Annotated in this window: 51 protein-coding genes and 1 pseudogene (1 of these 52 only partly in view); 31 read left to right on the forward strand and 21 right to left on the reverse strand. The window is 64.0% G+C overall.

Annotation, left to right across the window (positions count from 1 at the left end):
• A partial coding sequence (locus BN1233_RS13905; protein ID WP_048709176.1) for an alpha/beta fold hydrolase occupies positions 1–847 on the forward strand: 847 nt, incomplete at its 5' end.
• Positions 848–1,041: 194 nt separating this feature from the next.
• Here the strand turns inward: BN1233_RS13905 and BN1233_RS13910 are convergent.
• From BN1233_RS13910 to mdoH, 3 genes are read right to left on the reverse strand one after another with little or no spacing between them, the layout of a single operon-like run.
• Positions 1,042–2,034 carry a hypothetical protein gene (locus BN1233_RS13910; protein ID WP_046864169.1) on the reverse strand — a complete coding sequence of 331 codons (993 nt, stop codon included), beginning with the start codon at positions 2,032–2,034 and terminating at the stop codon, positions 1,042–1,044.
• 6 nt (positions 2,035–2,040) lie between these two features.
• Positions 2,041–2,787, reverse strand: a complete 747-nt coding sequence (locus tag BN1233_RS13915) for an FkbM family methyltransferase (RefSeq protein ID WP_046864170.1) — start codon at positions 2,785–2,787, stop codon at positions 2,041–2,043.
• 1 nt (position 2,788) lies between these two features.
• Positions 2,789–4,579, reverse strand: coding sequence for a glucans biosynthesis glucosyltransferase MdoH (gene mdoH, locus BN1233_RS13920; RefSeq protein WP_046864171.1), 1,791 nt, complete (start codon positions 4,577–4,579; stop codon positions 2,789–2,791).
• A 61-nt stretch (positions 4,580–4,640) separates the two neighbouring features.
• On the opposite strand from mdoH, the gene BN1233_RS13925 reads away from it, so the two are divergent.
• From BN1233_RS13925 to BN1233_RS13940, 4 genes are read left to right on the forward strand one after another with little or no spacing between them, the layout of a single operon-like run.
• On the forward strand, positions 4,641–5,606 hold the full coding sequence (locus tag BN1233_RS13925) for a zinc-dependent alcohol dehydrogenase (RefSeq protein ID WP_244470904.1): 966 nt from the start codon (positions 4,641–4,643) through the stop codon (positions 5,604–5,606).
• A gap of 17 nt (positions 5,607–5,623) precedes the next feature.
• Positions 5,624–6,028 (forward strand): 6-pyruvoyl trahydropterin synthase family protein, encoded by a 405-nt coding sequence (locus tag BN1233_RS13930; protein ID WP_046864173.1) that lies wholly within the window; start codon positions 5,624–5,626, stop codon positions 6,026–6,028.
• A 6-nt stretch (positions 6,029–6,034) separates the two neighbouring features.
• Complete coding sequence (locus tag BN1233_RS13935; RefSeq protein ID WP_046864174.1) at positions 6,035–7,078, forward strand: glycosyltransferase family 4 protein; 1,044 nt, start codon at positions 6,035–6,037, stop codon at positions 7,076–7,078.
• Positions 7,078–7,920 (forward strand): class I SAM-dependent methyltransferase, encoded by an 843-nt coding sequence (locus BN1233_RS13940; RefSeq protein ID WP_046864175.1) that lies wholly within the window; start codon positions 7,078–7,080, stop codon positions 7,918–7,920. Before BN1233_RS13935 ends, BN1233_RS13940 begins: the two co-directional genes overlap by 1 nt.
• Positions 7,921–8,287: 367 nt before the next feature.
• Here BN1233_RS13940 and BN1233_RS13945 read toward each other — a convergent pair whose 3' ends face one another.
• Positions 8,288–8,869, reverse strand: coding sequence for a cytochrome b (locus tag BN1233_RS13945; RefSeq protein WP_244470905.1), 582 nt, complete (start codon positions 8,867–8,869; stop codon positions 8,288–8,290).
• A 104-nt stretch (positions 8,870–8,973) separates the two neighbouring features.
• Positions 8,974–9,681 carry a RibD family protein gene (locus BN1233_RS13950; protein ID WP_052763794.1) on the reverse strand — a complete coding sequence of 236 codons (708 nt, stop codon included), beginning with the start codon at positions 9,679–9,681 and terminating at the stop codon, positions 8,974–8,976.
• Between the two features lie 155 nt (positions 9,682–9,836).
• On the opposite strand from BN1233_RS13950, the gene ribA reads away from it, so the two are divergent.
• Genes ribA through BN1233_RS13965 form a run of 3 tightly spaced genes read left to right on the forward strand, consistent with a single transcriptional unit; the run spans position 9,837 to position 14,582 of the window.
• On the forward strand, positions 9,837–10,958 hold the full coding sequence (ribA, locus tag BN1233_RS13955) for a GTP cyclohydrolase II RibA (RefSeq protein ID WP_046864176.1): 1,122 nt from the start codon (positions 9,837–9,839) through the stop codon (positions 10,956–10,958).
• 13 nt (positions 10,959–10,971) lie between these two features.
• Positions 10,972–13,329, forward strand: a complete 2,358-nt coding sequence (locus tag BN1233_RS13960; RefSeq protein WP_063776706.1) for a glycosyltransferase family protein — start codon at positions 10,972–10,974, stop codon at positions 13,327–13,329.
• Positions 13,326–14,582: an NAD(P)/FAD-dependent oxidoreductase gene (locus BN1233_RS13965; protein ID WP_046864177.1), complete on the forward strand. Its 1,257-nt coding sequence runs from the start codon at positions 13,326–13,328 to the stop codon at positions 14,580–14,582. Before BN1233_RS13960 ends, BN1233_RS13965 begins: the two co-directional genes overlap by 4 nt.
• 240 nt (positions 14,583–14,822) lie before the next feature.
• Here the strand turns inward: BN1233_RS13965 and BN1233_RS13970 are convergent, their stop codons facing one another.
• Positions 14,823–15,386, reverse strand: a complete 564-nt coding sequence (locus BN1233_RS13970; protein WP_046864178.1) for a peroxiredoxin — start codon at positions 15,384–15,386, stop codon at positions 14,823–14,825.
• Positions 15,387–15,905: 519 nt separating this feature from the next.
• Here BN1233_RS13970 and BN1233_RS13975 point away from each other — a divergent pair.
• The 6 genes from BN1233_RS13975 to BN1233_RS14000 all read left to right on the forward strand — a co-directional run bounded on the left by BN1233_RS13975 (position 15,906) and on the right by BN1233_RS14000 (position 21,202).
• A complete protein-coding gene (locus BN1233_RS13975; RefSeq protein ID WP_147707235.1) occupies positions 15,906–16,430 on the forward strand; it encodes a hypothetical protein in 525 nt (174 codons plus the stop codon).
• Positions 16,431–16,516: 86 nt separating this feature from the next.
• A complete protein-coding gene (locus tag BN1233_RS13980) occupies positions 16,517–17,512 on the forward strand; it encodes an MBL fold metallo-hydrolase (RefSeq protein WP_046864180.1) in 996 nt (331 codons plus the stop codon).
• A gap of 61 nt (positions 17,513–17,573) precedes the next feature.
• Positions 17,574–18,743, forward strand: coding sequence for a WD40/YVTN/BNR-like repeat-containing protein (locus BN1233_RS13985; RefSeq protein ID WP_046864181.1), 1,170 nt, complete (start codon positions 17,574–17,576; stop codon positions 18,741–18,743).
• Positions 18,744–18,754: 11 nt separating this feature from the next.
• A complete protein-coding gene (locus BN1233_RS13990; protein WP_147707237.1) occupies positions 18,755–19,738 on the forward strand; it encodes a Vgb family protein in 984 nt (327 codons plus the stop codon).
• A gap of 271 nt (positions 19,739–20,009) precedes the next feature.
• Entirely contained in the window at positions 20,010–20,603 is a 594-nt protein-coding gene (locus tag BN1233_RS13995; protein WP_046864183.1) for a HupE/UreJ family protein, read from the forward strand.
• Positions 20,604–20,644: 41 nt separating this feature from the next.
• Positions 20,645–21,202, forward strand: coding sequence for a HupE/UreJ family protein (locus tag BN1233_RS14000; protein ID WP_187144293.1), 558 nt, complete (start codon positions 20,645–20,647; stop codon positions 21,200–21,202).
• 401 nt (positions 21,203–21,603) lie between these two features.
• Here BN1233_RS14000 and BN1233_RS14005 read toward each other — a convergent pair whose 3' ends face one another.
• A complete protein-coding gene (locus BN1233_RS14005) occupies positions 21,604–22,773 on the reverse strand; it encodes a M20 aminoacylase family protein (RefSeq protein WP_046864185.1) in 1,170 nt (389 codons plus the stop codon).
• A gap of 258 nt (positions 22,774–23,031) precedes the next feature.
• On the opposite strand from BN1233_RS14005, the gene BN1233_RS14010 reads away from it, so the two are divergent.
• From BN1233_RS14010 to BN1233_RS14030, 5 genes are all read left to right on the forward strand, one after another.
• The gene (locus BN1233_RS14010; RefSeq protein ID WP_046864186.1) at positions 23,032–24,624 is read left to right on the forward strand and encodes an ABC transporter substrate-binding protein; all 1,593 of its coding nucleotides are present in this window, start codon (positions 23,032–23,034) and stop codon (positions 24,622–24,624) included.
• 83 nt (positions 24,625–24,707) lie between these two features.
• Positions 24,708–25,688, forward strand: coding sequence for an ABC transporter permease (locus BN1233_RS14015; RefSeq protein ID WP_046864187.1), 981 nt, complete (start codon positions 24,708–24,710; stop codon positions 25,686–25,688).
• Positions 25,689–25,696: 8 nt separating this feature from the next.
• The gene (locus BN1233_RS14020; protein ID WP_082145479.1) at positions 25,697–26,650 is read left to right on the forward strand and encodes an ABC transporter permease; all 954 of its coding nucleotides are present in this window, start codon (positions 25,697–25,699) and stop codon (positions 26,648–26,650) included.
• 130 nt (positions 26,651–26,780) lie between these two features.
• On the forward strand, positions 26,781–27,773 hold the full coding sequence (locus BN1233_RS14025; RefSeq protein ID WP_046864189.1) for an ABC transporter ATP-binding protein: 993 nt from the start codon (positions 26,781–26,783) through the stop codon (positions 27,771–27,773).
• An 85-nt stretch (positions 27,774–27,858) separates the two neighbouring features.
• On the forward strand, positions 27,859–28,857 hold the full coding sequence (locus BN1233_RS14030) for an ABC transporter ATP-binding protein (RefSeq protein WP_046864190.1): 999 nt from the start codon (positions 27,859–27,861) through the stop codon (positions 28,855–28,857).
• A gap of 126 nt (positions 28,858–28,983) precedes the next feature.
• On the opposite strand, the gene BN1233_RS14035 is transcribed toward BN1233_RS14030, so the two are convergent.
• From BN1233_RS14035 to BN1233_RS14055, 5 genes are all read right to left on the reverse strand, one after another.
• A complete protein-coding gene (locus BN1233_RS14035) occupies positions 28,984–30,189 on the reverse strand; it encodes a hypothetical protein (RefSeq protein WP_046864191.1) in 1,206 nt (401 codons plus the stop codon).
• A 184-nt stretch (positions 30,190–30,373) separates the two neighbouring features.
• Positions 30,374–31,261: a 3-hydroxyisobutyrate dehydrogenase gene (mmsB, locus tag BN1233_RS14040; protein WP_046864192.1), complete on the reverse strand. Its 888-nt coding sequence runs from the start codon at positions 31,259–31,261 to the stop codon at positions 30,374–30,376.
• Between the two features lie 39 nt (positions 31,262–31,300).
• Positions 31,301–31,672, reverse strand: a complete 372-nt coding sequence (locus BN1233_RS14045) for a DUF5367 family protein (protein WP_046864193.1) — start codon at positions 31,670–31,672, stop codon at positions 31,301–31,303.
• Positions 31,673–31,684: 12 nt separating this feature from the next.
• Positions 31,685–32,836 (reverse strand): isobutyryl-CoA dehydrogenase, encoded by a 1,152-nt coding sequence (locus tag BN1233_RS14050; protein ID WP_046864561.1) that lies wholly within the window; start codon positions 32,834–32,836, stop codon positions 31,685–31,687.
• Positions 32,837–32,897: 61 nt separating this feature from the next.
• A complete protein-coding gene (locus BN1233_RS14055) occupies positions 32,898–34,394 on the reverse strand; it encodes a CoA-acylating methylmalonate-semialdehyde dehydrogenase (protein ID WP_046864194.1) in 1,497 nt (498 codons plus the stop codon).
• Positions 34,395–34,537: 143 nt separating this feature from the next.
• Between BN1233_RS14055 and BN1233_RS14060 the strand changes: the two genes are divergently transcribed.
• Positions 34,538–35,434 carry a LysR family transcriptional regulator gene (locus tag BN1233_RS14060; protein ID WP_046864195.1) on the forward strand — a complete coding sequence of 299 codons (897 nt, stop codon included), beginning with the start codon at positions 34,538–34,540 and terminating at the stop codon, positions 35,432–35,434.
• A gap of 109 nt (positions 35,435–35,543) precedes the next feature.
• Positions 35,544–36,593, forward strand: a complete 1,050-nt coding sequence (locus tag BN1233_RS14065) for an ABC transporter ATP-binding protein (RefSeq protein WP_046864196.1) — start codon at positions 35,544–35,546, stop codon at positions 36,591–36,593.
• 114 nt (positions 36,594–36,707) lie between these two features.
• On the opposite strand, the gene BN1233_RS51080 is transcribed toward BN1233_RS14065, so the two are convergent.
• The 3 genes from BN1233_RS51080 to BN1233_RS14080 form a co-directional block, all read right to left on the reverse strand.
• A complete protein-coding gene (locus tag BN1233_RS51080; protein ID WP_074078299.1) occupies positions 36,708–37,016 on the reverse strand; it encodes a transposase in 309 nt (102 codons plus the stop codon).
• Between the two features lie 174 nt (positions 37,017–37,190).
• Entirely contained in the window at positions 37,191–38,534 is a 1,344-nt protein-coding gene (locus tag BN1233_RS14075) for an FAD-binding oxidoreductase (RefSeq protein WP_244470906.1), read from the reverse strand.
• A gap of 156 nt (positions 38,535–38,690) precedes the next feature.
• Positions 38,691–40,283, reverse strand: coding sequence for an FAD-binding oxidoreductase (locus tag BN1233_RS14080; RefSeq protein ID WP_046864199.1), 1,593 nt, complete (start codon positions 40,281–40,283; stop codon positions 38,691–38,693).
• A 323-nt stretch (positions 40,284–40,606) separates the two neighbouring features.
• Here BN1233_RS14080 and BN1233_RS14085 point away from each other — a divergent pair, with 323 nt between their 5' ends.
• From BN1233_RS14085 to BN1233_RS14110, 6 genes are all read left to right on the forward strand, one after another.
• Positions 40,607–41,383 carry an IclR family transcriptional regulator gene (locus BN1233_RS14085; RefSeq protein ID WP_046864200.1) on the forward strand — a complete coding sequence of 259 codons (777 nt, stop codon included), beginning with the start codon at positions 40,607–40,609 and terminating at the stop codon, positions 41,381–41,383.
• A gap of 403 nt (positions 41,384–41,786) precedes the next feature.
• Entirely contained in the window at positions 41,787–42,959 is a 1,173-nt protein-coding gene (locus BN1233_RS14090; protein ID WP_046864201.1) for an ABC transporter substrate-binding protein, read from the forward strand.
• Positions 42,960–43,847: a branched-chain amino acid ABC transporter permease gene (locus BN1233_RS14095; protein WP_046864202.1), complete on the forward strand. Its 888-nt coding sequence runs from the start codon at positions 42,960–42,962 to the stop codon at positions 43,845–43,847. It begins immediately after the preceding gene.
• A gap of 3 nt (positions 43,848–43,850) precedes the next feature.
• Positions 43,851–44,735, forward strand: a complete 885-nt coding sequence (locus tag BN1233_RS14100) for a branched-chain amino acid ABC transporter permease (RefSeq protein WP_046864203.1) — start codon at positions 43,851–43,853, stop codon at positions 44,733–44,735.
• Positions 44,728–45,537 carry an ABC transporter ATP-binding protein gene (locus BN1233_RS14105; protein WP_046864204.1) on the forward strand — a complete coding sequence of 270 codons (810 nt, stop codon included), beginning with the start codon at positions 44,728–44,730 and terminating at the stop codon, positions 45,535–45,537. Before BN1233_RS14100 ends, BN1233_RS14105 begins: the two co-directional genes overlap by 8 nt.
• Positions 45,509–46,204 carry an ABC transporter ATP-binding protein gene (locus tag BN1233_RS14110; protein ID WP_046864205.1) on the forward strand — a complete coding sequence of 232 codons (696 nt, stop codon included), beginning with the start codon at positions 45,509–45,511 and terminating at the stop codon, positions 46,202–46,204. The genes BN1233_RS14105 and BN1233_RS14110 overlap by 29 nt, the downstream gene beginning before the upstream one ends.
• Positions 46,205–46,313: 109 nt before the next feature.
• Here the strand turns inward: BN1233_RS14110 and BN1233_RS14115 are convergent, their stop codons facing one another.
• From BN1233_RS14115 to BN1233_RS14135, 5 genes are all read right to left on the reverse strand, one after another.
• Positions 46,314–47,900: an alpha/beta fold hydrolase gene (locus BN1233_RS14115; RefSeq protein ID WP_046864206.1), complete on the reverse strand. Its 1,587-nt coding sequence runs from the start codon at positions 47,898–47,900 to the stop codon at positions 46,314–46,316.
• Positions 47,901–47,992: 92 nt separating this feature from the next.
• Entirely contained in the window at positions 47,993–48,886 is an 894-nt protein-coding gene (locus BN1233_RS14120) for an isocitrate lyase/PEP mutase family protein (RefSeq protein WP_046864207.1), read from the reverse strand.
• A gap of 11 nt (positions 48,887–48,897) precedes the next feature.
• Positions 48,898–49,410, reverse strand: coding sequence for a 3-isopropylmalate dehydratase small subunit (locus BN1233_RS14125; RefSeq protein WP_046864208.1), 513 nt, complete (start codon positions 49,408–49,410; stop codon positions 48,898–48,900).
• 11 nt (positions 49,411–49,421) lie between these two features.
• Positions 49,422–50,678 (reverse strand): 3-isopropylmalate dehydratase large subunit, encoded by a 1,257-nt coding sequence (locus BN1233_RS14130; protein ID WP_046864209.1) that lies wholly within the window; start codon positions 50,676–50,678, stop codon positions 49,422–49,424.
• A gap of 60 nt (positions 50,679–50,738) precedes the next feature.
• A complete protein-coding gene (locus BN1233_RS14135) occupies positions 50,739–51,635 on the reverse strand; it encodes an MBL fold metallo-hydrolase (RefSeq protein WP_048709179.1) in 897 nt (298 codons plus the stop codon).
• 211 nt (positions 51,636–51,846) lie between these two features.
• Between BN1233_RS14135 and BN1233_RS14140 the strand changes: the two genes are divergently transcribed.
• From BN1233_RS14140 to BN1233_RS49690, 4 genes and pseudogenes are all read left to right on the forward strand, one after another.
• Positions 51,847–53,445: a class I adenylate-forming enzyme family protein gene (locus tag BN1233_RS14140; RefSeq protein ID WP_046864211.1), complete on the forward strand. Its 1,599-nt coding sequence runs from the start codon at positions 51,847–51,849 to the stop codon at positions 53,443–53,445.
• Positions 53,446–53,521: 76 nt separating this feature from the next.
• Positions 53,522–54,298 carry an SDR family NAD(P)-dependent oxidoreductase gene (locus BN1233_RS14145; protein WP_046864212.1) on the forward strand — a complete coding sequence of 259 codons (777 nt, stop codon included), beginning with the start codon at positions 53,522–53,524 and terminating at the stop codon, positions 54,296–54,298.
• Positions 54,299–54,343: 45 nt separating this feature from the next.
• Complete coding sequence (locus BN1233_RS14150) at positions 54,344–55,564, forward strand: acyl-CoA dehydrogenase family protein (RefSeq protein ID WP_046864213.1); 1,221 nt, start codon at positions 54,344–54,346, stop codon at positions 55,562–55,564.
• Positions 55,564–56,478, forward strand: a pseudogene (locus tag BN1233_RS49690) (phosphotransferase family protein). Before BN1233_RS14150 ends, BN1233_RS49690 begins: the two are co-directional and overlap by 1 nt.
• 534 nt (positions 56,479–57,012) lie before the next feature.
• Here the strand turns inward: BN1233_RS49690 and BN1233_RS14160 are convergent.
• Positions 57,013–57,671, reverse strand: the final stretch of a protein-coding gene (locus tag BN1233_RS14160) for an ABC transporter permease (RefSeq protein ID WP_048709181.1). It continues 1,051 nt past the right edge of the window; the window shows 659 of its 1,710 coding nt (coding positions 1,052–1,710); the start codon falls outside the window, past its right edge; the stop codon is at positions 57,013–57,015.

The raw sequence follows: 57,671 nt of genomic DNA on the forward strand, positions 1-57,671 counted from the left end.
GAGTGCAGTTCGGCAAGCCACAGGCGAGCGGGCGGTCAACGCGCTTGGCTACTGCGTGGGTGGAACCCTGCTCGCCGCCACGCTGGCCTATCTGGCAGCAAAACGAGATAGCCGCGTCAGGAGCGCCACCTTCCTCACCACCCAGGTGGACTTCAGCCAGGCCGGTGAATTGACGGTCTTCATGGACGAAGAACAGGTAGCTGCTATCGAGAGAGACATGGCCCGGCATGGATATCTCGAAGGCCACAAGATGGCGGCAGCCTTCAATCTGCTGCGCTCCAATGACCTGATCTGGCCCTACGTGGTCGACGTCTACTTGAAGGGCAAGACTCCGCTGCCTTTCGACCTTCTGTACTGGAACTCGGACTCAACACGCATCCCCGCCGCCAATCACAGCTTCTATCTCCGGCGCTGCTACATTGACAATGATCTCTCGCAGGGGCGGCTCCGGATCGGCGGCGTCACCCTCGACCTCTCGAAGGTGAAGACACCGGTCTACCACTTGGCGGCTCGGGAGGATCACATTGCGCCGGCACGGTCGGTATTCTTAGGTGCCCGGTTTCTCGGTGGTCCCGTTCGCTTTGTCGTTGCTGGCTCGGGTCATATCGCCGGGATCGTGAACCCGCCGGTGCGGAACCGGTATCAGTACTGGACCAACGGGGCGCCCGTGGGAGAACTCGAGACTTGGCTCGAAGCCGCAGAGGAGCACCCCGGGTCTTGGTGGCCGGATTGGCAGGCCTGGAGCGAGGCGCAGGACTCAAGGCGGGTCCCGGCCCGGGAGGTCGGAGGGGGAAAGCTCACGCCCATCGAGGATGCGCCGGGCAGTTATGTTCTCGTGAAGAATTGAGTATAGGAGCCCAGGTCGGCGCCGCCAATGCTGGCAACTGCGCGGTTCAAACTGCGTTTGACCCATCTCGATTGACTCGAGCCACTAAGCACTCGATCCGCATGCCCCAAAATATCGTCCGAGCGCTGCGAATGTGCGATGCCGTGTGGCCGAACGGTCGTGAAGCAAGCCTATTGTACCCTTTGGGACGAACGTCACTTTTGGGGAGTTGATCGCGGGTTCTGGCCGCCATCGCTCGTCTTCGCTCCGCGAAATCTCCGGAACACCATGTCGGGCGCACTGGTGTTGTGTCGTGACGGAACCGTGCGGCCCGTCCAGATGTCCGTCGCGCGCGTGTTCGGGAAGCGCATGATCGGCTCTTCGATCCAGGCGCGAGACTGCTCCGGCCGGAGCGCGATGCGCGCAACATCCGCATTCAATTCGGTAACGTACATCGAGCGCAAGGCCGCGAAAGGTCCGCTCTCGATGGCCCGATCGAGTTCGACCGCGAGGACCATTCGTTCGCGCGTGAGCTCTGCGATGCGCATTGTCGCGGAGCCGCCATCCGCGAAATCGAGCCGGAACGTCTTCGTCGGCGGGTCGAAGGAGATGCCAGTAAGTTCGACGACGGGCCGGCCGTCCTGCTTGATCGGTCCGAGAAGGAATGAGGATCCGTAGGCGCTGCCACCCAGATGCACCGGTGGAAGCGGGCGCGCCCGCCAATAGCCGTCGGCGGGATAGACGACGACGACCTCTTCCGCGCGTTCCTCGTGGCGCACCCAGAGCTGAACGAGGTGCAGTCCTCTCTCGACTCGGTCGCCGATCCGGAAAGGGACGTCACGGTCACGCCAGAAGTTCTCGAAGCGGTAGCCCGTCAGCCAGAGATCGACGTCCTCGTAGAACGTCACCTTGCGGGCGGGTGGAACGGCCGACGTCGCTTCGGAGATGTCTTCACAGGCCGTCCAGTCGGGCTCGAAGCTGTCCTTTCTGATGCCGCCGATATAGACTGGGTGTACGACCTCGATCTCGAAGCGCCGCACCTGCAGATTCGCGAATTCGACCGTGACATTGTCCTTCTCGGCGCAAAGCACGGGCTCGCTCGCGTTCCGGACATCCACGGCCAGCCCGTCGAGACTCGCGCCACGGGACGAGTCCGGGGCGAGCGTCAAGACCGGCAGCAGTGCAAGAGCCGACAGGGCAAAGCGCATGAAACCTCACTTCAGGACGGCATAGACATCGCCGGAATTGGCGGCGTGGGGCAGTTCGCGAAGGTATTGCCGCATCGCCGCGGCATCGACGAATGTCTCCAGAACAAGTTCCTGGGTTTCGCCGAGGGCAAGGTTGTAGCGGTAATCTCCGAGGGCGGACAGACGATCGAGGCAACGCTCCGAGACGTCCCGTGCGATGGTCGTGAACTCGAAAGAGAGGGCAACGACCGGGACATTCAACCCTCTCAGAACCCTGTCCTCGAAGCCTTCGACGTCGATCTTGATGAAGTCCGGCCTTCCATGGCACGCGATCAGGTCGTCGAGCGTCAGGCAGGGCACGACGATCACGCGATCCCAGACCTGGCCCTCCCAGCCATCGGCTCCGGCGGCGGCCTGCACGAAGCTTTCGGAGAGCGTCGAGACGGTCGGGTTCGCCGTATTGAGATGCAGGCGGACCTCGCCGCCCGCATCGCCGACGGCAGCTCCGAGCAATGCGACATGTGGATCCCGGCCATGGATCAGCCGCAGCGCGCGGGCCGGGCCCGGCTGCGGCTCGAGCGCGACGACGCGCGCGCCGAGCCTCCGGAAGGAGGAAATCCGATCGCCCACATGCGCTCCGATATCGAACGCGAGTCCGCCCGGTCCGACGAAGCGCCGGTAGAGCGCATCCATGGCGCGGTTTCGCTCCGGATCGCCGTGATAGATGCGCAGCGATCGTCCAATTGCACGGGCGGTGCCAGGGGCGAGGGCCATGTCACGCAGCTTTCGCGAGCGCCGCGATCTCGGCAGGTACCTCGTGTTCTTCCGGAATCGCACAGAGCCCGTTGCGCCCGAGCCAACGTCCAAGTGATGGCGAAGCGGAAACGACGGCAAAAGGGATCGCGACGAGGTAGCCGAGCGTCAGCGGCAGGCTCCAGAGAAGAGCTTCCGGTGCAAGGGCAGCGAGGAGGCCGCAGATTCCTAAGCCGAACAGAGTCGGCGCCCAAAGACCACGCAATGCCGTGGACCAAGCGATCCCATAGGCGTCGCGTGCCTGCCCATTCCAGATCACGGAGCGGCCGAGCGCGAGGCGGATCATGAAGATCGTCAACCTGAACGTGGTGATGGCGCCGAGCAGGAACGAGAAGATGATCTCGATGACGGTTCCTGCGAGAAAGCGTGCGCTACCGCCGTAACGCGTGACGCCGCCCGGTGCCAGCAGGATATCGGCGAGCCCGGCGAGCTTCGGGGAGAGATACATCAGAAGAAAGGTGAGGTAGACCGCAATCGCTGGCCCAGCGGGGAACAGGACGGGATCCTCGCCATCGAAGGCCTTCAAGGGCGCGAGCGCGATCAGGAGCGTCATCGCCGGGACGCCGAGAAACATCAGAATCGCCCAGGCGAGCTGGAAACGGCTCATGAATAGGAGCCCGGGCCAGGCGAGCAATCGCCAATACTGCATGTTGCCCTGACACCAGCGCAGGTCGCGTGTCGAGAATTCGAAGACGGTCGGGGGATTCTCTTCCCAGCTCCCGTTTTCCTCCGGGAGAACGCGGACTTCGTAACCGGCGCGGCGCATCAAGGTCGCCTCGACCTGATCGTGCGAGAGGATGTGCCCGCCGAGCGGCGACTTTCCCGGCAAGACCGGCAGGTGACAATACTGTGCGAAGGGCTGGATCCGCACGAGGGCATTGTGCCCCCAGAACGGGCCGCAATCGCCGATCCACCAGGCAGATCCCATCGTGTAGGCGCGCATGCCGTGGCGCATGCCGAACTGGAAGATCCGCGCGAAGGCGCTCTCCGATGGCGCGCCGACCACGAGGCTCTGCAGGATTCCGAGGCGAGGATGGGCCTGCATGATGCGCACGAGGCGCAGGATCGTGCTTCCGCTCATCAGCGAATCGGCATCGAGGGGAAGCATGAGGTCGTAATCTCGCCCCCACGTTTCGCAGAAGTCGCGCACATTTCCGGCCTTGAAGCCGGTGTTGTGCCCGCGGCGGCGATAAACGATGGAATCCGGATCGGAGGCCTTGGTTCGCCAGGCGGCGACGGACCGCTCTTCCGCGGCCGCGACCTCCGGATCGCTCGTGTCGCTCAGGACGAAATATCCGAACCGGTCGCCGAAGCCGGTCGCGTCGAGGCTGTTCTTCACGATCTCGAGGCGCGTGATCGCCCGGCCCGGATCCTCGTTGCGCAGGGTCATCAGGATAGCCGTGCGGACATGGATCTCCTCAGGCCCCGTGGCTGCAAGGGGCGCGACGGTCTCGAGACCGTCGCGGCGAAAATGCAGGAGCCACAGGCCGAGCACGGCGTTCCAAAAGCCGAGGACCGTCCAGGGCGTGGCGATCAGGAAACAGGCGAAGATCAGCCCGTCCACGAGGCTCCACCCCTGCGTGCCGAGCACCTGCGCCATGGCGGCTGCGAGCGCCAGATAGGTCGCGACGTTCACGATGAGGACGAAGAACCGCCGCCGTCGGAGGTCTGTGGTGGACTGGACGCCGGTCGGCGTCGTAGAGGACCCCAAGGCCAGATCGAACGCGGCATTCAGGCGGGCGGGCTCGGTCATGGAATCCTCTGGATTGCAACAATCGATGAAGCTGAGGAACCCTGAAGCTCCGATGAACGGAATGGCGACGGCGCTTTGGTATGCATCCCGCGGACATGCGGAATTGCGGAAGGCGGAACTCCGGACACCGAAAGAGGGAGAGGCCCTGGTCCGTGCCCTCTGGAGCGGCATCAGCCGCGGCACCGAGCGTCTCGTCTTTCACGGGCGCGTGTCTCCCTCGGAAGCCGGGCGGATGCGGGCGCCGCTCCAGGACGGTGATTTCCCGTATCCCGTGAAATACGGCTATTGCGCGGTCGGCGTGGTGGAGGACGGTCCCGAGGAGTGGATCGGCCGTACAGTTTTCGTGCTCCACCCTCACCAGGATTGGTTCGTCGTTCCGGTTTCGATGCTCAATGCCGTTCCGGAGAATGTTCCGCCGCGACGGGCCGTGCTCGGGGCCAACATGGAGACGGCCCTGAACGCCCTCTGGGATTCCGGCGCAGGCCCGGGCGACCGCGTCGTCGTGGTCGGCGCCGGCGTCGTCGGATGCCTGGTGACGGCGCTTGCCGCCGGTCTGCCCGGAGCGGAGGTGACGCTCGTGGACATCGATTTGAGCCGCGAGACCATCGCCGGCAGTCTCGGCGCGGTCTTCGCGAAACCGATCGATGCGCCCGGCGAGGCGGATGTCGTCATCCATGCCAGCGGAACGGCCCCCGGCCTCGCCTGCAGCCTTGCCTGCGCGGGCGAGGAGACCACGATCGTCGAGATGAGCTGGTATGGCGATGCCATGGTGCCGGCGCCGCTCGGGCTCGACTTTCACACACGCCGTCTCAAGCTCGTATCGTCGCAGGTCGGCAAGATTGCGACCTCGCGCCGGGAGCGCTGGAGCCATGCAAGGCGGATGGCGAAGGCCCTGTGCCTCCTCGACGACTCGCGCTTCGACGCGCTCATCACGAAGGAGATTTCCTTCAAAGATGCTCCTGAGGAGTTCCCGCGCATCTTCGCGCCGGAAGCACCTGGACTTGCGACCGTGATCCGCTACCCGTAAAGCCGGAGATCTCCTGCATGTATGCCGTCGAAGTCCGCGATCGCATCATGATCGCCCACAGCTTCAAGGGCGAGTTGTTCGGACCCGCGCAGGCCTTGCACGGAGCAACCTTCATCGTCGACGTCGCGTTCTTTCGCGACACGCTGACTCCGGACGGCGTGGTCGTCGATATCGGGCGCGCCCATGATGCACTGCGCGCGGCGCTTGCACCGCTCGCATTCCGTAATCTCGACGAACTGCCCGAGTTCAGCGGCCAGAACACGACGACGGAATTCCTGACCCGCCACATCTTCGACGCCCTGGCGAATGCAGTGCGGGCAGGAAATCTCGGGCCGGGCTCGGACGGTGTCACGAAAATCAGGGTGACGCTGCACGAATCCGATGTCGCGCGCGCATGGTTCGAGGGACCCGTGAGCGCGTGAGTCATAATGCGTGAGGTCGTTTTCACGGTTCCCGGCGATCTCGCGACACCGACCGGCGGCTATGCCTATACCCGCCGGCTCCTCGCGCATTTGCCGGAAGAGGGGATTGCCGTCCGGTACCTCGCTCTTCCGGCGGGCTACCCCGATCCGTCACCGGCGGAACTCGCGGAGACTCTCGACAGAATCAGGGAGACGCCGCCCGACGCAGTCCTGCTCGTCGATGGGCTCGCCTTCGGAGCGATGCCGGCCGATCTCGTCGCGCGCTTTTCGCGGCCGATCGTGGCCCTCGTTCATCATCCTCTCGGTTTCGAGAACGGCCTTTCAGCAATGCGCCGCGAGGCGCTTCTCGCCAGCGAGCGCGCAGCATTGGCGCTGGCACGGGCCGTGATCGTCACGAGCCCGCTCACCGGACGATTGCTCGTCGATGAATTCGCGGTCGCGGCGAACCGTATCACAATCGCGGAACCCGGGACGGAGCCGGCGCGGCGCGCGCGCGGAACCGGCTCGCCCGTGCAATTGCTCGCGCTCGGCGCCGTGTCGCCACGCAAGGCGTATGATCATCTCATTCTGGCGCTGGCGACGATGCCGGATCTCGACTGGCAGGCGACGATCGCCGGGCCGCTCGACCGCGCACCCGAGACAGTCGCGGGGCTGCGTGATCTCATCGCGAAAACCGGACTGGAGGATCGGGTTATCCTGGCCGGTGCCGTGAGCGGTGTCGCGCTCGATGGTCTGTTCGATGCGGCCGATGTGTTCGTCTCGTCATCCCTGTTCGAGGGCTATGGGATGGGCCTTGCCGAGGCACTGGCCCGTGGGTTGCCTCTGGTTGCTTCGATAGGAGGCGCTGCGCTGGAGACAGTGCCCGATGCCGCGGCGCTCAAGGTGTCGCCCGGCGACACCGAAGCGCTCGCTCTGGCGCTTCGGCGGATCATCGTGGATCGTGGGCTTCGCGTGCACCTTGGTGACGCGGCCTGGGCGGCCGGTCAGCGGCTTCCCCGTTGGAGCGACACGGCCCGCACGATTGCGCGCGTTCTTCACGAGGTCTCCTGATGGGTGAATTCTCTGCCGATTGGCTGGCCTTGCGGGAGGCAGCGGACCATCGCTCCCGGTCACCTGAACTGGCCGGTGAAGTGGCACGCTCTTTCGCAAATCAAGAACGGATCTCGATCGTCGATCTCGGCTGCGGCACCGGCTCGAACCTTCGGGCGCTCGCGCCGCTCCTTCCCCGCGAACAGACCTGGCGTCTGGTCGATCATGACGAAGCTCTTCTCAGCGCTGCGCGCGATGCGATCAGCCGCTGGGCTGACGACGCTGAGGAGCGAAGTGGAGATCTATTCGTAACGCGCGCCGGCCGCCGGCTCAGAATCTCGTTCGTGTGCGCGAATCTCGCCCGCGATCTCGGGACGGCTCTCGGCACCGCCTGCGATCTCGTGACGGCCGCGGCCCTCCTCGATCTTGTCTCGGTCGAATGGATTGGGCTCTTGGCCGAAGAGGTCGCGAGGCGGAAGGCTGCGTTCTACGCGGTGCTCAATTACACGCGAGAGGAACGGTGGTCGCCATTGCACCCCGCGGATGCGGACCTGTTCCGGACGTTCCATGAGCACCACGCGCGCGACAAAGGCTTCGGGTCTCCGGCAGGATCCGATCTCGCTGCAGCGGTGAGGCGGGCTTTCACGGATCGGCATTATCGCGTTCGCACCGCCGATTCTCCGTGGCATCTCGGCGCCGAGGATGCAGTGCTGGTGCAGGCGCTCGCCACGGGAATTGCCGACGCCGTTCGGGAAACGGGATCAGTCGACGCGGCCGTCATCTCGGATTGGCTGCGGCATCGGCTCTCTGGGGCGACCTGTACCGTCAACCACTGCGACTTCTTCGCCGCTCCATCCGCCTGATCTGCGATTGAAGCAGGCAGGATCTATGCGCCACTTTCGCCTTTGCGAGCTGCGGGCGAGGTAATTCATCCTGATGCAGCAGCCTGGATTACTTCACTTCGTTTGTAGTGAGGGTGAGGGCGTGAAGACGCGAGGAGCACTACCGGAAACGAAAACGACTCCGGACACACTTCCCTCATTGCGAGCCGGGGGCGGTGCGCACAACCCTTTCCGCCGGCTCACCGTCCTTGCGAGCCGCAGGCGAAGCAATCTACCCATCGACGAGTGCGCTCTTGGATTCCTCCGCTCCCCTCGCAATGACGCAGAGAAGGCCCGGGCGACTTCAGGAGACCAGGGAGGCCGTCCAACTCTCTGTCACCCACAAGGCTCACACCGGTTTCGCCGCCTGTGAGGCCGATTTGGACGAACCCAGCATCCGCCGCAATGTGTCGTCGCGTCTGACGAAATGATGATGCAGGGCGGCTCCGGCGTGGACCAGCGCAAGACCGGCAAGCACAAGCGCAAGGGCGCGATGGATCCTGAAGATCGGCTTCGACGCTTCCATAGGGTCTTCGCCCCCGTTGGCCGGAAGAGTGACGTCGATCGTCCAGAAATACTTCACGGGCGCGCAACACGTGGATGTCGCCGTCCAGCCGATGATCGGAACAATAATGATCAGCGCATAGAGCGCATAATGCGAGGCACGGGCGGCGGTGCGTTGCCAGGCCGGAAGTCCTTCGACGAGGGGAGGCGCACCACGCCACAGGCGGATTGCTAATCTCACCAGTGCAAGGGCGAGGATGGTGAGGCCGAATGATTTGTGCACCTCGTAGAACGTATCGGTCACTGGCCCCGGCTTCAGGATCTGAGCGATCAGGATCCCGATAACCACTTGCGCCAAGATCAGAGCCGCGATCGTCCAGTGAAGGACTTTCTGCCCGGTGCTGTAGGAGATTGGCCGCATTCCCATCAAAGGCTCCTGTTCGCATGGTTCGGCCGTCCCGAAGCGCAACGGCCGCCGATCGCTCATCGTCCTCGTCCCGTTCCTGGCCCGCTATGCTGGGTGCTCTCCCTTCAGGCCGCCGCGCCCTCGTGCGCCAGGCGGCGCATGTCGCAGTCGAACAGCACGTCTCCATCGGGCAGCACATAGGTCCGCGCGTCCGGGCGCAGGGCTTCCGAAATGGCTCCGATCGGCTTCAGGTCGAGGGCCGGTTTGCCCGATCCGAGGAGGAGCGGCGCCACGAGGACGTGCAGGCGGTCGATGGCCCGTGCATCGATGAAGCTCGACACCGTGCGGGCGCCCCCCTCGACCAGAATCCGCGCGAAGCCTCGGGCCCCGAGAGCCCGGATGACAGCATGCGGGAGGGAACTCACGTCGTCGATGCGGATCTCCTCTGCGCCGGGTGGGAGGGCACCGTTCTGGCATCTCACGATGAGGCGCGGCGTGCCGTCGTCGTGCATGCATTTCGCATCCCGGGGCATGCGGGCGCGAGGGTCGATCACGACGCGGGCGGGGTTCCGCCCCGCGACACGGCGGACGGTGAGGAGCGGGTCGTCCGCGATGACCGTACCGATCCCGACCACCACGGCGTCGACGCGGGCCCGGATCTGGTGCAGGTGATCGAGGGCGGCTGCCCGGTTGATATGTTTCGAGTCACCGGTCAGTGTAGCGATGCGACCATCCAGTGACTGCCCGAGCTGGGCAACGACGAAGGGCTCCTCCGGGCTGCCCCGGAGAAAGCAATTGAAGATGTTGGAGGGGTGATCCGCTGGATGAGCCATTGCGTAAGCACAGCACGGCCATAAGTAGCCTTAGAAGCACGCTACAGTGCGACGCCGTTCATCTCCCGGCAAGCTGCCTGACCTTACAGAGCACAGTGAAGCTCTGCGGGCAGGCGGCTCTTCGGCCCGGACGGCGCTGGAAGGGGTAACGAAGAATGAAGCGTCTCGTCCTCGGCGTGTCCGGTGCAGTCGATTCGATGGCGGTCGAGCGAGCCATCGCGGAACTCCGAAGCGCACGTCCGGTCCTGGTAGAGGGAAGCGACGGGGCTCGCGCCATCGTGATCGGGGTCGAGGATCTCGACGAACGCCTCGTCGCCGGCCTGGACAAGATCGCCGACGGGCAGGCTCGGCTGGTTCTGCCCGCAGCGCGCCTCAGGCGCCTCGGGCTTGACCGCCAAGGCCCCGGCGCCATCGCGCTCCCGGAGATCGACCTCGCGCGCATCGAGGCGCTGGCCCTTCGGCTCGACGGCCGCCTCGATGCTCCGGTCAGCCTGGCGGGTCCCATGGACGAGGATGCGCTCGAGTTGGCGCGCCTGTCGCTCGTGCTCCCGGCCGTTGTGGTCGTGCCGGTCGCAGCCGATCTCGAAGGCGGCTCGTCCCTTCTCGTGGTCCGCTCGACCGCGATCCGGAGCTATGACGCCGCACGACGCCGCGACCTCCGGCTGGTAAGCCGCGCCCCGGTGCCGCTCGACGGCGCCCCGACGAGCGAGTTCGCCGTGTTTCGCGGCGGCGAGGGCATGCGCGACCAGGTTGCCGTCATCGTCGGACGGCCGGACCTGTCGCAACCCGTCGCCGTACGCATCCATTCCGCCTGCCTGACCGGAGATCTCTTCGGCAGCCTCAAATGCGATTGCGGCGACCAGCTGCGCGGGACCGTTCGCGCCATGGCCCAGGAGGAGGGCGGCATCCTGCTCTACCTCGACCAGGAGGGACGCGGGAACGGCCTCGCGAACAAGATTCGGGCCTACAAGCTGCAATCGCAGGGCTACGATACCTATGATGCCGACGAGGTGCTCGGGTTCGGCCTCGACCAGCGCCGGTTCGAGTTTGCCGGCGAGATGCTCAAGCAGCTCGGCGTGACGGCCGTCCGGGTCATGACGAATAATCCGGAGAAGATCGCCGCTCTCCAGCGGGCAGGCCTCGAGGTCGTGTCCGACCGGCGTGTCTTGGGCCGCCCGACAGCCGAGAACGTCCGCTATCTTGCGTCGAAGCGGGATCGTGCTGGCCACTATATCGAACTCGACCACCTGGCGGTGCTCGCGCCGAACCAGGACTGACGGCGGGCGCCCGTTGCGCGAGGAGCACCTGTCCGATTCCGGAGCGCAGCGGGTTTCGTGGGCTTTCGCCGGTGCCGTGTTCCTACTGGCATGGGCCATTCTCGCTTCGCCCTGGCTGAGCGGCGCCGTCACGATCCCCTGGGATGCGAAGGCGCATTTCTACCCACAGCTCCAGTTCCTGGCGCAATCCCTGCATCACGGCGAGTCGCCCTTCTGGAATCCGTTCGCGTTCTCGGGCTCGCCGCAGATTGCCGATCCGCAGTCCCTGATCTTCTCGCTGCCCTTTCTTGCCTTGGCGGCGCTCATCCCGGATCCGGGCTTCGCGGCCTTCGATGCGGTGGTGCTCGCGATGCTGGGACTGGGCGGGCTCGCGATCATTCTCCTGTTCCGCGAGCTGGGCTGGCATCCGGCCGGTGGCGCGGTGGCGGCCCTCGCCTTTGCGTTCGGAGCCTCCGCGGCCTGGCGAATCCAGCATGTCGGCCAAGTGCTGAGCCTCTCCCATTGGGCCATCGCGCTCTGGCTGCTGGTCCGGGCTCTCCGGCTGGGTTCGGCCTCGGTGGGCTTTCTCGCCGGCCTGGCTGCGGGTCTGATGGTGCTCGGCCGGGATCAGGTCGCCTATCTCGGAGGCTGGCTCCTGACGGGCGCGGTGATCGCGCACATCCTGCGGGCCGAGCAGCCTTCCCAGGCGCTCCGCCGATCGGTCCGGCCGCTGGCTGCTGGTGTCCTGGGCGGCCTTCTCATCGTCGCGGTTCCCGTTCTGCTGACCATCCTCTTGGCGGAGGACTCCAACCGCCCGGCTCTGGCGCTCTCCGAGGCCGCGCGCGGGGCGCTCCACCCGGCGCTCCTGCTCACGGGGCTCGTGCCGAACCTCTTCGGGGCCGACGGTCCCTTCGTGGATTACTGGGGACCGCCGTCGCCCCGCTGGGGAGAGAGCTCCTACGTGCTCGCCCGCAACATGGGGGTCCTTTATCTCGGCGCCCTGCCGGCCGCTCTGCTGATGGCAGGCATCCGGAGGCCGATCTGGGAACGGGAGGTTCGCGCAGTCACGATCGGGCTTTGCCTGATGCTGCTCTATGCGCTCGGCGGGCTGACGCCCTTCTTTCCGGCGGTCTTCAAATACATCCCTGGCGTGGATCTGTTCCGGCGTCCCGCGGATGCCGCCTTCTTCATCGGGGCTCTGTCCGCGATCCTGTCGGGCTATCTCGTGCACCGGGCCTTTGCCGGGACTTTTCTCGTCCCGGGCGCGCCGTGGGGGCTCGGGCAGATCGTCACCGCACTCGCGATCTTCGCCTGCGCGGTGGCTCTCGCGGTCGCGAAGAATACGCTTCACCTCGCGGCCAATCCGCTTGCGCTCTCGGCCCTGTTTCTCGGGATCTCGCTCGCCTTCCTGGCCGTTCTTCCGGGCCTCGCACGAATGCGGCCTCGGATCGCGCTCGTCCTTTTGGCGAGCGTCCTGATCGCCGATCTCGCCGTGAACAACGGCCCGAACGAGTCGACTGCTCTGCCGCCATCAGCTTATGAGATCCTTCGGCCCGACAGCACGAACCCCTTGCTCGCTGCGATCGAGGGCCGTCTAGGCCCGGACTCGCTCAATCGCGTCGAACTCGCAGGCCTCGGGTTCGCCTGGCCGAATGCGAGCCTCGTTCATCAGCTGCACCATGTGCTGGGCTACAACCCCGTCCGCCTGCGCCCCTATTCCGAGGCAACGGGAGCGGAGGATCATATCGCTCTGCCGGAGCAGCGGCGCTTCTCGCCGCTAATGCCGTCCTATCGCTCGCCTCTGGCGGATATGCTCGGGCTTCGGCTGATCGCAACCGGGGTGCCGGTGGAGCGCATTGACCCCAGCCTGAGCCCAGGGGATCTGAAGCTCGTCGCAACGACGCCGGACGGTTTTCTCTACGAGAACCCAAGGGCCAGACCTCGGGCCGAATTCGCGTCGCGCGCGATCGCGGCCGATCAGGATCAGATGATCAGGGATGGCTTCTGGCCGGCCGAACCCCTGCCGGGCCAGGTGGTGCTGGATTCGAACTCCATTCCGACGACGGGCGGCGATGCCAACGGCGAGGTGCGAATCAGGCTTTATGCCAATACGCAGGTCGACATCGAGGTCGAGGCTGACGGCGAGGGCTATCTCGTGTTGCGGGATCCGTTCCATCCCTGGTGGATTGCGACGATCGACGGTGTGCCGGCTCCGGTGCTGCGGGCCGATGCGATCTTCCGCGCCGTCCGGGTGCCGGCCGGGCATCACCGCGTGCGCTTCGCCTTTGCACCCTGGCGCGGCGCCTGGCGTGAATTGAGCCAGCACTGGCCCATTCTGCAGCACCTGAATTCGCTTCTCGGGATCGGGGCGGAGAGCGGGAAACCGGCATGACGATCACCCGTCCGGATGCGGATATCGCCGTGATCGGCGGCGGCATCGTCGGCTTGTCCTGCGCGCTGCAACTCACGCTGTGCGGGCGGTCTGTCGTCCTCCTGGACCCCGGAGACACGCGCCGCGGCGCATCCTTCGGCAATGCCGGGGTGATCAACCGCGCCTCGCTCTTTCCCGTCGCAGGCCCAGGGCTCTGGCGAAATCTCGCGCGCTATGCCTGCAACCGCGACTCGGCGGTCTCTCTGCGCTATCGCGCCCTGCCGGGTGTGCTGCCCTGGATCCGCGGAGCCTTGTCGCGGGCGCACGAAGCCGCCTGGCGCGAGGCCTCCGCGGCCCTCGACCCTCTGACAGCCGGCGCTCTCGCGGAGCACCGCGCTCTCGCCGAACTCACCGGAGCAGCCGGACTCCTCAGCCAGCGAGGCTATCTGAAGCTCTATCGAACGGAGGCCGCCTTCGAGGCGGCAAGCCTCGAAGGCGAGATCCTGGCTCATCATCGGGTGGAGGTCGTCGCACTCGACGAACATGAAATTGCCGACTTGGAGCCCGTCCTGACGCGACGCTTCGCGCGAGGGTTGCTGTTCCCGGAATCGGGCGCTGTCACGCGCCCGGGCGAGCTCGTGGAGCGCTACCGTGGTGCTCTGGCAGGACGCGGCGCGCTGCTGCTCGAGAGCATCTGCGACAGGATCGAGCCCGGCCCGGATGACGTTGCAATCCATTGGCCGGGAGGCGTGTTGCATGCGTCGCAGGTCGTCTTGGCGGCCGGCGCCTGGTCAGGCCCGCTTGCGCGAAAACTCGGCTACCGCTTTCCGCTCGCAGCCGAGCGCGGCTATCATCGCCACTTCCGGGTGGGGGCATCACCATCGCGCCCATTTCACGATACCGGCGGCGCCTATGTGGTCTCTCCGGCCGGTGATGGTGTCGTGCGGCTCCTGTCAGGCATCGAGATTGCGGCGCCGGGCGACCCGCCGAACCACCGGCAGATCAATGCAGTCACGGACGAGGCGCGGCAGACGCTGAAACTCGGCGCGCCCGTCGAGTCCGAACCGTGGCTCGGATCGCGTCCCTCGACGCCGGACGGGCTGCCGATCATCGGGCGCGCGCCACGCCACCCAAACGTGATCTTCGCCTTCGGACACGGGCATATCGGCCTCTCGACCGGGCCGCTCACCGGCCGGATCGTCGCCGACCTCGCCGATCAGCGACGCCCGCCCATCCCGATCGAGCCGTTCGCTCCGGAGCGCTTCCGGCTGTGAGGAAATAGCACTGCGTCAGCGCGGTCTCGCGTGCGTCAGTGACTTCTTCACTTATCCAAAATGCTTCAGCACGTCGGACCTCCTGAGTAGTCATGGCATTTCGATGAGTTTGAGAGATCCTCACCGTCATTGCGAACGCAGTGAAGCAATCTAGGTCGTCGTCCCAGAATGGATTGCTTCGCCTGCGGCTCGCAATGACGATGGGAGTGCAGTGGTTTCCCACTTGGCGCCCTCACTGACTTACCGGTTCGCTAACCACGCGAGTACGTCGGTGGCGTTTCGGTCTGGTGGGAACACCGGATAGAAGACGTGATCGACGACGCCGTCCTCGATGACGAGCGTCAGGCGCTTCAGCAGCGTCATTCCTGCGGTTTCGAAAGTCGGGAGTCGCATGGCTTTCGTCAATGCGAAGCCGGAGTCTGACAGGAGCGCAAACGGCAGATGCAGGCGCTCCGCTGCTTCGCGTTGATAGGCGCTGTCCTGCGTCGAGAGGCCGAACAGGTGTTTTACCCCGTGCGCCTGCAGCTCCGCAAAGTGATCCCGAAACGCACAGGATTGCGGCGAGCAACCACGGGCGCCGGGGATCATGTCCCAGCCGTCCGGGTTCGGAACATGCGGCTGACCGGTTCGCGGATAGGCATACACGATGGTGCGGCCGCGCAGTGTCGCGAGATCGACCATCGATCCGTCCGTTGCCGGAAGCGGAATTGCGGGAACCTTTGACCACGTCAGGTGGCGAGCGCCGCCATCGTCTTGCGGCTCCGGGATCGCGGACCAGTCTGGGGTTTCGACGAAGCTTGGCATGCACTTCTCCTCACAGCCGAATTCAACCGTCGCGCAAGATGACCTCACGCAGTCGAGCCCATCGGGCGTGTGGGCTGAGAGCCGGGGCGATCCGGATGCCAGTGTCCATGCTACTCCTGTTCCGCCCGATCGTCATGTTACCGGTGGGCAGCCACGGCAGCAGGTCCATACCGGACCATGGCCTCGCATCCGCTCCAGTTCCATTTGGAGAGGGTCTGTCTCGGCATTTCGAAACGAGGCTTCCGCCGAGCATCGGATGGCGGCTCATGGCACTGAACTGAAGATGGCCGTACGTCGGAGATCTGGCGGCACCCGGAAATGCTCCGATGAGACCAAACAATGATGAGAACGGCAGTGAAGTTCGTCCCCTGCTATTCCTCGGTTTGTGACCGGGGGCGCCCAGCACGCGATATGTTGACGGATTAGCCTGTCGAAAGTTATATTAAAGCATAAATATCGGGGAGGAGAGCCATCCAGAGGATTGGCCTCGTCCGGGCGCGGACCTTATTGGCGGTCGGTGTGTTCGCCACGCTCGCCGGATTGTTGATTTTTGCGTTTCTTCCGATCGTTGCGTTCAGGCGTGAGATAAAGCCGGAGCCGGTGTCTCAATCCTCTTCTGCATCAGGCAAAGCGGTCTTACCTGCTCTGACGCCAGACGAGGAGCGATATGCAGTCGCTCTGTGGGAGATCCACCGCGACGTGACCACTTCCGCGGTCGCGATGAGTTTTGCGGGTATTGCATTCAAGACAGAGGCTAGCGATGCTCGCACCTTCGAGCAGCGGATCGGGCGGCTTGCGACACTGTTTCAGGAATCCGAAGAGCGCGCTCGACATGTGGCCGTGCCAACCACGATGGCGGAGGTTCATGCAAGATATGCGAGTGCTCTGAGCCGGTATTCAGAGGCAGCGCAGGAAATGCTGAAATTCACGCAGGATGGTGAACCACGGCATCTGAGCAACGCACATGAGATCAGCATCAGTGCATCCGAGGATATGCTGCGCGTCGGAGACGTGCTTTGGCCAGGGCAATACAAGCCACATTAGGTCTGTTTCGAGACCCAAGCTCACTCAATGAACAGAAGGCGCGTGCCGAGTAGCCTGAAATCCTCGTCAAATGGAGGGAAGAGGCCATGGGACAGATCGGAAAAATTCGCTACCTCGTACCGACCGCTGCCCTTTCGCTTGGACTATGGGCTCTCACCAGCCTCCCTGCTCATGCTCAGGATGTGTGCTCGGTGTGGCTGATTGAAAGCAGTCGCTTCATGAATGTGCCCTTCGGATCGTTCATGCCGGATCGCGCCTTCGTCTCCGGGAGCAACAATCCGACCAGCAATATTTCGACAGTCGATCTTCCGGTGAATATCGGTGTAATCAAATGTGGCAATGAGCTGATCCTGTACGATACTGGCTGGAAGCAGCAGGAGTATCTCAGGATGTCCGGTTCGGAGCACTGGGCTCCGCTTCCTGATCAACTTCGCGCGCTCGGTTTCAATGCAGCCGACGTTACCAAGGTCGTGATCGGCCATGCGCACTGGGATCATGCGGGCCAGCTCTCGGATTTGCCGAATGCCACCCTGTACGTCCAGCGTGAGGAGCTGAAAGCCATCGAGTGGGCGCTCAACTACCCCGAGCCCCATATTCGGGCGATCAACTCGGATCCCGGCGGCTGCTACCGGACGCCGGCTTGCGGTTACATGCCGCTGACCATGGAAGAGGTCTACGGCAAAGTGCTGAAAGGCAAGGCGGTCCTCGTCGATGGAGAGATGGAGGTCCTGCCGGGCGTGCGCATTCACCCGGCCTACCGCGCCCACACTGCCGGATCGCAGCTTCTGGAGGTTCCTACCAGCATCGGCAAGCTTGTCTTCGGGTCCGATGCATACTCGTCCTATGAGGGAATCCGCGACTGGATGACTGCCAATGTGCAGCAGACTGACACCGTCCAGCAGTTTCTTGCGTATGAGAAGTGTTACAAGATCACGGGAGGCTACAACAACTGTGTCTCCGCTCATGAGCCGCTGAGCTACACGGAAAAATATCCGTTGACCAAGAACTCCTGGGTCGCACTCAATGGTGGGCGGATGGCGGAAGTCGCACTGGCTCCTGGCGAAAAATCTCGCAAGCCGTAAGGTGAAACGAGGAGCCGTAACCGGCCCACATGATTAAATAGTCCGGGGAAGCGCACACCACGTGAACCCGTTTCGCATCAGGCTAGCGATTCTTCTGCTGCTTCTGCTGGCACTCGGGGGCGCCCCTCGGGCTCATGATGCCAATTCCTACGGAGGCGTGTTTCGGTCTCGCGACCTCGGAGCGACGTGGCTCAACGCGGACGTCGGGTTGTTTCTGAACGCCCCTCTTGCAGTTGCAGTCGATCCACAGGATTCACTGCATCTGCTCATGGGAACGGATCTTGGCCTCCTGTCGTCGCACAATGGCGGCCGCAGCTGGACAATCGAGGCCGGCGACCTGATTGTAGGAGCGGTATTCGCGGTGGCGTTCCTGCCAGCCGGCCAGGCGCTATGTGCAGCACAAGGCGGAGTGTTCCGCTCCGAAGCTGGTTCGTGGACGCCAGCACGTGTTCCCGCAGCGGCCATACCGGCCAGAGCCTTTGCCGCGGGCGCCGAGGCTGACAGGATCTATCTGCTCGGCGCCGACAAGCTTCTGAGGAGCGATGACGGCGGGCGCAGCTTCGTACCCGTGCAGGAACCCACCGAGAAGCAGATCGCGGCGCTCGCCGTCATCAGGGCGGGCCGAGAGGCTTTGATGGCCGTGGCCGACGGCGCGGTCATGACGAGCGACGACGGTGGCTCGAGGTGGCACCCAACGACCCTCGGCTCTCGCGAGCAGCCCGTCGATCTCGTCACCGTGGATACCGATGCGCCGGAGCGTGTTTGGGCTGCGCAGGCAGATCGCGTCTACAAAAGCGACGACCGGGGGGCAACGTGGGTTCCCGTGGGACGCTCGTTGCCCGAGCCCGGTACGAAAGTGCGGGGCATAGCAGCAGATCGGGCCGCAACGACGCTGGTTCTGACAACACATCGCGGCACTTACCGCAGCGAAGATGGCGGACAGACCTGGATCCTTCAGGAGCGTAACCTCCCCATACACCTCGAGGCAGGGCCGCTGGCCCGTGACCCGGGCAACGGGAGCGTCATCTATGTGCCCTACTCACTCGTTCCTTATGAGGAGGTCTGGCGGGCAGCCATTGAGGGCCGTCCTCTGCTTGCCCGCCTCGAACTCACCAGCCTCATGGGCGTCACCTCCGCTGCACTGCTCCTCCTGCTCGGTGGGGGCCTCGTCGTACGTTGTTTGGCGCGGCTGCGAATTGCCCCCTCCGCATCCGGCCAGCCGCACCGATGATCGGCTTCACGATGAGACCGACTCACCGGTACCGGTCCGTTCTGGCGCTTGTTCTATGCGTCGCTCTGCTGGCCGGCTCGGGCATGCTCCTCGTCCCCGCGGGAACGCCGGAGGCCAATTTCGTCGAGTACCGCATGCCGGGGCCACAGGATGCGCCGATTGCCATTGCCGCGGCAGTAGACGGGACGATCTGGTTCACGATGGATCACACCGATGCCATTGGCCGGATTCGCGCCGCCCAACTGGAACTGCTTCCGATATCCGGACCGAACATTGAGCCGACGGGATTGGGGGTTGGGCAAGACGGCAGCGCTTGGTTCACCGACATGGCGGGTCGGGCAGTTGCGCGGGTCACCCCATCGGGCGGGGTCTCGCGGTTTACGATTGATACACCGATCGTGCGCCTGGGGCGCCTTGCCATGGCACCAGATGGATCGGCATGGTTCGCCGAGCCAACCCGTTCGAGCATCACCCGCCTGAAGGACGGCGAATTCACTCGTTATCAGGTAGAGACGTCCTCGGGGGTTCCCTACGGCGTTGCCGTGTCACCTGATGGAACGGTATGGGCGACCCTCCAGGATGGAAATCAACTCCTTCGGATCAGTCCCGAGGGAGCGGTGAAGAACCTGGAGATGCCTCGGCCAAGTACCCTGCCGACGGATATCGCCGCCGGGGCCGACGAGTCCGTGTGGTTCATCCAGTTTCGGGCCAATCGGATCGGCCGCTGGCGAAACGGCAAGTTCGACGACTTCGAGGTCGCCAAGGAGAGGGTCGGACTCAGCGGGCTGGCCGTCGCTCCGGACGGAGCGGTCTGGTTCGGCATGCTCCGCCGATCCAGCCTCGGGCGCCTACGCGGTGGTGAGCTGAAAGTGTTCAAGCTTCCGCGCGAGACCGCCCGTCCTTACACCATCGCCATCGATCCCGCGGGCAACGTCTGGTACGCTGACATCACCGGCTATGTGGGAATGCTGCAGGCCCGTCACACGCGTCAGTGAAGCACCGGCAGGTTGGGGCCGCTCGAGAGTGCCGTGAGCTGAAGCCGGGCGGGACAAGGCATCGGCGCTCGGAGTTCAAATCATTCCCACGGATCCGAGCGATATTCGGCAACTGGTCATTCAGCAGACAGCCCCAGATGAAGACTCAGTCAAATGGCTCAGCGAAAATCGGTTGAAGCAAGAGCTGCGAAGAGACCTCGGGCGCATTCATCATACTTGCGCTGTTCCTCGATCACTTTCAAAGTTAGCGGCAAAGGGCGAGGGATCGATCATGCGACGCTCAGACGTGTTCCGAGTCGTGGCGTTCCTTCAGGTTCTTGCACTTCCGCTGCCAACCTTCGCGCATACCGGGGAAGGCACGGTCGGTGGTTTGATTGGCGGCCTCACGCATCCCATCACCGGGTTCGATCATGTCGTAGCGATGGTTGCGGTTGGACTCTGGGGTGCGTTCCTGGGTGAGCCGGCCATCTGGTTATTACCAGTCGTGTTCCCCCTCGTGATGGTCGCAGGCGGCGTCCTCGGGATCCTGGGCGTGCCGCTGCCGGGTGTCGAAGTGGGGATTGCCTGCTCGGCGATTGTGCTCGGATTGATGGTTGCGCTCGCTGTCCGACCGCCACTGTGGGTCGCCGCTGCCCTCGTCGGAATCTTTGCAGTATTCCACGGATATGCTCATGGCGCGGAGCTTCCCGAAGCGGCAGACCCAGTGGCCTTCTCGATTGGCTTCGTGATCGCGACAGGCCTTCTTCATCTTTCTGGCATTGCAATTGGACTACTCACCAAATGGCATTGGGGAAAGAACTTCGTACGGGCTGCAGGCGGCGCGATTGCCCTTGCGGGCGTCGGCTTTCTCAGCGGCGTTGTTTGAGAAGGGCCGTCCTCCTCATCGGGCTGCTTTCGGCAGGGACGGTGAGTTCCCATCCGCTCCAGGCTCCGGCGGACATCAGCTCGATTGAGATCTTCTACGCCGGGCTCCTGCACCCATTTCTAACTCCCACGCACGTGCTGGCGATGGCGGGAACCGGTCTTTTGATCGGACAGCTCCCGCGTGAAAGGGCAGCGGTTCCGCTCTTGGTCTTTGTGGCCACGTATTGCGGCGCGTTGCTCACCACGCTTTGGGGTGCGGGATGGGCGGCATCCACGAATGCCCTGATGATTCTGGCTGCTGTGACAGGCTTTCTGGTAGCCCTTGGGTCTCCTGCGATGCGTCGGCTGGTGATCCCGATTGCCGCGATTTCGGGAGTTCTTCTCGGGCTGAACTCAGCTACTGAGGACGTCTCGTTGCTCTCCAATCTACTGCTCACACTAGGGACATTCCTGGGAGGGGCTCTTGCAGTCACGGCCTTTGCCGTGCTGACCTTGGAGCTTCCGTACAAATGGCAGCGCATTGGCGTGCGGGTTGTCGGTTCCTGGACCGCTGCATCCTCGATACTGGTGCTCGCGCTCACTCTCTCCCGCCTGAAATGAAGGCGACCACCGTGGGCGTGCTTGATTGAATTCTGACCCGGGCGCTCGCACGCGGATCCCTAGCCAGGCGGGCCCTGAGGTCCCCAGGCAGCAACGGCGTAGGTGACGGTACGAAGCTGCATTCACCGAACTTCCGTCTAGGGTCAGTGAGCCGTTCGACCTGTATGCATTGACTGGCGGCTCTTGGCACGGAGCTGAAAATGGCCGAACTTCTGCATTGAGATCGAATGCGGTCATTCAAGCGCGCTCCATCAAGGCGTGGGACAATCCCCATCAAAGCATAATTCTTCGATCTGCACGAACCTCACATGATCTCGCGATGACAATTTGGACAACAAGCGTTCTTCTACAGTGACGCACCCTTCTCGAGCCGACTGCAACGCTACGAAGAACACCGGTGTTCATCGCGCCGGCATCCCCGCCTCGATCAGGCGCGCCCAGAGCGAAGCACCATAAGGCGCAGCTTCGTCGTTGAAATCATAGGCGGGATGATGGACACCGGCTGTATTGCCGTTGCCGACGAAGATGTAGGCGCCGGGACGGGCCTCGAGCATGTAGGAGAAATCCTCGGCGCCCATCAGCGGGTCGATGCCCGTATCGACGTTGCGCTCGCCGGCGACATCCTTTGCGACCGCCGCCATGAAGTGCGTGCGCTCCGGATCGTTGAAGGTGACCGGGTAACCGCGCCGGTATTCGACCGTCACCTTGGCCCCGAAGGCCGCGCAGACGTTCTGGACGACAGTCTTCACGCGCTCCTCGCAGAGGTCGCGCCACTCGGGTGTCAGGGTCCGGACGGTGCCGAGCAGGGTCGCTGACTGAGGGATCACGTTGTAGGTGTCCCCGGCCTTGATGGAGCCGACAGTCACGACTGCGGAATGCAGCGGATCGACATTGCGGGCGGCGATCGACTGCAGTGCCGTCACGACGTGGCTGGCGACGACGATCGGATCGATGGATTCATGCGGGCGCGCCGCATGAGCACCCCGCCCTTCGATCACGACGTGGAACTGGTCGGATGCGGCCATGACGGGGCCCGGCCGGATCGCGAAGCTGCCGACCGGAATGCCCGGCATGTTGTGCATGCCATAAACCTCCTGGATCCCGAACCGCTCCATGAGGCCCTCTCGACACATCGCATCTCCGCCGCCGCCGCCTTCCTCGGCGGGCTGGAAGATCATGATCGCGGTCCCATCGAAATTGCGGGTTTCGGCCAAGTATTTCGCCGCTCCGAGGAGCATCGCCGTGTGGCCGTCGTGACCGCAGGCATGCATCTTGCCCGGAACCTTCGACTTGTAGGGGACTTCGGTCGCCTCCTGGATCGGAAGGGCGTCCATGTCCGCACGAAGCCCGATCACCTTGCCGGAGGACGACGAGCGGCCCTTGATCACACCCACGACGCCGGTCCGGCCGATGCCGGTCACCACCTCGTCGCATCCGAACGCCTTAAGCTTGTCCGCGACGATGCTTGCCGTGCGATGGACGTCGAAGAGGAGTTCGGGGTTTTCATGGAAGTCGCGTCGCCACGTGGCGATCTCGTCGGCGAAGTCTGCAACGCGGTTGATGACCGGCATGGGAGAGTCCTGCTGAACGGTTCAAAAACATGGGCCGGACACAACAAGCCGGTCTTTCCGGCGCGGGTCAATGGGCGTTTCACCGGCCGCACGTCTTGCATTCGAGCCGCCATGGCAGGGGCCCCCGGCTTGCGCATGGGACTGGACCGGCGACCATGTCCGCGTCTAACCTGTGTCCAAGGGTGGAGAGGCCGGCAAGGCACCCGCCCCGACAAGAAAGGGCCCGCAAGGCGGGCTTCCAGTGGAGGACGACGACCCATGAGGATCCGTACTACGCTCGCGGCTGCCGCCCTGGCGCTCCTCGCCGGGGCTTCCATGCCCGCGATGGCGAACACGCTGCGCTACGCCAACCAGGGCGACCTGAAGTCGCTCGACCCCTACACCCTCAACGAGACTACGACGAACGCTCACCTTGGGCATGTCTATGAGGGGCTCACGAAGCGCGGCAAGGACCTCGCGATCGAGCCGGGGCTCGCGGAGCGGTGGGAGACGAGCGAGGACGGGCTGACCTGGCGCTTCTACCTGCGCAAGAACGTGAAGTTCCACAACGGCAATCCCTTCACGGCCGACGACGTTGTCTTCTCAGCCCAGCGCGTGCGGGCCCAGGGCTCCAACTTCCAGACCCGCGTTCCCACGAATGCGGAGTTCGTGAAGGTCGACGACTACACGGTCGACGTGAAGCTCAAGACGCCCAATCCGATCCTGAACTACCAGTGGGATACCTGGTACATCATGGACAAGGAATGGGCCGAGGCGAACAATACGGCGGCCCCGACGCCCGCTTCTGCCCCGACTCCTAGCTATGCCGCCCTGAACGCCAACGGCACGGGACCGTTCCGGATCGAAAGCCATCAGCCGGGCGTGCGCACCGTGTTCAAGGTGAACGAAGGCTGGTGGGGCAAGCCGGAGCACAATCTCACGGAAATCATCTTCACGCCGATCGGGTCCGACGCGACGCGCGTTGCGGCGCTACTGTCGGGCGAGGTCGACGTGATCGAGCCCGTTCCGCTTCAGGACATCCAGCGTGTGAAGAGCAGCGCGAATGCGGATGTCCTGACGGGACCAGAACTGCGGACCATCTTCCTGGGCTTCGACCAGATCCGCGACGAGCTTCTCTTCTCGAATGTGAAGGGCAAGAATCCGTTCAAGGACATCAGGGTCCGCAAGGCCTTCTACTACGCGATCGACATCGAGACGATCAAAAGCCGCGTGATGCGCGGGCTCGCGACGCCCTCGGCCCTGATGATCGCGCCCGAACTCGTCAGCTTCGCGCAGGACTTCACCCGACCGAAATTCGATCCCGAGGGCGCGAAGAAACTTCTCGCCGAGGCGGGCTACCCGAATGGCTTCGAGGTCGGCATGGACTGCCCGAACGATCGCTACGTCAATGACGAAGCGATCTGCCAGGCCGTCGTCAGCATGCTCGCCCGCGTCGGCGTCAAGGTGAACCTGATGGCGCAGCCGAAGGCGCAGTATTTCGCCAAGATACTGAAATCGGGCAACTATAACACGTCGTTCTACCTGCTCGGCTGGACCCCGGGCACCTTCGACGGCCACAACGTGCTGCACGATATCCAGGGCTGCCGGGACAATCCGCAATCCTCGCGGGGTGAGACGAATCTCGGCGGCTATTGCAACAAGAAGCATGACGAGCTGGCCGATCAGGTGCTCGTCGAGAACGACAAGGCAAAGCGCGACCAGCTCATGAAGGAGGCCTTCAAGATCGCGTTCGACGACTTCGCCTATATCCCGCTGCATCAGCAGGCTCTCGCCTGGGGCGTGTCCAAGAAGGTGAAGCTCACGCAGCGCGCGGACAATTCCGTGCTGCTCTATTGGGCGCGGAAAGAGTAACCGGCCTTCGTGCCACGGGCGCTGCCGCGGCAGCGCCCAACTCGTGACACCACGGGCCCTCGCCTGGAGGAGCCGCTTCCGCGATGCTCGCCTTCATCATTCGCCGCGCGCTCCAGGCCATCGGCGTCCTGTTCGCCGTCGGCCTGATCGCTTTCGCGATGTTCCGCTTCGCGGGCGATCCCGTGAACCAGATCGTCTCGCTCGATACGCCGGCGGCCGAGCGCGAAGCGGTGCGCCGCTCGCTCGGCCTCGACGATCCCGTGCCTGTACAATTCACGCGGTATCTCGTGCGGGCCGTCCAGGGGGATTTCGGCATCTCCTATCAGTTCAGGCAGCCGGTCTCGGCCCTGCTCGCCGAGCGGATGCCGGCCACCCTCGAGCTCGCCTTCGCGGCGACCCTGCTCGCGGTGATCTTCGGCATCCTCATGGGGGTCTATTCCGCGCTCCGGCGGGACAGCCTGCTCGCCAAAGTCTTCCAGACGATCTCGCTCATCGGCATTTCGCTGCCGACCTTCCTGACCGGCATCCTGCTCATCTATCTCTTCTCGGTCACGCTCGGCTGGCTTCCCTCCTATGGACGAGGCGAGACCGTCCGCCTCGGCTGGTGGTCCACCGGTCTCCTGACTCTGTCCGGCCTGCAAGCGCTGATCCTTCCGTCGATTACCCTCGGTCTTTTCCAGATGACCCTGATCATGCGGCTCGTCAGAGCCGAGATGCTGGAGGTGCTGCGCACGGATTACATCCGCTTCGCCCGAGCCCGCGGATTGAGCACGCGCGCCATTCATTTCGGACACGCGCTCAAGAATACCCTCGTCCCGGTCATCACGATCGTCGGGCTTCAATTCGGCTCCGTGATCGCCTTCGCGATCATCACCGAGACGGTCTTTCAATGGCCGGGCATGGGCCTGCTGTTCGTGCAGGCCGTGCAGAACGTCGACATCCCCATCATGGCGGCCTACCTGATGCTCGTTGCGCTCATCTTCGTCACGATCAATCTCGTCGTTGACATCCTCTATACGATCGTCGATCCACGCCTGCGCTCGACGATCCGGCAGCCGGCATGACCAATTCGATGCGCGCCGCAGCGACGACGCCCCGCCCGGTTTCCGAGCGGCGCGGGCTCCGTGACCGGATGCGCGACAGCGACGTTCTCGCGAGCTTCCTGCGGTCCCGCCTGACGATCGTCGCTGCGGTCGTGACACTGATGTTTCTTGTCGCGGCCGTCTTCGCGGGATCCATATCGCCCCAGGACCCGTTCGATCCCGCCCAGCTCGACCTCCTCAATAGCCGCCTGCCACCGCTCTGGTATGCGGAGGGACAGAGCCCGTTCCTGCTGGGCACGGACGAGCAGGGCCGCGACATCCTCTCGGCCATTCTCCATGGCCTGCGCATCTCCCTTATCGTTGGCTTTCTCGGCGTGATCTTTTCGGCGACGCTCGGAATCGGCCTCGGGTTGATCGCCGGCTATTTCGGCGGCATCGTGGACACGGTGATCATGCGGGTCGCCGACGTGCAGCTCACCTTCCCGGCCATTTTGATTGCGCTGCTCATCGACGGCGTCGTCAAGGCGGCGCTGGGCGGACAACTCGACCCGATGACGATTCTCGCCGTGCTGGTCTTCTCGATCGGGCTGAGCTTCTGGGTCCAATATGCCCGCACCGTGCGCGGATCCGTCATGGTGGAGAAGAACAAGGACTATATTGCTGCTGCCCGCCTGATCGGTGTGCCGGCGCCCGTGATCATGGTTCGGCATGTGCTCCCGAACGTGATGGGCCCGGTGCTCGTCATCGCCACCATCAACCTTGCGCTCGCGGTGATCACGGAAGCGACGCTGTCGTTCCTGGGCTCCGGCATGCCCGATACGATGCCCTCGCTCGGAACCCTGATCCGGATCGGGAACAATTACCTTTTCTCGGGCGAGTGGTGGATCATCGCTTTCCCGGGAGTTGCACTCGCCGCGCTGGTGCTCGCCATCAATCTCCTGGGCGACTGGCTTCGCGACGCACTGAACCCAAGGCTACGATGAGTGCGACTGGCCCTACCCGGAATACCGTCATGCCGACAGGCATCATCGGATCGGCCGATGGTTTTCTTCCTGGCCGGAATGGTGGATTCTCCGGAGGACCGGCCGAGGTGCTTGACCCGATGACGTTGCGATGAGCGAACCTGTCCTCTCCGTCCGCGATCTCCGGGTCGAATTCGTCACACGCCGCGGCATCCTGAAGGCGATCGACGGCATATCCTTCGATATCGCGAAGGGCGAGGTGCTCGGGGTCGTGGGCGAGTCCGGGGCCGGGAAGTCGGTGACCGGCTCCGCCGTCATCGGGCTCATCGATCTACCCGGCCGGATCGCCGGCGGCGAGATCTGGCTTTCGGGCACCCGGATCGACAATCTTCGCCCGGAGGAGATGCGCCGCATTCGCGGCAAGCGCATCGGGATGATCTTCCAGGACCCGCTCACGAGCCTCAATCCGCTCTACCGGGTCGGCGAGCAGCTCATAGAGACCATCCAGACTCATACGAACCTGTCAGCCGCCGCGGCACGAAAGCGGGCCATCGAGCTTCTCACGGAGGTCGGGATCCCCGCGCCCGAGAAGCGTATCGACGGCTATCCGCACGAGTTTTCCGGAGGCATGCGCCAGCGCGTGGTGATCGCGCTCGCGCTGTGCGTCGAGCCGGAGCTCATCATCGCGGACGAACCGACGACGGCCCTCGACGTCTCGGTCCAGGCGCAGATCATCAGCCTCCTGAAACGGCTCGGGCGGGATCACGGCACGGCTATCATGCTGGTTACCCACGACATGGGCGTGATCGCCGAGACGGCGGACCGCGTCGCCGTCATGTATGCGGGGATCATCGCCGAGATCGGACCGGTTCGCGATGTCGTCCGGAACCCACTTCATCCCTATTCCCGGGGACTCATGGGCGCGATCCCGACGCTGGCGACCGATGCCGATCGGCTGGTGCAGATCCCGGGCGCGATGCCGCGGCTTTCCGCGATCCCACCGGGCTGCCCGTTCAATCCCCGCTGCCCGAACGTCTTCGCGCGCTGCCATGTCGAGCGGCCGGCGGCGATCCAGCGCGACACGCATCGGGTTGCCTGCCACCTCTATGACGAGGAGCCTTTCAACACGGAGGCCGTTGCATGATGCGTGGTCACGCAACCTCGAGACGCTACTCCCGTTTCGTCGATTATGGTGGCGAAACGCCAAGATATTTCAGGATCATTGCCTGATGGCCGATTTCGTCGAGGTCGAGAATCTCCGCCGTGTCTTCGACGTTTCGAAGCCTTGGCTGAATCGCGTGCTCGAGGGGAGCGATCGTCAGTTGCTGCGCGCCGTCGACGGCGTGTCGTTCGGGATCGCAATGGGCGAGACCTTCGCCCTCGTCGGCGAATCCGGCTCCGGCAAGTCGACCGTTGCCCGCATGGTGGTGGGCCTTCTGCCTCCGAGCTCCGGCGAGGTCCGCATCGCCGGGATCTCCATGACGGACCCCCGAGCGACCGCGGAGCGCCAGCGCCTCCGGCGTCGCATTCAGATGGTCTTCCAGGATCCCTATGCGAGCCTCAATCCCCGCTGGCGCGTGGATCGCATCATCGCCGAGCCGATCCAGGCGTTCCGTCTTCTGCGGAGCGAGGCAGAGATCCGCGAGCGCGTCGGCGAACTCCTGGGCCTCGTCGGTCTTCACCCGGATGACGGCAGCAAATATCCGCATGAGTTCTCTGGCGGCCAGCGGCAGCGCATTGCGATCGCCCGGGCGCTTGCATCGGATGCCGAGTTCATCGTCTGCGACGAACCGACCTCGGCGCTCGACGTCTCGGTCCAGGCGCAGATCCTCAATCTCATGCGTGACTTGCAGGACCGCCTGGGGCTGACCTATCTGTTCATCAGCCATAACCTCGCCGTCGTGCGCCACATGGCGACCCGGATCGGGGTGATGTATCTCGGCCGCATCGTCGAGATTTCAGGCGGGCGCGAGCTCTTCTCGGAACCGAAGCACCCCTACACACGCATGCTCCTCGATGCGGTGCCGGACCCTGCCATGACGGGACGCCAGCGGATAGCCGTGAGGGGCGAGGTCCCGAACCCGATCAATCCACCATCCGGCTGCACCTTCAACCCGCGTTGCCCCTTCGCGAACGAGCGCTGCCGCGAGGAAATCCCGGCGCTGCTCGGAGGTGTGGCCTGTCATGCCGTGCATGAGGGACGGATCACGGTTTCGGAGGCCGCGTAACCTGTCCGAAGGGACAATGCCTACGAACCCCGGCCATCCTATCCGCGAATACGGTCGGGCCTATCCGCGAATACGGTCGGGGACCCCCTATCTGGAGCGATGCGTGCCTGCGTCGCGCTCCGAGCGTCACCGGCTCCCGTGGATGAAGGCCTTCGGACGCGTCGTGCGGAACTGGCCGCGCTCGATGGCTACGAAGAGAAGCGCGGCCACGGCCACAGCCGTCAGCCACCAGATCTGCGCCGTGCCGATCCCGAGGCAGGCAAAGCCATAGGTGCTCGCGAAGCCTGCCATCATCCCTGGGATGAGGAGCGGGTGGTCGCGTCCGGCCCGCGCCGCGCCGCTCGCGAGCGCCACGGCCCCTGCGACGACTCCGACGAGCCCGAGCTCGTACCAGGATTCGAACAGGAGAGTAGAGGGCATCTCGTTCGGCAACCGTCCGATCAGCCGGCCGCGCAGAGCCGTTTCGAATCCGTGGCCGGTCACGAGCCGCGCAGGCTCGTTGAGGATGACGTTCCGCCAGACCTCAAGGGAGGCCAGCACATCCGTCATGTTCGCGGGAAGCACGCGAAGAAGCGGCGGCAACACGAACGGGATGAGTGGTGCGAGGATGAGGAGGCCTGCCATTGCGAGAGATGTCGCTTTCACGCCGAAAGCCGGAGACAGGCTCGTGACCGCGAAGGCGACGGCGCCGATCAGGAGTCCCTGTATCGGCAGTGGATGCGGCGCAAGGAGCGCTGCAATGGCGACGACGAGCACGAGGAGCCCGCCCTCGAGACGCCGCCCGCGGGAGACCAGCCAGGCCACGGCGGGCCAGAGCGCGAGCGCCAGGACGATGAGCCCGCGTTCGAGGTTCTGTCCGTCCTCGTCCATGGGTTTGCCCATCTGCAGGCCGACCGCGGCGATCCCCGCCAGGGCCGCCGCCGCCACGCCGACCGGCAGGAGGTAGAGATTGGCGGAACGCATGCGTTCGGGGAGGGCGAGGATGCCCGCAATGGTCAGGGCCACGAGCCCGATAATGTTGAACAACCGCTCCGAGGCTTCGGCCAGGAACGGAGTCCAGAGGAGCGACAGGCCGCACCAGAACAGGACGAGGCCGGCGGACAGGCCGACGCGGGAGCTCGCGATCCGGCGCAATGTGGGGCCGGCGGGCCGGCCCGTGCGATCCAGGGCCGAGGCGATGATGAGCAGGATGATCCCGAGAGGTGCGAGCACGACGACGCCCCGCCGCGTGAAGAGCGCGGCCACCGGCAGGGCGAGCATGAAAATGGCGAAGCCGAGACGGCGCAGAAGCGCCGCGGCATCGGCAGCCGGATCGGTGAGCGCAGTCGGCATGGCCTGAGGGAAGATCCCGTGACGGAGATAAGCCTTAATCTCCCCCGACGCTAATCGACACTGCGCTGCAAAGCTGTAGGTGCAGTGCAACACTCCGTTCCGATACGGCTTCGACTGGCGGGGCCGACCCTTGACGGCAGTCCGTTCGGCCGAGCCGACCGGCTGCCGCTCCGGGCAGAGGCAATCAGGCTTCGTTCTGCCCACGCAGGAAGCGAATGATCCCCGAGAAATCCTCGCCGGCGTGCCCTGCGGCATTGAAGACCGCATAGAGCTGCGCGGCCTCCGCGCCGAGCGGCGTCGTGGCTCCGGAAGCGAGTGCCGCCTCCTGGGCGAGCTTGAGGTCCTTGAGCATCAGCGCGGCCGCGAAGCCCGGCCGATACTCGTTGTTCGCGGGCGAGGCCGGCACGGGCCCCGGGACCGGGCAATAGGTCGTGAGCGACCAACACTGGCCCGAGGAGGTCGAGGCGACATCGAACAGCGCCTGGTGGGACAGGCCCAGCTTCTCGGCCAGGACGAAGGCCTCCGAGACTCCGATCATCGAGATCCCGAGGATCATGTTGTTGCAGATCTTGGCGGCCTGCCCGGCGCCCGCCTCGCCGCAATGGACGACGCGCTTGCCCATGACCGAGAGGAGCGGTTCGCCGCGCGAGAAGGCCTCGGTGCTGCCGCCTGCCATGAAGGTGAGGGTCGCGGCCTTGGCGCCGCCGACGCCGCCGGAGACCGGCGCGTCAAGCGAAAGGAGCCCGCGCTCGCTCGCCATCGCGTGCGCCTTGCGCGAGCTCTCAACATCGATTGTCGAGGAATCGATCACCAGCGTGCCGGGCTTCATGGCCGGCAGGATGTCGCTCCAGACCTGCAGCACGTGATGGCCGGTGGGCAGCATGGTGACGACCGCCTCGGCCTCGGCGACGGCCTCGCGAGCTGAGGATGCAATCGTCACGCCATCCGCCTCGGCCTGCTGGCAGGAGGCCGGCACGAGATCGAACCCGACGACGCGGTGCTGCGCCTTGACGAGATTGGCGGCCATCGGGCCGCCCATGTTGCCGAGACCGATAAAGGCGATCGCTGTCATGGCACTTTCCTCCCTTGCGATGCTAAACTTTGCTGCATCTCAGCCTCGCCGCGTCCGCCAGACCGACACCGCGAGGGCGAAGCCGTAGAACCACAGAATGATCGAGCCGAAGACCTTGTCGAGCGCCGGATCGAGAGCCGGAAAGAAAACGGCGAAATGCGATCCGACTGCAGCCATCACGAGCATGCCCGGCACGGCGACAAGCGCCATCGCCTGTGCGGATTCCATGACCCGCGCGGCCGCGAGACGGTGCACGAAATAGCCGAGAAGCATCCCAAGCAAGGCAGCCACGGCGAAATTGATCTGGAATGCGCGTCGCCCTTCGATGAAGAAGTATGGACCCGCGAGGGCGAACAGGGCGAGAATGGCGGCCGCGATCCCGAACCCGACCCCGAGCGCGCGCAGGATCACGATCCCTCTCCGTCAGGTATTCCCGCGTCCCACGAGATTGCGGGCCACGATCAGGCGCATGATCTCGTTGGTGCCCTCGAGGATCTGGTGCACCCGCAAATCGCGGACGATCTTCTCGATGCCGTAATCCGCGAGATAGCCGTAGCCGCCATGGATCTGCAGGGCTTCGTTGGCGATCTCGAAGCCTCGGTCGGTCGCGATGCGCTTGGCCATCGCGCAGAGTTGGGTTGCGTCGAGCGCCTTGGCATCGAGCGCGGCCGCGGCGCGCCACAGAAAGGTGCGCGCAGCCTCGAGCTCCGTCGCCATATCCGCGAGCTTGAACTGCAGCGCCTGGAAATCGGCGATCCGCTGCCCGAAGGCGCGCCGCTCCCGGGCATAGGCCAGTGACTTGTCGAGGGCGGCCTGGGCACCGCCGAGCGAGCAGGCGCCGATATTGAGACGCCCGCCGTCGAGCCCGGCCATGGCGATCTTGAAGCCGATGCCCTCGTCTCCGAGCCGGTTCGCGACGGGGACGCGCGCATCCTCGAAGATGACCTGCCGCGTCGGCTGCGCGTTCCAGCCCATCTTGCGCTCGTTCGCGCCGAAGGAGAGGCCGGGCGTGTCCTTCTCGACGACGAGAGTCGAAATGCCCGACGCACCTCCCTCGGAGGTGCGCACCATCGTAACGTAGAGATCCGACACGCCGGCGCCGGAGATGAACTGCTTGGCGCCGTTGACGACGTAGTGATCGCCGTTACGCACCGCGCGGGTGCGGAGCGCCGCTGCGTCGGAGCCCGCGCCCGGTTCCGTCAGGCAATAGCTTGCGAGATGCTCCATCGTGCAGAGCGTCGGGATGAAGCGGTTTCGCTGCTCGTCCGAGCCGAAGCGGTCGATCATCCACGCGGCCATGTTGTGGATCGAGATATAGGCCGAGACCGTCGGGCAGCCCGTCGCAAGGGCCTCGAAGATCAGCGCCGCATCGAGCCGTGTCAGCCCGGATCCGCCGACATCGTCGCCAATGTAGATGCCACCCATGCCAAGGGCCGCGGCCTCGCGCATGACGTCGACAGGAAAATGCTTTTCCTCATCCCAGGCGACGGCGTTCGGCGCGAGCTTCTCCGCCGCGAAACTCTGCGCCATCTCGCGAATGGCGAGTTGGTCCTCGGTGAGGCTGAAATTGCTCATGACCGCCCCCGGCGTGGCAAGCCGGGCGCACGGAGAATCCACGCGCCCGGGTGCTGCTTGATTACTGCATCGTCGGGATGACGAATTCCGCGCCTTCCTTCACGCCGGAGGGCCAACGCGAGGTGACGGTCTTGGTCTTGGTGTAGAAGCGGATCGCGTCCGGCCCGTGCTGGTTGAGATCGCCGAAGCCGGAGCGCTTCCAGCCCCCGAAGGTGTAGTAGGCGATCGGAACCGGGATCGGCACGTTGATGCCGACCATTCCGACCTCGACCTTTGCCGCGAAGTCGCGTGCCGCATCACCATCACGGGTGAAGATCGCGACGCCGTTCCCGTATTCGTGCTCCGTCGGGAGGCGGAGCGCCTCCTCGTAGTTCTTCGCGCGCACCACGGAGAGAACCGGGCCGAAGATCTCCTCCTTGTAGATGCGCATGTCCGACGTCACCTCGTCGAAGAGGCAGCCGCCCATGTAGAAGCCGTTCTCATAGCCCTGCATGCGGAAGTTGCGGCCATCGACGACGAGCTTCGCGCCCTCCTGCACGCCGAGATCGACATACTCGCGCACCTTCTGGAGGTGCTGGCGTGTCACGAGAGGGCCGTAATCGGCCGACGGATCCGTCGAAGGGCCGATCTTCAGGCTCTCGACACGCGGGATCAGCTTCTCCATCAGCGTATCGGCGGTCGCCTTGCCGACCGGAACCGCGACCGAGACCGCCATGCAGCGCTCGCCTGCCGAGCCATAGCCGGCGCCGATCAGCGCATCGACGGCCTGGTTCATGTCCGCATCGGGCATGATGATCATGTGGTTTTTCGCGCCGCCGAAGCACTGCGCGCGTTTGCCCGTCGCGCCAGCGCGCGCATAGACGTATTCGGCAATGCTCGAGGAGCCCACGAAGCCGACGGCCTTGATGTCGGGATCGTCCAGGATCGCGTCGACGGCTTCCTTGTCGCCGTTGACGACGTTCAGGATGCCGGCCGGCAGGCCCGCCTCGATCATGAGCTCCGCAAGGCGCATTGGCACGCCGGGGTCACGCTCCGAAGGCTTGAGAATGAAGGCGTTGCCGACCGCGATCGCCGGCGCGAACTTCCACATCGGGATCATGGCCGGGAAGTTGAACGGCGTGATGCCAGCGACCACGCCGAGGGGTTGGCGCATCGAATAGATGTCGATGCCCGGGCCAGCGCCTTCGGTGTATTCGCCCTTCATGAGGTGCGGAATTCCGCAGGAGAACTCGACGACTTCGACGCCGCGCTGGATGTCGCCTTTGGCATCGGGGATGGTCTTGCCGTGTTCGCGCGCGAGGAGATCCGCAAGCGAGTCCATGTTCTTGGCGACGAGGTCGAGAAACCTCATCATCACCCGCGCGCGCCGCTGCGGGTTCGTTGCGGCCCAGGCCGGCTGCGCCGCCTTGGCGTTCTCGACCGCTGCCCGAAGTTCGGCCCGGCTCGCGAGAGCCAACTCGCCGATCACCTCGCCCGTCATGGGCTGGTAGATGTCCGACGTCCGGCCGGACGTGCCCGCGACTTCCTTCCCGCCGATGAAATGTCCCACCTTGCGCATCGGATTTCCTCCAGCTTCTGCCGTACCGCCGGTGCCGGCCTCTGAAACAGCCGTCTATCATTCACAATTGTGCACGGCTATAGGCGAATTCGAAGCACGATCGTGCGTGAATGCCCATCCTTATGGGCGATGATACCAGACCAATGAGCCGTTTCGACTGGGACGATCTGCGTTTCTTCCTCGCCGTAGCGCGGGCGGGCCGGCTGACGATCGCGGCGCGCCGCCTCGGCGCCGACCACGCGACAGTCTCCCGGCGGATCTCCTCCCTCGAGAAAGCCCTGAAGGCGAAGCTCTTCGAGCGCCGGCCGCAAGGATATGCGCTCACGGGCCATGGCGAGCGCCTGCTCGCGAAGGCCGAGACGATGGAGACGCAGGCCCTTGCGGTGTCGAGCGAAATCGGCGGCGCGGACCTCGCCCTCTCGGGCACGGTGCGGATCGGAGCGCCGGACGGCTTCGGGACGTTCTTCCTGGCGCCGCGCACCGCGGTTTTTGCTGCGCAGTACCCCGATCTCGAAATCCAGCTCGTCGCGATGCCGCGGCTGCTGTCGCTGTCGAAGCGGGAGGCCGATGTCGCGATCTCGCTCGGACCCCCGAAGGAGGGTCGGATCGTCGCCCGCAAGCTGACCGATTACCGGCTCGGCCTCTATGCGAGCCCTGATTATCTCGAGCGTCATCCGGCGATCACCACGCCGGAGGACCTGCACGCACACGAGATGATCGGCTATATCGACGACCTCATCTTCGCGCCGGAACTCGACTACCTCGACGAGGTCTCGAAAGGCCTGCGCCCGCGCCTGCAGAGTTCCAACCTCATCGCCCAGGTCGAGGCCGCGCTGGCGGGGGCCGGAATCTGCGTGCTGCCGCATTTTATGGCGGTGCGGGAACCGCGCCTCGTCTCGGTCCTGCCCGAGGCGGTGGGGATCATCCGGTCGTTCTGGCTGATCGTCCATGCTGACCTGAAAGAAGTCGCGCGCATCCGGGCGACGATGGATTTCATCGTCCGGGAGGTGAAGGCAGCGCGCGGGTTGTTCGTCCCGTGAGCGACGCTGTCATCAGAGCGTCACGAAGAGCGGCTCTTCACGGGCGCCGTTCCCGGAAAAATCCGTATCCCGCTGCTCCCTCCTTTTCACACGGCGCTTGTCTCCGCGCATGACTGCTTTCACGCTCGAATCCGTCACGAAGCGCTTTGCCGGTGCAACCGCACTGAATGAAGTGTCGCTGAGCATCCCGTCCGGCGCTTTCGTCGCGCTGCTCGGGCCCTCGGGCTGCGGAAAGACGACGCTCCTGCGGCTCCTCGCCGGTTTCGAGCGGCCGAATGTAGGCCGGATTCTCTTTGGTGACCGATGCGTGGCGAGCCCGCGCCATCATGTTCCGCCGGAGGAACGGCATGTCGCGATGGTCTTCCAGAGCTATGCGCTCTGGCCGCACATGAGCGTTTCCGAGAACGTCGCGTTCCCGCTCTCGATTGCCGGTGTCCCCGCGGTAACTCGCCGGAGCTTGGTCAATTCGGTTCTCGATCGAGTCGGCCTCTCGGGTCTCGCGGCGCGACGGCCCGACGAGCTGTCGGGCGGCCAGCGCCAACGCGTGGCCCTCGCCAGGGCGCTAGTCCAGGATGCCGGCCTCGTCCTGTGCGACGAGCCGCTCGCCAATCTCGACGTCCATCTGCGCGCCTCGATGATCGAGACCTTCCAGCGCCTGCATCATGAGAGCGGACGGACCTTCGTATATGTCACGCATGATCAGGCGGAGGCTCTGGCGCTCGCCACCGAGATCGTGGTGCTCGAACACGGCCGCATCGTCCAGGCGGGGTCACCGCGGACGATCTATTCGGAGCCGTCCACGGACGCGGTGGCGACCTTCGTGGGGCGCGGCGGGCTCGTCGAGGCCGTGCTGGAGGAGCCCGGCCATGGCCGGGCCGTCGCACGCATCGCGGGGATCCCCGTGAAGGTTCGCGCCTCGCATTCCGCTTTGGCCGGACCGGCCCGGATCCTCGTACGGCCGGAGAATGTCTCGCTGGGTGGCCCGATTCCGGCTCGCGTGGAAGGCCTCGTCTTCCGCGGATCTCACTACGAAGCGCGGCTCGCTATCCCCGGCGGGACGATTGTCGCCGATTTGAATACGCCGGGCGGCTCGGATCGTCTCGGCGTGGCGATCGAGGACGCCTGGGCAGTGCCCCAGGAAAGCGCGCCACCGACGTGACGTCGACTCCGGTTCCGGCGCTGCTCAGTGATCACAACCCTTTTGTCTCCGGAGACAGTCGAGTTGATCAGCCTGATGCCCGAGAGGCTCTTTCGCGGCGAAAAGGTAGCCACCCTATCGGAGGACGAGGTCACACTGAACGAAGCTGCCGTGATCCTGGGGGGATTCCGCGGCTGTATGTTCCAACTCGGGTGGGCCATGCTGTCCGTGACGTCGGCCGCCGGCAGGCTCGCTCGCGAGCACCTTCATCGAGACCGGCCGGTGCTCGGCATCGCGGCGAATCAAATTCGGCGGCCGCGGTACTGTGCCTGGCGCCCAGACCGAGGTGTTCGTTTGAATGCCCGCGACATAGCTCAGACCCAAGGCGCTGACGCCGGTGCGCAATTGCGTGTCGTTGCCGTAGCTGGCATCCAGTGGTCCCACAGTGGCGCGGCGCGATCGGCAGGGCCGATGGCGCCGGTCAGGGCTTTGATATAGGCAGCAAAACGCGCTTCACTGGCGGCTGCTGAACGCCTCGCCATCGCCGCCATTCGTCACGGTCGCGCACAACTCCCTTCCATCCGCTCCGGTATGGGTCCGCCGGCGGCTTTCTGACGATTAGAAAAGCTTTCCCGGATTCATGATGCCGCGAGGGTCGAACAGATCCTTGATGCTGCGCATGAACTCGATCTCCAGCGGAGGCTTGAATTGCAGCAGGCGGCCGACATTGCTCTGACCGATGCCGTGCTCAGCGCTGATGCTGCCGCCAAGGGCGACGGTAATCCTGTCGACAATGGCGTTCGCTGCCCTCACACCATCATCGAAATGATCCTGTGTCGCATAGGTGTCACGCGGAAAGACGACGACCACGTGGATGTTTCCATCGCCCAAATGCCCGACGTAGTACGTGGAAACTTCGGGAAGGGCGGCGGCAATGGCCGCGTCGACTTGCGCAACGAAGGTAGGGACTTGCGAGACCGGCACACTGGTATCGTGCGAGATGGAAAATCCGGAGGCTATATTCGCCTCTGTCACGGAGTGCCGGATTCGCCAGATGGCCGCAGCCTGCGCGAGATTGGCTGCAATGACAGCATCCGTAGCTATCCCTGACTCAAGAGCCGCGGCGAGGGACTCCTCCAGTGCTGCCGCGAGATCGTCGCCGACGATGGTGTCGGTGACCTCAATGAAGGCATACCATGGAGAGGCTGCGTCCAGGGGATCGACGAGTTCGGGATTGTGCGCGAGAACGAGCGCGAACTCGTTACGCGACATGATCTCGAAGTTGCTAATCCGGTCGCCGAGTTCGGAGCGAAGGCGGGATAGAAGAGCGAGCGCCAGATCGAGGTCCAAAATGGCCGCGAGTGCGGTGAGTTGAGAGTGGGGCTTCGGATAAAGCTTGAGGACGACAGCCGTGATGATGCCGAGCGTGCCCTCGGATCCGATGAAGAGCTGCTTAAGATCGTAACCAGTGTTGTCCTTCCGCAGGCGGCTGAGGCCGTTCCAGATGCGTCCGTCCGGCAGAACGGCCTCGATCCCCAGAACAAGATCCCGCATCGGACCATAGCGAAGCACCGCCGTCCCACCCGCATTGGTGGCGACGTTGCCACCGATTTGGCAACTGCCCTCGCTTCCCAAGGAGAGGGGGAACAGCCGGTCGTTGTCGGCGGCCACTTCCTGGATTGTCGCGAGGATGCAGCCGGCCTCCACCGTCATCGTATTGTTCGTCGGATCGATCTCCCGGACACGGTTCATACGCCCAGGGCAAACTACCATCGAGTGCCCGTCCGGCGACGGAATCGCGCCCCCGCACATTCCGGTGTTGCCCCCCTGAGGAACGATGCCGATGCCTGCATCTGCGCACACTTTAACAACGGACGCTACCTCCTCCGTGGACCGAGGAAACACGACGCCAACAGCGGCGCCGCGGTAGCGGCGCCGCCAGTCGACGAGATGCTTCTCCATGTGTGCTTCTGCGGCCAGGACATGATTATCACCAACGATCTCCTTCAGCTTTCGAAGGAGGCGCTCAGCTGCATCTTGCGACCGGGGCTCGCCTGATGACATGGACTGGATCAAACCCGACAAGGCCGTGCGACCATGGCTTCCGGGTCCAGGCCCCTAGCGCGCCAGTCCGAGGGAGCCCGGGTTCATCAGCCCGCGAGGATCAAGGGCCTTCTTGATGTCCTGGGCGAGGGACCATGTCTCGGGCGACAGAACCTCTGCGTACGGATAGTCGCGCGCCACCTGCCAGCTTGCGCCCCCTAAGCTGGCGTAGAGCTCCTGACAGCCGCGACGAAGCTCCGCCACGGCGTTCCGGGTCTTGGGGTTGGCCGGGCGGCTCAGCCATGGTTTCACGATATCGTGCCCGACACTGGAGGCGTGAAGAGGCGTGATCTCGTCCTGCCAATAAAAGGCGGGCTCCAGGAAGAACTCGTTTGCTACCGTCATGCTCATGACGGAGTACATGATGCCGTGCTCTTCCATGAACGCCTTCTTGGAAGCGAAGTAGGCATCGTTTGCCTCCACGGCCTTCTGTGCATCGCTGAGCGGAAACACTGCGTGGATCGGCACCCAGCGCTCACCGTTGAGTCCGAGCATGCCGCGCACCGGTCCAAAGGGCTTGGAGCGCATCACCTTCGGGACGGTGTTCTCGATCTCGGTGCCGTGCTTCTGCCCGACGGCGCGAAGCTCGGCGAGCGCCGCCTCGAGCTCGGACGGTGTTCGCGCCTCGCACACGATATGTAGCGTGAACTCGTGCGCCTTGAGGAAGGAAGTGCCGGCGGCCACGACGCCAACCGCGTCCCTGATGCCCTGCAGCATCGATTTTCCGGCCGCAGCAACATTGCCGAGCGCTTTAAGGCCATCCGAGATGCGATTCACGCTGGCGGAGTGCTCTGCCTTGTTCCGGTCGATGCCGAACCCTTCAGACACAAGGCGTGTCCGCGCCATTTCGACCTGTGCTGCGGCCATCGCCATCATGGTTGAGAAGCCGAATGACAGGAACCCCACTTCCTGCGGCCGGGGCCAAAGCTTCAGGGTGGCGGCTACCTTGATGCCAAAGGCGCCGTTGTCGCCCAGGAAGAGACCCGTGAGATCCGGACCGCCGTAGCGGGTGAACGGCTTCGCGCCGACGCGTCCGCCGGACCCAGTCGTCACGACGCGTCCATCTGCGAGGACGATGGTCACGCCGAGCACCGAGTCGGCGACCACGCCGTTAAGAGCAGAGCCGAAGAATGCACTGTTCTGCGACAGGGCGCCGCCGACCGTAGCGTTGATGCCCGACAACGGCCCCCAATAGCCGGTGCGCAGACCCGTGCCCTCAAGCGCCTCGTTTAGCTTTTCCCACGTGCAGCCCGCCTCGACCGTGATGTACCGGTCTTCGGCGTTGACCTCCAAGATGCGGTCGAGCTTGCGCGAATCGATCACGATGGAGTCGGCACGGTCAGGCAGATACCCTTTCGTGTAGGACATACCGCCCCCGCGGGGCACCACTGAGAGACCTGCCTCCGTTGCGAGTCTTACCGCCTCGGCTGCCTCTTCGCGGGTTTGTGGGAGCACGATGGCCAGGGGCGGAATGCCCGGCTGCCAGAAGATGTCATTCGCGTAGTAATCGCGGGTGGCTGAATCCGCTATCACCCGGTCGCCCAGTGCGCGTTGCAGGGCGTCGAGTGCCATCAGATCGTCGGCACGAACATGAGCAGTCAAGGTCATCAGTGGTTTTCCTCCCAACAGTACAGGACGGGCAGGCCGCGTCCCCGACAGCACTTCGCCGAGATGCAGGCGCTGCAATAGATTGCTCCGCAATGCTTCTCCGCCTCCACGGAACAGGGAGACGGCTTTGAGGCGAGCGCAGCCGTGATCATGTCGGCTACATCGAAACACCTATCTATGCGGTGTGTCAAATGTTGACTTCCGTGTCACACCGTGACATACGGGGACAGTTGGCGGGCTGTGGAAGTTCGACGAGGTGGCGTAGCCACTGGCGCAGTGACTGCTACAACTCCGCAGAGGCAACCCAGCACAGAAGGCGCGGAGTGACCGAAGCTTCAAATCACAACGTTCGGGCCGTGACGCGAGCCCTGGCAGTGCTCAACTCCTTCGCGGGGAAGGGGCTGCAATCTCTCGCCGAGGTGACTGCGGCGACCGGACTCGACAAGGGCACAACTCGTCGTCTCCTGCTCACGCTGATGGACAGCGGCTTTGTCGCACAGGATCCGGCGACCCAGCATTATCGCCTTGGGCGCGCCGTGCGAGATCTCGCCGCAAATGTTGCAGACGACTACGATTTAAGGGACATCGCTCTGCCGGTGCTCACCGAGTTGGCAGCAGATCTGCACGTCACGGCGTTCCTCTCGGTTTATGATGAGGGTGACGTGGTCTGCCTCGCCCGCATTCACGACATGAAGGGCATCGAGGTGCATTGGTGGGCGGTCGGCGGGACCTTGCCTTACAATTGCGGCGGTGCACCCAAGCTGCTGCTGTCCTACCAGTCCGAGGAGGAAATCGAGCGCGTCCTGCAGCGTGAACCGGTTGCGCTCACGCCGAAGAGCATCGTCGACCGCGACAAGCTGCGTGCCGCACTCGAGAAAATCCGGAAGCGCGGCTGGGAGTGCGCCGTCGACGATGTGAGCATCGGACTGACAGCCCTCGCAGTGCCGGTGCGCGGACCGAGCGGCGACATCGCCTGTGCCATCAGCATGGCAGGTCTAACACCGCAGACAGTGCAGAATGGCAAGCCGCTGCATCTCAAGCGCCTTCAGGCCGCTGCCGAGAGCGTCGCCCGTCGCCTGCGGCTCGCAGGGGGGCGCTAGCCACGTCCTTCGCGGTGTTTCATCGCATGAAACGTGTTTTATGCATTGACAATGCTGACTGCGATCTTCTAGCTTGAGCCAGAACATAAGAACCGTTCCGAGGTGTCGCGGTGGTGGCGTGCCGATCTGGCACGAAAGTGTCGGGCTCATGTGACCGGCTGGCGGTGGCATCGCCAGCACGAGCAGCAGTTCTGGTGCACCTCAGGACTCGAACATCTCTCGAAAACTCACGGCCCTGATAGGGCGCCGCCATACTGGCGCTAACGGCCGATAACCTGCTCGCGCCGCAGGAGACCGCGGTAACGGGCGCGCCCTTCCAATGATCTCGGCAGTTCCGTTGAACTGGCGTGCATTTCGGAGGGCGGCGAATGATCGACGACTTCGTGCAGGGAGGATGAGGACCATGACATTTTCGAGAACCATGACGCGGGGATTGCGTCGCGCCTTCATCGCGGCTGCTGCCGCAGGCATGGTGCTCGCGCCACTCTCGGCGCGCGCGGCGGGATTGGCTCCAGGCGAATACACGATTGGATTCGTGACAGAGAATACTGGTCCGATTGCGGCTGCGGGCCTCTCCTATCACCACGGCGCGCAGCTCGCGGTCGACGAGATCAACGCGTCGGGCTGGATGGGGCAGGGTACCAAGCTCAAGCTGTCCGAAAAGGAATCCGGTTCCGATGCTGCGCGCGGCGTGCAGGCTCTGACCCAGTTCATCGCCGATCGGAACGTCATCGCTACCACGTGCTGCATTCTCTCGCCGGTTGCAGGCGCCATGCGGCCGGTCGCAGTCAACGCCAAGATCCCGCTCGTGATCTATGGCGCGACCATCCCGGGGCTGCCGCAGTTGCCGTATGTCACCTCAATCGTCGGCCTTCCTGGCCCGCAGGAGGTGAAGATGACCCAGCGCCTCGTTCAGGAGCTGAAGCCGAAGTCGGTGACCTACTTCGTGAACGCAGACAACGAGGCGTTCCAGGGTCGCTTCAAAGCCGCGCAGAAGGTCATGGAGGATGCCGGAGTCAAGACGGCGGGCGTGATCAGCATTCTCGGCTCCGATACCGACTTCACGGCTCCGGCCACTCAGGCCATGGCGACCAATGCCGACCTGATCATGGTCTGGACAACGCAAACTCCGGCGGGCGGCATCATCGCTGCGCTGCGCAACCGAGGCTATACTGGCCCGATCGCCGCCAACGACGTGATTGCGCCTCCCCCTATGTTCAAGAAGATCGGCGAGCCGCTTGCAGGCGTGCCTTTCCCGGTCCTGTTCTCGGCCGAGATCTCGGACACGCCGGAGGCCAAGAAGTTCATCGCCGACTACCAGAAGCGGTTCAACGAACTTCCGGACGCGTATGCCGCCCAAGGCTATACCGCCATCTATTACATCGCTCAGGGACTGAAAGGGACCGACGGCAAGCCGACTCGCGATGGCTTGGCCCAGAAAATGGCCGCGATCACCAACATCGAGCACAACGTCTATGGCGAACTGCCGATGAAGGACGGACAGGCCGACTTTCAAAAGTCGCTGATCGGCGCGTGGTCGAAGGACGGAAAAGTCGTGGCTTGGGAGCCTAAGTAAATGCAGCTCTTCCTTGAGCAGTTGGTGAACGGCTGGGCGTTGGGATCTCTCTACGCCCTCTTCGGGATCGGTTTCGGGCTTGTGTTTTCGACACTCGGCATCCTCAATGCCGCGCACGGGACCTATGCGAGTTGGGCTGCGATCATCGGCTACTACGCAGTGGAGCGCATCGGCGTTCCCTTCCCAGTTGCAATCGCAGTCGGCGTCCTGGGGGGCGGGCTCCTCGCCGTCCTCGTCGATCAGGTTGGATTCCAGCCGCTCAGGGAAAAGAAGGCGGGGCTTTTGGGAGCCTTCATCACCAGCGTTGCCTTCTGGATCATTCTCGACAGTCTGGCGGGCTTTGCCACGGAGCAGCAGAGCCTTGCCTTTCCTGCCTCGACCTATCCCAACAAGATGGTGCCGATCGGACCGATCATGGTTCCGCAGATGCAAATCATCACTATCAGCGCTCTGCTGGTCTGTGCAGTCGGCATTTATCTCCTCATCCAGAAGACGCGCATCGGCGCCGCTATGCGGGCCGTTGGCTGGAATGAGGTGGCGGCCGGACTGGGTGGTGTCAACGCACGAATGGTGATCGTGCTTACAGCCTTCCTCGCCGGTGCGACCTCGGGCCTTGCCGGCGTTCTAGGTGGCATTTCGACCTCGAACGTATCCTATACGCTTGGCGAGGGCCTGATGCTGAAAGGGTTCGCGGCGGTCGTGGTCGGAGGCTTCGATGACGTGCGGGGCACCGCCATCGCAGGCATTCTGCTCGGTATCATCGAGGTGTTCGTCGCGCAGTATATCTCGACGAGCATGCGCGATGGCGTCACCTATACGTTGCTCCTGCTGTTCCTGATCGTCCGGCCTCGCGGGCTGTTCGGGAGCGCCAACTTCATGCGGGCCTGAGCAATGGAAACCCTTCTCGATCTCTGGGCGGCCTATGGGAGCACAGTGGTGTTCTCGATCGTCAACGCGTTCTTCGCGTTGAGCACCTACGCAGTCCTCTCCACCGGAGTCCTGAGTTTCACCACGGTGGTCTTCGCCGCCGTGGGGGGCTTCCTCTCCGCTCAGATGGTCGGCCACCTCGCCGTTTCGCTCTATGTGGCCTTCCCGGCTGCGGCCCTTGGCGGAGGCCTTGCCGCCGCACTCGTCGCCGCTGCCTTTCTCAAGCTCGAAAGCCATTGGATGGCACTCGCCAGCCTGGCCCTCGTCCTCATCACCCGAGTCGTGGCGCTCAACGCGCCAGTACTGACGGGTGGTGTCAACGGCCTCATCGTGCCGATGCGCGTGGAGCCTCTGGATCTCGCCATCCTGCTCGCGATCGTCGCCTTCGTGTTCTACCGCCTGTACAATTCCTGGTATGGTCTCGCGTCCCGCGCCGTGCGCGAGGACCCTGCCGTAGCGTCGACCATGGGGATCGCGCCGAGGCGGATCCAGTTCATCGCCTTCGTCATCAGCGGCATCGTCGGCGGGCTTGGGGGAGCGGCGCTTGCCTTTACGCTGCAGTTCCTTTCGCCGGAGACGTATTTCATCAGCATCGCTTTCACGATGCTCGCGTCCACCGTGCTGGGAGGTTCCTTCCACTGGCTCGGGCCGATCATTGGCGCGCTCGTCTTCACGGCCCTGCCGATGACGATGCAAGCGTTCCTGCCGCAGATCGAGGACGTAGCGAAGGGTGTCGCGCTTCTCCTCATCATGATCTTCCTGCCGCGTGGACTCATCGATCCCCGTGCCATCCGGCTCAAGAGGGCTGCCAAGCGCCGCCAGGCGCAGGAGAGCACTGTCCATGCCTGAACGAGCGACCGCTCCCACTCTGCTCGAACTCAACAACGTGGTGAAGAGCTTCGGCGGTGTCACCGCTGTGGACAAGCTGACGGCGCATGTGCGCGAGGGCAGTGTGCACGGCCTCATCGGTCCAAATGGTGCGGGCAAGACAACCGTGATTAATCTGATCACGGGTCTCTTCCACCCGACGTCCGGCTCCATTCACTTCAACAATGTCCACCTCGAGAATATGGGGCCGCCAGCAATTGCGGCGCTCGGCATCACCCGCACCTATCAGAACGTACGCCTGTTCAGCGGCATGACCGCGCTAGAGCAGGTGATGACCGGGTGCTACCTCGTGCGCGGGGTCAGTCTCTGGTCATCCTTCCTCAGCCTCTCGAGCGCGCGCTCACAGTGGGCCAAGACGCGGGACCACGCTCTGCACCTGCTGGACCGCGTCGGCATGGCCGACCGCGCGGACGAACTTGCGGAGACGCTCTCCTACGGCGAGCAGCGCCGAATCGAGATCGCACGTGCCCTCGGCTCCAATCCGAAGCTCCTGCTGCTCGACGAGCCGACCGCCGGAATGAACGCGCAGGAGGCGAGCGCCGTGGGGCGTCTCGTACACGAGTTGCGCGCCGGCGGCCTCACCATCCTGATGGTGGAGCATAATATGGGGCTCGTAACGGAGTTCTGCGACAGCTGCACCGTCATCAACTTCGGCCGTCTCCTCGCGGAAGGTGATCCCAAGACCTGCATCGCCGATCCGGAGGTGCAGGAGGCCTATTTTGGACGCAAGAACGATGCTGAACGTCTCCAAGCTCTCCGCTAGCTACGGCGCGATCCAGGCAGTCCGCTCGATCGATCTCTCGGTCATGCCGGGGCAGTTCACCGTGTTGCTGGGTGCCAACGGAGCCGGGAAATCGACAACCTTGCGCAGCATTGCGGGTCTGCACCGGCCGGTCACAGGGGCCATCAGCCTGGGGAACCGGGAGATCTCCCGTCTGTCCCTGCACAATGTCGTCAGAGCGGGTCTCGCCATGGTCCCCGAGGGGCGCATGGTGGTCGCACCATTGACGGTCGAGGAGAACCTCGAACTGAGCAGCTTCGCGGGTCGCAACAAGGATGCCGATCTCGTGGACCGAGTTTACGAGCTCTTCCCGCGACTTAAGGAGCGCCGCAAGCAACGGGCGGGCTTGCTGAGCGGCGGCGAACAGCAGATGCTGGCGATCGGCCGGGCACTGATGACCAAACCCCAGATGCTGGTGCTCGACGAGCCGTCCATGGGACTCGCACCAGCCATCGTGGACCTCGTGTTTGAGGCCATCGTATCCCTGCACAAGCAAGGGCAGTCGATCCTGCTGGTCGAGCAGAATGCCGCCATTGCCCTCTCCGTCTGCGACTACGGCTATGTCATGCGGCGCGGGCACATCGTGGTGGAAGGCACCCCGGACGAGCTCAAGAAGAACCCGGAAGTCCTCGAAGCCTATCTCTCCTGAGACTACAGCGCTGTCCGCCGCGGGTTTCGCTAAGAGGAATGGCACCTGGCTGGCGGCAGTCCGGGGAGGAGGGCCGCCGTTGTCATCGGATCGGCAGCCAGATGGATCTTCAGACCGAGAGATAGCTCCGGTACTGCGCCAAGGTCTCTGCCGCGAGGAGCGGGTCGGGGTCTGGCCACCAGACGGTCGTCGGCGTAAGTCGGACCTCGACGCCGGGCACGGCCAGACGTTCCGCGCCCTTAAGGCCGCTGACGAGCATGTCGTTCGGGCCGGCGCATATGAGGGCCGGACGTGTCAGGTGTGGCAGCCGGTCGGCGGTGTCGTACGAAAAGGCGGATCGGTAGGCCAAGTCGTAGGTCGGACCGCTTTCCAGGATGCCGATCGCGTACTTGTGCAACTCGTCCGCCGTCGGCACACCGAGCTGGCGGGCGGCGCTGCGCTCGACCCGGTACCAGGGCCAATACATGAACATGTCGCGGCGCCAATTCCAGACGAGCTGGAGGTGTAGGCCCCACTTGTCCGGCCGGATCGGCGGAAAGTAGTGGGAGAGCAGATCGTGCTGAAAGTCCGGCGAGATGAACACCGGTCCTTCCAGGACGGCGCGACGCACGAGGGACGGATATCGCACGGCCAGTTCGAGGCCTACGAGCGCCCCAGTGTGAGATCCCCACACGTCGACATTCTGGAAGCCCAGCGCCTCGATGACCGCCGCCATGTCCTCAGCGAGCACGCCGATGGTGACCTCGCGCTCCGGTTTGTCCGACAGACCGTTGCCGAGATAGTCCACGGCAAAGACTTGGCGCTCGCCGTCTCCCGCCAGTCCGGTGACGATCGGCGCGAACTGGGCCGAGGAACCGCCTCCGGTCGGGATGACTAGGGTCGGCCGTCCGCTCATGTCGCCCGCGCGACGGAGATGAACCCGGCCGCGTGCCGTCTCGATATACTGGTGCCAAATCCCCCCACTCGGAGCAGGAAACGTCGAAGGCAAAGGCGCGCAGCCCTGCGGAAGACGCAAGGAGGCAAGGGCGCCGGGAAGGTCTGCCAGCGTGACGGATCGTCCCTGGGCACGCTCGAGCGCGGCGGCGCAGGTTGCCCATAGAGACACGAAGCGGACAGGCCTGACCGCGGCTGCGGTCACCGTGGCATCAAGATCCTCCGCGCTCGGCAGGGCCTCACCCGATGTCGCGGGTTGGGTCGGGTCATCGGGCTTCAGGAGGTGACAGTCGCGGATGAAGGCCCACATCGCCGTCAGATGCGTGCCATCATGGCGCGGCGCTAAGTCTCCCGGCCCGTTGCCTCGAGCCGCCCAGCTCGCCGCTGCCTCCGCCCCGACAAGGAAGAGCGCGGCGAAATCTCGAGCCCGACGTTCCGCCAAAGGCCCGACCACGGCGCCCGCCATATCGAAGGCGAGAAGAGCACTCGGGCCAATTCTGCACTCCTCGAGGACTGTGTCGACGGCAGCGGCAACGTCATCGAGGTTGGTGGCGGGGTGTTCGGAGGATCCGCCGATGCCGGGTAGCTCCACAGCGGTGACGCGCCAATCCGGACAGGCCTCGCCGACGATCCGCGCGACGACAGAGGCTGCGAGCGTCAGGCCGGCAAGCACGACGAGGTCGGGTCCGGATCCGGTGCGCCAAATGCGTATCTGGCCATTCGGCAGCGTGACGTAGTGCGGCTCGATGGTCAGCGTTCCCATCGATCGTCTCTCCCTCGAATGATCGCCATGCAGTCCGGAGCACGGCGGGCCGGACGGCTCGTCGTACCAATCCGATCCGGATGTTCGCTGCCTCAGGCTGCGGCAGCCTTCGACGCCAGCGGATTGGGCAGATATTCCATCTGCTGAGCCTCGATCTCCTTGAAGCCGATGAACTCAACGAAGGGATCGTGTGCCATCACCGGCCGCGGGAGGTTATGGGTCGATTTGTCCTTGACGATCTGAGCGAGGTTCTCCTGCAGGGCCGTCGCGACGCTCATGAGCGGCACGAGAGGGAAGGTGGCCATGCCGGCGACACTCTCGATCTCTGCTGGCGACAGCTTTTTCTCGAGCCAGCCGAGGATCTGCAGCGATAGCGGCACGCCTACGGCCTCGCGCAGGGCACGAAGACCTTCGATGGAGTTGAAGCATTTGCTGATCGGCTGAATGACGTCGGCGCCGGCTGCGACATAGGCTTTGCCGCGCTCGATGGCCTCGGCTTCTGTAGTCACATCTGTGCGAGCGATGATCAGCATGTTGGGATTAGTGCGGGCCGCGACCGCGGCCTTGATCTTGCCGACGGCCTCATCAAGTGGAATGACCTCAACACCGCCGACGCAGATCGGGCAGCGCTTCGGCGACACCTGGTCCTCCATGATGACCGCAGCGACGCCGGTGGCCTCGAACTCCCGCACTGTCCGCATTGCGTTGATGGCGTTCCCGTACGCAGTGTCGATATCGGCGACGACTGGAATGTTGACCACGTTCGCCACATTCCGGACGACGGCGAGGTTCTCCGACATGGTGTAGAGTTCGGCATCCGGCAGACCGAGATGAGAGGCGGAAACACCGAAGCCGCTCGTGAGCAGGGCGTCAAACCCGGCTCCTTCAATGAAGCGCGCCGAAAGGGCATCGTAGGCCCCGGCGGCCCAGACGGTCTTCTGGTTGAGAACACGGTCTCGAAAATCTTGGGTTGCTTTGGCGGGCATGGGATTGCCTTTCACGATGCTGCGACAGGACGCTTCAGGTAGGGAACGAGGCCTCCGGCATCGAGCATCTCGCGATCGGCGAACGAGAGCGGCTCAATGGGAAGGGACCGGCCTTTGGTGATGTTGCGGACTTCGCTCAATTCCCAATCGACCTCGATTTCGTCCCAGCGCTCGACGAGACCGAGGATTCCGGGGCAGCTTGCCTGAGGGAAGCCCATGCTGATTTCGCCACGCCAGTAGCCGGGCGAGAAGGATTCTGCGACGACCCCGGCGATGCCGAGATGCCGCATGGCGCGCATCGGCGGATAATGCGGATGGCCGTAGCCGAAATTGTGATTGCCAACGAGAATGTCGCCGGGCCGGACCTTGGAGCGGAAGTCTGGGTCGTACGATTGCATGGCCGCTTGAGCCAGCTCCTCGATGTCGGTGATCTTGATGTTCTTGACACCAACGATCTGATCGACGTCGAAATTGATCTCGTCGAAGATGAAGGCAACGCGTCCGTAAAGGTTCTTCAGAGCCATGTCGGTGACCCTCAGAGGTATTTGCGCGGATCGGCGATGGCGCCTTCAATGGCGGAGGCGGCAACCGTGGCGGCGTTGCAGAGATAGATCTCGGAATCGGGACTCCCCATCCGTCCGCGGACATTGAGCGTTCCCGTGGAGACCGCCCGCTGATTTGCGGTCATGGTGGCAATACGGCCGAAGCAATAGTCGCAGCTCGGTGAAGAGACGAAGGCGCCCGCTTCCACGAGAGTCGCGATGTACCCTTCGCGCGCGGCATTGGCCATGATCTCCTGGCTGGTGGGCACGACGTTCAGCTGGAAGCCTGGCTTCACTTGACGCCCCTTCAGCACTTCGGCGGCGATGCGCAGATCTTCCAGGCGCCCAGAGGCGCAGGAACCGAGATAGCCGGCATTGATCTCGAGCCCCAGGAACTCCGACAGATTGCGCGTATTGGCCGGGGTGGGCGGAATCACCACGAGCGGCTCGAGATCGTCCAGGTCGATATCGTGAATGGCGGAATATTCTGCGTCGTCGTCGCTGTAGACCGGATCGATCTTCTTCTTGGCGCGGGGCAGAGCATAGGCGAGGCGCTCGGCGTCGGGGTTCACGATGGCCGTAATGGCGCCCGTGAACATGGCAAGGCCGGTGATGGTCTGCAGTCCCTCCGTCGAGATCTGGCTCATGCCGGGGCCGCCGATTTCCAGAACCTGGAAGCGACAAGAGGCAGGTCCCAAGGTTCGCACGAGGTGATGGAACACGTCGCGCGCCATCACACCTTTGCGCAGCGTGCCGCGCAGGTTCACGCGCACCGTCTGCGGCACCTTGATGGAGATGCGCTCCCGCACGAATGCCTCGAGGAGGTTTCTCCGGATGCCCATCGCGAGAGTGCCGAACGTGCCGAGCTGGCTGACATGCCCGTCGAAGTGGACCACGAACGCGCCTGGAACGGCATACCCGACCTCGGCCGCGACCTGATGGCCAATGCCACGGCGCTCGTAGAGGGCGACGTTATTCTCGGCGCACCAGGTTCGCGTGCCGATGTGAAGTTCCTCTTCCTTCGGAGTCGTGGCCGGCACCATGTGATCGATAAAGATGGCATAGCGCTCCGGCTCGGCTACGCGCTCGATGCCGAAGTCTTCCTTCATCTGCCGGAAGTAGACGTCCGTGTAGCCGGGAAAGTCGTAGGCGATGACGAAGTCGGGCTTCGCCATGACCTCGTCGCCCGCTCGTACGTGCTCCTTGCCTGAAACCCTTGCCAGGATCTTCTCAGCGATGGTGTAACCCATTTCCATATTCCTTTGAATGCGACGCCGTCCAGGGGACGATCCGAAGTGAGCGAGCGCGGCTTACGACAGCGTGGCCCCCGCAGGTTCGAACCGGTATCCCATTCCCTCCCGCCGCACGTACCCTGCATGAGGCGGACCGAAATGCATCGGCAGCAGCAGCGCACCGCTGTCCGCGCAGTAGTCGAGTACTCTCCGCCGCGTGGCCCGAGCGGCGGCAGGCTCCTCGCAGAAGCAGCTGTTCAGCTCCGGATCGTAGATCTGGATCGGCTGATGCAGGACGTCCGCCGTGCAGATGAAGGCGCCTCCCGCCGACTCGTACTTCACGGCAAGCTGAGTGCTGGTGTGACCCGGGGCGGCCTCCACGGTGAGGCCGGGAAGAATGATATCTCCAGGCTCGACGAAATCGACGACTCCCGCCTCGGCCACCGGCAAGACGCTGTCCTCAATAACGGCCACGTTCTCGGGAAAGAGGCGCGGCCCATCACCCCGGGTCCAGTGGTCGAACTCCGCCCGCCCGAAGATGTAGCGCGCGTTGGGGAAGGTCGGAATCCAGCGCCCGTCCTCCGCCCGAGTGTTCCATCCGACATGGTCGACGTGAAGATGCGTGCAGATGACGAGATCCACGTCTTCCGGCCTCACTCCCTCTGCCGCGAGATTGTCGAGGAATGGAAGGTCGAGCATGTGGAAGCGCTTGAGCAGAGGCAAAGCGCGTGCCTTGCCGTTGCCCGAACAGGTATCGATGAGGATTGTCTTGCCCGCGAGCCTCACGAGCCAGCCATGAATGCTCGAAATCACCTTCCCGCTTTCGGCGTGGAAGAAATTCGGCTGCTTGAGTTGAGGGTGCTCGTCGAGGATGGCAGGGTCGAAGCCCGGAAATAGGAACGACGGGATAAAGCCCTGTTCCAGCACTTCCTCCACACGGGTGACGGTCGCGCCTCCAATCGCGAACGTGGTCAAGCCTTTCCTCCCAAGCTTGTATCGTGCCATCGACGGAGAGGTAGCACGTAGGGCGGCGCATGCCAAGAAATAAACTGCGTTTCACGGTATGAACTGGACGAGTGCGCCGATGTCATGATACGACAGTCATATCACGGTGTGAAATCATTGCGCGCCACGGCCGAAACATCCGTGCGAAAAGTGCCGTGACAGGGAGTGAGAGGAGGCAGCCTTGGACTCGCCGTGGAAGGAACGATTCGAGAAGCGTCGCGAGCTCCTGTTCGGCACGCGACTGGTCCCCTGTTACCGCGAGCGCCCACGGTCGTTGGATATTATGTTCCGCGATGCTGTTAACAGGGGACCAGTCGCGACGGCTGTCGTCGACGGCGAGCGCCGCTTCACCTACAGTGATCTCGACCAACAGGTCGATGCCCTGGCAGCCGGATTCGCCGAGCGAGGCCTGACAAAAGGCGATCGGGTCGCGCTGATCCTCGGCAACCGGTCGGAGTTCATCATCGCTCTCCTGGCCGTTGTTCGTATCGGCGCGGTCGCCGTTCCTATCGGCACCAGGGAGGCGGCACCCGGCATCGCTTTCGTCCTCAACAACTGCCGGGCCGAAGCGGTCGTGCACGATGCCGAGCTATCCGCCCTGCTTCCGCCGGCCGAGGGCGCACCGCACCTGCGCCTGCGCATCTGCGTCGGCGGAGATGTCGGCGGCTCGGAGAGCTTCGAGCGGCTGGCTCAGGACGGTGGAAAGCCGCCCCCCGTCTCCGTCCACGAAGAGGACGGGGCAGTGATCCTTTATACCTCCGGCACGACCGGCCTCCCTAAGGGAGCAGTGCTCTCGCACGTCAACATCGTCCATTCCTGCATCCACTTCCAGGAATGCTGGGAGTTCGAGGACGGGGAGCGCTCGATTCTTGCTGTGCCCGCCTCACACGTGACCGGCCTCGTCGCCATCATTGCCAGCATGATCCGCGTCGCCGGTTGCACGATCATGATGCGGAGCTTCGGCGTGCAGGACTTCATCGAACTTGCCAGCCGGGAAAGGATGACCACCACCGTTCTCGTGCCCGCGATGTACAATCTCATCCTCCTGCGCGGCGACCTCGCGTCGGCGGACCTCTCCGCATGGCGGATCGGCGGATTCGGGGGCGCGCCGATGCCCGAGGCGAGCATCCAGGCGATGGCTGAGCGGTTGCCGAACCTTCAGCTTCTCAACGCCTACGGCTCCACCGAATGCGCAACGATCATCAGTGTCGTGCCGCCAGGCTACACCAATCGCTGCCTCGATTCGGTCGGCGTGTGCGTTCCGTGCGGCGACCTCCGCATCGTCGATGACGAGGGCCGCGAGGTGCCGCCGGGAGAAACTGGAGAGGTGTGGATCCGCGGTCCCATGACTATTCGCGGATACTGGGAGCGCGATGAGGCGACCGCTGCCTCCTTCGTCGACGGCTACTGGCGCTCCGGCGACATCGGCTCCCTCGATGAGGAAGGGCTGTTGCGCCTCTTCGATCGCAAGAACGACGTCATCAATCGGGGCGGCTACAAGATCTACAGCGTCGAGGTGGAAAACGCCCTCGCGCGTCACCCGGACGTGATCGAGGCTGCAGTGGTCGGGCATCCCGACCCGGTTCTCGGCGAAAAGGTTCACGTTTTCGTCTCGCGGAAGTCTGAGGCGCTCGACGAAAGCGCCATCCGCAGCTTCTGCGGTGGCCTCTTGGCGGAGTACAAGGTGCCGGATCAGGTGACCTTCCTGCCGGAAGGACTTCCGCGCAACTCGAACGGGAAGATCCTGAAGCGCGTCCTACGCGACCGCATCAACGACTGACAGGGTCGAGGCCGGGCGCCGGCTCAGCGCCCTCAACCGCTGCAGGCCGGCGCCAAACTGCTCAGGGAGATCGCTCGTGCCCAATGAACTACCTGTGAAATTCTCGCTTGACGGCCGGGTTGCATTCGTGACCGGCGCCTCGAGCGGAATCGGCCGGCATCTGTCCCTCGCGCTTGCCCGGGCCGGCGCGTCCCTGGCCGTCGCGGCGCGGCGGGCCGAGCGCCTCGAGACGTTGCGCCAGGAAATAGAGGCGATCGGGGCGCGCGTGTGCTGCGTCGCCCTCGATGTGACGGACCGGGCGAGCGTCGAGGCGGGATTCGCAGCCGCCGAGGCGGCGCTCGGGACAGTCGACGTGCTGGTCAACAACGCAGGGGTCGCTGATCCGCAGAAGTTTCTCGACATGACGGAGGACGCATGGAGCTTGGTCGTCGACACGGATCTGACCGGCGTATGGCGCGTCGCGCAGGTTGCTGCGCGGCGCATGGCGGCGGGCTCCGGCGGCTCGATCATCAACGTCGCGTCCGCTCTCGGTTTGGCGCCTCAGAAGAACCAGGCCAATTATTGCGCGGCCAAGGCGGGCGTCATCCACCTGACGAAGGTCATGGCGCTCGAACTCGCAAATGCCGGGATCCGGGTGAACGCAATCGCACCCAGGTACTTCGAAACCGAGATCAACGCTGACTTCTTCGCTAGCCCTCAGGGCAGTTCCTACATCGACCGACTTGTCCCGCGCCGTGTAGGGCGCCTGGAGGAGCTTGATGGAGCGGTCCTCCTCCTTGCATCCGATGCCGGGCGGTTCATCACGGGCGCGGTACTGCCGGTCGATGGGGGCGCGCTGCTGAAAGGCTTCTGACGTTCGACCAACCTTAGCACAAACCAAGCCCAGGAGGCTCTGGCCGTGGATTTCACCTTCTCCGAGAAAACGCGCTCTCTCGCACAGAGGCTCACGGCCTTCATGGAGGCCCACGTCTACCCTGCGGAGGCGGAGTATCGCGAACATGTCGAGACTGCCGAGAACCGGTGGACCATTCCGCCCGTCATGGAGCGCCTCAAGGGGAAGGCGAGGAGCCAGGGGCTCTGGAACCTCTGGGCGCCGGGCGAGTACAACGAGCACAATCTGTCGAACCTCGAATATGCACCCCTGTGCGAAATCATGGGGCGCTCTCTGATTGGAGCAGAGGTCTTCAACTGCAGCGCTCCGGATACCGGCAACATGGAGGTGCTGATCTGCTATGGGACCGAGGCCCAGAAACGGCAATGGCTCGATCCGCTGCTGAGAGGCGAGATCCGGTCCGCTTTCTGCATGACTGAGCCGGATGTTGCGTCGTCCGACGCAACCAACATTCAGTGCTCCATTGATTCAGATGGCGACGACTACGTCATCAACGGACGCAAGTGGTGGGCGAGCGGGGCGCTCGATCCTCGATGCAGGATCTTCATCGTCATGGGCAAGACGAATCCCCAAGCGAGCCGGCACGAGCAGCAGTCGATGGTGCTCGTGCCCACTGACACTCCCGGCGTACACATTGTTCGTCCCATGAGGGTCTACGGCGAGGACGACGCGCCGCACGGACACGCCGAGATCCTTTTCGAGAACGTGCGCGTTCCAAAGGCGAACATGCTCCTGGGCGAAGGACGCGGGTTCGAGATCGCTCAAGGGCGCCTTGGCCCCGGCCGTATCCATCACTGCATGAGGTTGATCGGGTGCGCACAACGCGCGCTCGAAATGACGTGTCAGCGGGCTGCCACCCGCGTCGCGTTCGGCCGCACGCTCGCCGAACAGGGCGCGGTGCGCGAGGACATCGCGCGTTCGGCGTGTGAGATCGAACAGGCGCGCCTGCTCACCCTTGCCGCTGCGGACAAGATGGATCGCGAGGGTAACAAGGCGGCCCGCGATATGATCGCGATGATCAAGATCGTGGCGCCGACGATGGCGCAGGATGTGATCGATCGCGCGGTGCAGCTGCACGGCGCGATGGGGATCAGTCAGGACACCGTGCTCGCGGATGCATGGAAGTACGCACGGATCTGCCGACTGGCCGACGGGCCCGATGCCGTCCACCGCGTCAGTCTGGGCAAGCAGCTAATCCAGCGATACGGAAACGTGCGGCAACACTGATGTCATCAAGCGGGCTCATCGATCTCGACCGACTCGTACCGTACCTGCGTGCCAATCTGCCTGGCTTCCAAGGGCCCGCGACCGTCCGCAGGTTTTCAGGCGGGCAATCGAATCCGACATTTCTCGTGGAGACACAGTCGGACAGATACGTTGTGAGGCGCAAGCCACCCGGGGTTCTCCTAAAGTCCGCCCATGCAGTGGAACGTGAGTACCGCGTAATGTCGGCGCTGAGCGGCACTCCGGTTCCAGTGCCTCGCGTTCATCTCTTGTGCGAGGACGAATTGATTCTCGGCACGAGCTTTTTCGTGATGGACTTCCTCGATGGCCGGATCTTCTAGGACCCCGCACTGCCAGAAATCCCCGTCGCTGAGCGGGCGGCGTACTATCGCGAGATGGCGCACATCCTCGCCGAACTCTCGCGGCTTGATCCTGTGACGGTCGGGCTGGATGATTTCGGTCGGCCGGGCAATTACGTCGAGCGTCAGGTTTCGCGTTGGATCACTCAGTATAGGGCATCAGAGACGGAAACCGTCGAGGCGATGGAAGAGCTCATCCAGGTTCTGGCGCGCCGGCGCCCGTCGGGCGGGGGCGTGGCGCTGGTGCACGGAGATTTTCGCATCGACAACCTCATCTTCGATGCGGTTCACCCGAAAGTCATCGGAATTCTTGATTGGGAATTGTCGACGCTCGGAGCGCCGCTCGCCGATCTGTCCTACTTCTGCACAATGCTGCGCCTACCGCGCAGCGGCCATGTCATGGGGCTTGGATTGGAGAACCGGACTGCGCTCGGCATTCCGACCGAAGAGGCGCTTCTTACGGAGTTCCAGACCTATGGTGGCCCTTTACTGGGTGACGACTTCCACCTCTGGCTTGCCTTCCACGCTTTCCGATTCGCGGCCATCGGCAGGGGGTGAAGAAGCGTTACTTAGAGGGCAATGCATCGAGTGCCGACGCCGCGAGAGCAGCCACCATGGTGGAGATTGCAGCCGAGCTTGGCCGTGACCTGTGCCGTAGTGATCGCCTATCCGCCAGTCGCTCCTCGGAAGACCGCACGAGGGAATGAGTTCGGGATGGGCACCCACATTCAGCTGACCGAGACGACGAATGAGCTAGCGCGCGCCGGTTTCGGAGATGGCGCTCAGGAGCCCGGCCCTCTTACGGCAATCCTCTTCACGTGCCTGCACGATCTCCGTGCTGCTCCGCCCGAAAGCACCTGAACAAGCGCTCGACCTCTCCCTCACGCTGATGCGATGCCTCCGCGGAGCTGACGGACTTCAGTGCCGACCAAGCTGGTCATGCGGACAAGGTCGACTCTTAAACACTCGACTACTAGAGGGCAGTTGAAGAAGTCCCTCGCTGTTCGAATTCCGGCGTCGACATCACCTTGCGTTCCGACGCTGCTCGGGTTCCAAACCAAATCACGCGATGTTGCCCGAACATCACTGAACTCAAACCCGCCAGGGCAGCACCCCAGTCGGTAACAGGCGCGCGAAGCGATCGAGGAGGATCATCACGGCGGAGATGACCATGATTGCCACGATGCCGATCGCGGCGGCCTCGCTCGCGAGCCCGGCCTCCTCGAGGCTGAACAGGGCAACGCCGATTGTTTCCGTGCCGGACGTCCAGAGCAGTGCCGAAACGGTGAGTTCGTTGAACGCCGTGAGGAAGACCAGAAGAGCGCCCGCCGCTGCAGATGGGAGGATCGCAGGCCCGACGATCCGCACGAGCCTTTGCCAGAATCCGGCGCCGCAGATGCGCGCCGCTTCCTCGAACTCCGGCGGCAACTGTCTTGCCGCCGCAGACGGAGCCTTCAGGGCCATCGGGAGGAAGCGTGCGAGATAGGCAAAGAGGATGATCAGCGGGGTCGCATAGAGGCTCACCCCGATCAACGGCAGCGGGCGTAGGAACAGCAGGATGCAGGCGATCGCCAGCACCACGCCGGGTAGTGCATAGGGGATTTCGAGAACGGTTTCGACGATGCGTCCGGCACGGCCGAGCCCTTCCAGCCCCCGCGCCAGCGGCAGCGCCAGGATGGCGAGAAGGAGCGCCGCCACTGCGGAGAACAGGAAGGAGTTCCGGAAGGCCCGGACCGTGACGTCCTGGCGCA

This window comes from Microvirga massiliensis, from assembly GCF_001006805.1.
GTDB lineage: Bacteria > Pseudomonadota > Alphaproteobacteria > Rhizobiales > Beijerinckiaceae > Microvirga > Microvirga massiliensis.

What these genes read in the sequence shown, in the direction of transcription:
- BN1233_RS13910 (WP_046864169.1), bottom strand. Translation starts at nt 2,034, where the DNA reads ATGCGCTTTGCCCTGTCGGCTCTTGCACTGCTGCCGGTCTTGACGCTC.
- BN1233_RS13915 (WP_046864170.1), bottom strand. Translation starts at nt 2,787, where the DNA reads ATGGCCCTCGCCCCTGGCACCGCCCGTGCAATTGGACGATCGCTGCGC.
- mdoH (WP_046864171.1), bottom strand. Translation starts at nt 4,579, where the DNA reads ATGACCGAGCCCGCCCGCCTGAATGCCGCGTTCGATCTGGCCTTGGGG.
- BN1233_RS13925 (WP_244470904.1), top strand. Translation starts at nt 4,641, where the DNA reads ATGGCGACGGCGCTTTGGTATGCATCCCGCGGACATGCGGAATTGCGG.
- BN1233_RS13930 (WP_046864173.1), top strand. Translation starts at nt 5,624, where the DNA reads ATGTATGCCGTCGAAGTCCGCGATCGCATCATGATCGCCCACAGCTTC.
- BN1233_RS13935 (WP_046864174.1), top strand. Translation starts at nt 6,035, where the DNA reads ATGCGTGAGGTCGTTTTCACGGTTCCCGGCGATCTCGCGACACCGACC.
- BN1233_RS13940 (WP_046864175.1), top strand. Translation starts at nt 7,078, where the DNA reads ATGGGTGAATTCTCTGCCGATTGGCTGGCCTTGCGGGAGGCAGCGGAC.
- BN1233_RS13945 (WP_244470905.1), bottom strand. Translation starts at nt 8,869, where the DNA reads ATGGGAATGCGGCCAATCTCCTACAGCACCGGGCAGAAAGTCCTTCAC.
- BN1233_RS13950 (WP_052763794.1), bottom strand. Translation starts at nt 9,681, where the DNA reads ATGGCTCATCCAGCGGATCACCCCTCCAACATCTTCAATTGCTTTCTC.
- ribA (WP_046864176.1), top strand. Translation starts at nt 9,837, where the DNA reads ATGAAGCGTCTCGTCCTCGGCGTGTCCGGTGCAGTCGATTCGATGGCG.
- BN1233_RS13965 (WP_046864177.1), top strand. Translation starts at nt 13,326, where the DNA reads ATGACGATCACCCGTCCGGATGCGGATATCGCCGTGATCGGCGGCGGC.
- BN1233_RS13970 (WP_046864178.1), bottom strand. Translation starts at nt 15,386, where the DNA reads ATGCCAAGCTTCGTCGAAACCCCAGACTGGTCCGCGATCCCGGAGCCG.
- BN1233_RS13980 (WP_046864180.1), top strand. Translation starts at nt 16,517, where the DNA reads ATGGGACAGATCGGAAAAATTCGCTACCTCGTACCGACCGCTGCCCTT.
- BN1233_RS13990 (WP_147707237.1), top strand. Translation starts at nt 18,755, where the DNA reads ATGAGACCGACTCACCGGTACCGGTCCGTTCTGGCGCTTGTTCTATGC.
- BN1233_RS13995 (WP_046864183.1), top strand. Translation starts at nt 20,010, where the DNA reads ATGCGACGCTCAGACGTGTTCCGAGTCGTGGCGTTCCTTCAGGTTCTT.
- BN1233_RS14005 (WP_046864185.1), bottom strand. Translation starts at nt 22,773, where the DNA reads ATGCCGGTCATCAACCGCGTTGCAGACTTCGCCGACGAGATCGCCACG.
- BN1233_RS14010 (WP_046864186.1), top strand. Translation starts at nt 23,032, where the DNA reads ATGAGGATCCGTACTACGCTCGCGGCTGCCGCCCTGGCGCTCCTCGCC.
- BN1233_RS14015 (WP_046864187.1), top strand. Translation starts at nt 24,708, where the DNA reads ATGCTCGCCTTCATCATTCGCCGCGCGCTCCAGGCCATCGGCGTCCTG.
- BN1233_RS14020 (WP_082145479.1), top strand. Translation starts at nt 25,697, where the DNA reads ATGCGCGCCGCAGCGACGACGCCCCGCCCGGTTTCCGAGCGGCGCGGG.
- BN1233_RS14025 (WP_046864189.1), top strand. Translation starts at nt 26,781, where the DNA reads ATGAGCGAACCTGTCCTCTCCGTCCGCGATCTCCGGGTCGAATTCGTC.
- BN1233_RS14030 (WP_046864190.1), top strand. Translation starts at nt 27,859, where the DNA reads ATGGCCGATTTCGTCGAGGTCGAGAATCTCCGCCGTGTCTTCGACGTT.
- BN1233_RS14035 (WP_046864191.1), bottom strand. Translation starts at nt 30,189, where the DNA reads ATGCCGACTGCGCTCACCGATCCGGCTGCCGATGCCGCGGCGCTTCTG.
- mmsB (WP_046864192.1), bottom strand. Translation starts at nt 31,261, where the DNA reads ATGACAGCGATCGCCTTTATCGGTCTCGGCAACATGGGCGGCCCGATG.
- BN1233_RS14050 (WP_046864561.1), bottom strand. Translation starts at nt 32,836, where the DNA reads ATGAGCAATTTCAGCCTCACCGAGGACCAACTCGCCATTCGCGAGATG.
- BN1233_RS14055 (WP_046864194.1), bottom strand. Translation starts at nt 34,394, where the DNA reads ATGCGCAAGGTGGGACATTTCATCGGCGGGAAGGAAGTCGCGGGCACG.
- BN1233_RS14060 (WP_046864195.1), top strand. Translation starts at nt 34,538, where the DNA reads ATGAGCCGTTTCGACTGGGACGATCTGCGTTTCTTCCTCGCCGTAGCG.
- BN1233_RS14065 (WP_046864196.1), top strand. Translation starts at nt 35,544, where the DNA reads ATGACTGCTTTCACGCTCGAATCCGTCACGAAGCGCTTTGCCGGTGCA.
- BN1233_RS14075 (WP_244470906.1), bottom strand. Translation starts at nt 38,534, where the DNA reads ATGGAGAAGCATCTCGTCGACTGGCGGCGCCGCTACCGCGGCGCCGCT.
- BN1233_RS14080 (WP_046864199.1), bottom strand. Translation starts at nt 40,283, where the DNA reads ATGACCTTGACTGCTCATGTTCGTGCCGACGATCTGATGGCACTCGAC.
- BN1233_RS14090 (WP_046864201.1), top strand. Translation starts at nt 41,787, where the DNA reads ATGACATTTTCGAGAACCATGACGCGGGGATTGCGTCGCGCCTTCATC.
- BN1233_RS14095 (WP_046864202.1), top strand. Translation starts at nt 42,960, where the DNA reads ATGCAGCTCTTCCTTGAGCAGTTGGTGAACGGCTGGGCGTTGGGATCT.
- BN1233_RS14100 (WP_046864203.1), top strand. Translation starts at nt 43,851, where the DNA reads ATGGAAACCCTTCTCGATCTCTGGGCGGCCTATGGGAGCACAGTGGTG.
- BN1233_RS14105 (WP_046864204.1), top strand. Translation starts at nt 44,728, where the DNA reads ATGCCTGAACGAGCGACCGCTCCCACTCTGCTCGAACTCAACAACGTG.
- BN1233_RS14110 (WP_046864205.1), top strand. Translation starts at nt 45,509, where the DNA reads ATGCTGAACGTCTCCAAGCTCTCCGCTAGCTACGGCGCGATCCAGGCA.
- BN1233_RS14115 (WP_046864206.1), bottom strand. Translation starts at nt 47,900, where the DNA reads ATGGGAACGCTGACCATCGAGCCGCACTACGTCACGCTGCCGAATGGC.
- BN1233_RS14120 (WP_046864207.1), bottom strand. Translation starts at nt 48,886, where the DNA reads ATGCCCGCCAAAGCAACCCAAGATTTTCGAGACCGTGTTCTCAACCAG.
- BN1233_RS14125 (WP_046864208.1), bottom strand. Translation starts at nt 49,410, where the DNA reads ATGGCTCTGAAGAACCTTTACGGACGCGTTGCCTTCATCTTCGACGAG.
- BN1233_RS14130 (WP_046864209.1), bottom strand. Translation starts at nt 50,678, where the DNA reads ATGGGTTACACCATCGCTGAGAAGATCCTGGCAAGGGTTTCAGGCAAG.